Consider the following 57,671-nt stretch of genomic DNA (forward strand, 5'->3'; position numbering starts at 1 on the left):
GCAGCGTGAAAACGGTCGAAACCGTATGCTTTGAGATATTACGCGAGATTACTCGTGTGAACCGTGCTTACGACGCCGATAATTTTGTCGTGTACGCATCGCCGTTTGTTGCTGAAGCGCTATTGGGCGATGAGTCTCATGCGTTGGCAGAGCTCGAAGTATTTATTGGCAAGCAAGTGCGAGTTCAGGCTGAACCCCTGTACATTCAGGAACAGTTTGACGTCGTAATGATGTAATTTGGAACATTTGTGAATTCTGGTGTTAACCGTTTTGGGCGTTTTTGTGCGTGGAGTTTAGTTACTGTATTGGTGTTATTAGCCATATTAGTAACCACGCTTCGCGTCACACTGCCGCAACTTAACCATTTCCAAGATGAGATCAAAACCTGGGTCAAACAAGGCACAGGTTTTGACGTTTCTATTGCTAATGTCGCAGGGACGTGGCGCAATAATCATCCCTCAATTGCGTTACTGGGTTTAGAGGCAAATCTACCAAACGTGCAAGATGCACGCTTCGCTGTTGAAGAAGTCCAAATTGAGTTCGACCTTATTCAATCTCTTTTTCAACTTAAACCTGTAGTTGCAGACCTTACCATTCATAACCTCGCTTTAGACATTCACACGGTAGACATTCTGCCGACTTCTCATCGTCAAGATCCGAAGCCTGAAGTGGATAAGAGCGAAGTGAAACTCATTGACCAACTCGACTCACTTCTTTTACGTCAGTTCGAAGACTTCACTATTAGCGATTCACGGATTTGGTATAAGTCGGTGTCTGGTGAAACTCGCCGTTTAGATATTGAGCAGCTTCGTTGGAGCAATCAAGGGAAACGTCACGTAGCCGAAGGCACGGTTAGCATTGCCGATGTTCGCCTGAACTCATTGTTAGTAAGCGCTAACTTTAAAGATCATGGCTCGTTGCGCGATGTATCTGGTGAGTTTTACGTGAGTGCTCAAGATGTCTCGGTCACACCTTGGCTGACCACTTACATGCAAGAAGAGTCAGGAGCAGAGTCGGGTAAAGTCAGCTTAAATACTTGGCTAACGCTCAAACATAGCCAACCGCATGATGCTTATGTTGAATTGCTGCCTTCCGAGTTGGTGTGGAATGAAGATGGACATCATGAGCTGTTTATTGAGTCTGGAATTTTCAATCTTCGACCAGATAAACAAGGCTGGAAAGTAAATGGTCACTCACTTCAGATCAGAACCGATAATACCCCTTGGCCAGAGCTAGACGTCGCGTTTGATTGGCAACCAAACGGCTGGATGCTTAATCTCTCTCAACTCGACATAGAAGCACTCATTCCGCTCATCAAGCTGGCTCCAGAGTCAGAGTCGACCAGTGACCTTATTAACAAACTAGCACCGAAAGGTCGGGTCGAAGATGTCCGATTGTCAATGAACGGTGGTTTAGACACCTTACGCTACTCGGCTGAACTGGATGAACTCGCGATGACACAATGGGAGCTCCTACCCGGGTTTCATCACGTACAGGGCAGCGTATCGGGGGATGTGAATCAAGCTAAAGCAAAAGTCACCGTCATTGATGATGTCTTTCCGTACGGCGATGTATTCCAAGCTCCGCTGAATATCAAACAAGGTGAAGTCGATATTATCTGGCAGCAAGATGATGCGGGTTGGCGTTTGTGGGCGGATAAAGTGACGGCAGCAACGCCTGATCTTCAAGTCTTGGGGGCATTCCGTCTTGATTTTCCAAAAGAACAAAGCCCATTTTTATCGTTCTATGCCGAAGCGGATCTCTACAACGCGGGTGAAACATGGCGCTATCTACCGACTCTGGCACTTGGGCAAGACTTGACCGACTATCTTTCGACCGCGATTCAGGGTGGAAAAGTGAACACAGCAAAATTGTTGTGGTATGGCGAGTTAGGTGATTTTCCTTACAAAGAACATAATGGCATGTTCCAAGCTTGGGTTGGATTAAAAGACGCGAAATTTAGCTTTGATACGGCATGGCCAACCATCACGGATTTGCAGCTAGACTTGCTGTTTGAAAATGATGCCATGTATTTGGATTCAAAATCAGCCACACTAAATGGCGTTCATGCCAAGCGTATCACTGGGCGAATCCCTGAGTTGGCAGAAGGTGGACACATCGAGATTGAAGCGAAAGCAAGCGCGCCGGGTAATGAAGTCCGTGACTACATGATGGCGACGCCATTAGTGGATTCAGTCGGTGCCGCATTGACAGCGCTGCAAGTGAGTGGGCCCGTTTACTCTGAGTTCCAACTCAATATACCGTTTGATTTTGAGAAAGAGTCTCGCGCTTGGGGTTATGCCGATTTAACAGAAAATCGTGTTGATGTTGAAGCGCCGCCAATGACGCTTGAAAACGCCACAGGGCGTATCACCTTCGACAATGATGTGGTTACCACATCGGGTTTGTCGGCCGAATTATTACAACAGCCTATCTCTCTTGATTTCCATGGAGAGAGTGCGGAGCAAGGCTACAACGTGACAATTAATACACTAGGAGATTGGGATGTCGAGCCTCTCAAACCCTATGTCGGTGAGCGTTGGTTAAACCTTGTTTCTGGCCATGCGCCGTGGCAAATGGACATTGACTTGCAACTCAATGATGTTGGTTTCACTTATCAGCTTGAAGTGCTGGCGCAGCTAAATCGTCTGGCTAGTCAATATCCTTATCCTTTAGCGAAACAAATTGGCGAGTCTGGGCAAGCGAAACTGCAAGCATCCGGCAACCAAGAGAGTATTTCAGCAAGACTACAGATCCCAAATGTGAAGTATCAAACTGAGATAGATATCGCTGGCGATGTCCCGGTTCTGACTGCGACTCATTTAATGGTTGGCAAAGGTGGCTTCCGGATTAGTCCTATTGTCGGGCACGATGCTTCGGTGCGTGTCGAAGAACTGAATTTAGACCAATGGGCTGAGCTTGCGCAGGTCTCTGAGAGCAAGCCTTCATCGTCTGTTTTGGCAAGCATGAAAACGCCGACCATTCCATTGCCGACACGCATTGAAGTTGAAACGCCAAACTTACAGCTCGGTGGGATTGAGTTTCATGATGTGGATTTTTCAGCAAGCAAGAAAAATTTGAGTTGGCAACTCGATGTGGACAGTCAAGAGGTTAAAGGGAAAGCTAACTATCTGAAACCCTATGATCTATCGGTCTCTTTTGAGCACTTGCATCTGTACATCCCAGGGTTTGAAGAGATGACCAAAGAGCGCAGCTCAATCTTTGCGAGTGAAGATCAAAACGCACCTTTGATTACCAATTTTGACCGCAAGTTTCACGCTGAGATGCCAAACTTAACTTTGAACATTGATGATTTTTGGCTGCAAGGCTACAAAGTGGGCAAAGTGAATGTTGATTTGCAGCGTCGCCAGAACCGCTTGGAGTGGAAAAATATCACCTTTAGTAGCGGCAAAAACCGCATTGATATGAGTGGTTGGTGGGACCTGACGAAAGAGAGTAGTCATTCCAACTTAACCATGAAAATGAAAGGTGATAACAACACCGATCTTATGGAGCGCTTTGGTATTACATCAGGCATTCAACAAGCACCATTTGAGATCAATGCCAATATGGAATGGGACGGCGCACCTTGGTCAATGAAGACACAAACCTTGCAAGGAAACGTCTCAACGGAATTTGGTAAAGGCGTGATCAGTGAAGTTAGTGGTGCGGCACGCTTGTTAGGCTTGTTTAGCTTGGATTCTATCATCCGTAAGATGCAGCTCGACTTTACCGACGTATTCGATAAAGGCATGGCATTCAACTCGATCACGGGAACGGGCAAAATCCAAGACGGTGTGTTTATCACCAATGATATTGTAATGGATGCGTTAGCAGGGGAAATGCAAATCCGCGGCATCGCTAATATGAACAGCAGAATGGTTGATGCGGAAGTGAAATTCACACCAGACATCACATCAGGCCTACCAATGCTGACCGCGTTTGCCGTTGCGCCTCAAACTGCTTTGTATGTCTTGGCCATCTCTACGGTGATATCTCCGGTGGTTGAGGTCTTCACTCAAGTCAATTATGAAGTGAAAGGCCCACTAGATTCACCAACGGTGAAAGAAATTTCGCGAAGTAAAGGTGAATACAAGCTGCCAGAAAAACTGCGTGAACAGGCCAAATAACTCACCGAATATAATGGAATAGGGAGGAAACACATGGAGCGTGTTGGCATTATTCAAATGACTTCGGGTCCGGATATTAACGCGAATTTGGACTTCATTGAAAAACAGTGTGCTTTAGCGAGCAAGCAAGGTGCCAAACTTGTTCTTACTCCTGAAAATACAGTGCTATTTTCCAGTCGCGAAGCTTATCATCAACATGCAGAGCCACTTGGCAGTGGCATGATTCAACAGCGGCTCTGTGAAATCGCCAGAAAGAACCAGTTAACGCTGATTGTCGGAAGCATGCCCATTCAAACCGCAAAAGGTGTCACCACCACAACACTTGTATTGCCGCCGCACGGTAAATGCATTGCTCACTATGACAAACTGCATATGTTTGATGTCGACGTAGCCGATGGTTATGGTAGTTATCGTGAGTCGGATACGTTTATGGCGGGTAATCAAATAGTCGTTGCGGAAACTGATATCGGCAGTGTTGGATTGAGCATTTGTTATGATTTACGTTTCCCAGAACTTTATAAAGTATTGCGTCAAGAAGGGGCGGATATCATTGTGGTGCCCGCTGCGTTTACCGCTGTGACGGGGCAAGCTCACTGGGAAGTATTATTGCGAGCTAGAGCGATTGAGGCACAATGTTGGATTTTGGCAAGCGGACAAACTGGAACGCATCCATGTGGACGAAAAACATGGGGACACTCGATGGTCGTTGACCCTTGGGGACGTATCCATAAGCAGCTTCAGGATGAAGTAGGCTTATTGGTGACAGAGATAGATTTGTCACAAAGCCAACAAGTAAGGCAGAATATGCCGCTGACTCAACACAGTCGCTTTCAAAATGAATTGAGACGGAAATAAAAGAGCTAACTATGAGCACAAACCAAATAGAACAGGCACTCCTTGCCCCAAATGGTCTGACAGAACAAGACATTGCTGACACGCTTGCCAGCATTGCTACGCGCCAGATCGATTATGCGGACATTTACTTTCAGTCCAGCTGGCATGAGTCTCTGGTTCTAGAAGATAGCATCATCAAAGATGGCTCTTTTAACATTGATTGTGGTGTTGGTGTCCGTGCAGTAACTGGCGAGAAAACCGGCTTTGCCTACTCTGATCAAATCCAGCCTGAAGGCCTGAAGCAGAGTGCAATGGCGGCGCGCGGTATTGCTCAGCAAGGGCAGAATGGTAAAGTCCAAGCGTTTAAACGCACCGAAAACCAAGCGTACTACGCCGCTGTGAATCCACTAGCTGAATGGGAAAAGCAGCAAAAAACAGAATTGCTCAAATCTCTAGATGCTTACATCCGCACTAAAGAACCATTGATTAAAGAAGTCTCGATCAGCATCAGCGGTGTGCATGAGCAGATGCTTGTTGCGGCAACAGACGGTACTTATGCAGGCGATATTCGTCCTTTGGTGCGTTTGTCTATTAGCGTGCTCGCACAAAAAGGCGAACGACGTGAACGCGGTAGCGCTGGTGGCGGCGGCCGTTTCGGTTACGATTTCTTTTTAACGGAAAGCAATGGTGTGAAACAAGCTTTTCATTACGCAGACGAAGCGATTCGCATGGCGTTAATCAACCTTGAAGCAGAAGCAGCACCAGCTGGCATGATGCCAGTGGTATTGGGTTCTGGCTGGCCTGGCGTGTTGCTACACGAAGCGGTAGGTCATGGCCTAGAAGGTGATTTTAACCGGAAGGAATCTTCGGTTTTCTCTGGCAAAATGGGTCAACAAGTGACGTCTTCGCTGTGTACCATCGTCGATGACGGCACGTTAAAAGACCTTCGTGGTTCACTGAATGTGGATGATGAAGGGGTAAACGGTCAGTACAACACGCTTATCGAGAATGGTGTGCTGAAAGGCTATATGCAAGACAAGCTAAACGCGCGGCTCATGGGTGTAAATCCAACGGGTAACGGTCGTCGTGAGTCGTATGCACACTTGCCAATGCCTCGCATGACCAACACCTACATGCTTCCAGGTGAACATACGCCAGAAGAAATTATCTCGACGGTCGAGAAAGGTTTGTATGCGCCAAACTTTGGTGGCGGCCAGGTGGACATTACTTCGGGTAAGTTTGTGTTCTCTGCATCCGAAGCATACTTGATTGAAAACGGTAAAATTACGCGCCCTGTTAAAGGTGCGACGTTGATTGGCTCAGGTATCGAAGCAATGCAGCAAGTGTCTATGGTCGGTAACGACTTAAGTATCGACAAGGGCGTTGGCGTATGTGGTAAAGCAGGTCAAAGTGTGCCGGTTGGTGTTGGTCAGCCGACCTTGAAGCTGGACTCACTGACAGTGGGTGGCACTGAGTAACTCAGTCGAATCGTTATAAAAAGAGCGCTCATTAGAGCGCTCTTTTGCTTTGTGAGTCGGTGTCAATTACAGGTTTTCTTCAGCAAATTCCGCCAAGCGGCTACGAACCACACCGTTGAGGTGAATATTTGCGCTGCCTTCAAAGTTCTTGAAGCGCTCAACCATGTACGTCAATCCTGATGTCACTGGGGTGAGGTAATGAGAGTCAATCTGCGCCAAGTTACCGGAGCAGACGATTTTGGTTCCTTCGCCACAGCGGGTAATGATGGTTTTGATTTGTGATGCAGTGAGGTTTTGACACTCATCAAGCAGTACAAACGCATTTTGAATCGAACGGCCACGCATAAAGTTGATCGATTTAAATTGAATGTTGGCTTTATCGCAGATGTACTTCAATGAGCCTTCAGTGCAGTGATCGTGTTTATGTAGTGCTTCCAAGGTATCGGTCACCGCCGCTAACCACGGCATCATTTTCTCCTCTTCGGAGCCGGGTAAGAAGCCGATGGATTCACCGATATCTGGCGTGTTACGTGTTACGATAATTTTATCGAACATGCTTTTTTCAATGGTTTGCTCCAATGCTGCTGCCATTGCCAGTAATGTCTTACCACTACCCGCTGCACCCGTTAGAATCACCAAGTCAATTTCTGGATCGAGTAAGGCATCTAACGCCATTCCCTGGTAGATATTTTTAGGTGTGATGTCCCAAGCCTTACGATGCATTAGACGTTCGCGGCTCAGGTCGAGAAGCGTTAGCTTGTCTTCATTGATGGTTTCTACGCGACCAGCAAAGTCACTGTCTTCATCAATAACGTATTGGTTGATAAAGGTTGGGTCGAAGGGTTCGCGACTGAGTTTGTGGTAAGTTTTTCCGCCCAGTGCATAGCTTTCTACTTCCTCAATACCGCTCCAGAAATCACCTTCACGCAATTGAAAGCCTTTGGTTAGGTATTGAATGTCGTCAATCAGTTGGTCGGTTCTATAGTCCTCAACAAAGCGTACACCAGCCCCTTTGGCTCGCAGACGCATGTTGATGTCTTTCGTGATCAGTACCACTTCACGTGGTGCACGTTTATTTTGCAGATAAAGCACCGCGTTGAGAATACGGTTGTCACCGGCCTTGTCGGCGAAGGCTTTGACGGTTTCCTGCAGTTCAAAATCCGCCAAAATGGAAATGGTACCTTGGTCGGGGTTGTCTTTAGAAACAGGAATACCTTCAGAGATTTCATCTGGCGTTGCTTCTTTAAACAAATCTTCCAAGGTGCGAATAGCTACGCGCGCATCTCTTGCAACGTCGCGCTTGCTGTCTTTGATTCGGTCGAGTTCTTCCAACACGGTCATGGGGATAACGACATCGTGTTCTTGGAAAGAGAAGATGGCAAAGGGTTCATGAAGAAGAATGTTGGTATCGAGTACAAACAGTTTCCGATCGGTATCGCCCATAGCGTCTCCTTGCCGTAGTACGGCTCTGCATGCGAGTTGTTAGGTCGTTTCCAAATAGGTGTGAAGTGACCTAACTCTGATTGCTTGCAATAGAGGTTGTCGGGCTGATGTCGGCTAGTGTGCAACCGAGTAGCAAGACAACTTACTGCAAACCCGTGTTGATCCTAATCGTGTACTAACGCGCTTAAATCATATGCAATGGTTTTAAACGCCCCTCATTAGAAGTATACGTAATATTTACGTTCTACAACTTAATAATTGGCTTGAGTATTTTACAATTTGATTGCATTTAGAGTTTGGGAAAAAAAGTTTCTGCTTGGTGCGGTTTCGGCGTGACCTAAATCACAGCTTCAAGTAAGATTAGCGACCTTTTTCTGCGTATAGGCTACGTCCGATTTATCATGTTGAGCTGGCTTAAAAAATACTCAGTTCATACTGAAATGACGAATGCTATCGGCATAGCAGAAGCCAGAATCAGATCTAAACTATTATCCATGCCCACGGGCATGAGTAGACCAACAAGAAATACGAATCAAGAACTAATAACGAGGTAGTCAATTCATGACATTTGCTTTGGGGCAGCGCTGGATTAGCGATACGGAAAGCGATTTAGGTTTAGGTACCGTTGTAGCAATGGATGCTCGTACTGTGACATTGATGTTTGCAGCGTCAGAGGAAAACCGAGTTTACGCACGTAACGATGCACCTGTTACCCGAGTCACCTTTAATGTTGGGGATGTCATCGATTGCCAAGAAGGTTGGTCTCTAAAAGTAGAAGAAGTACTGGAAGATGAAGGTCTTTACACCTATTTCGGTACTCGTGAAGACACGCAAGAAACCGCTGTTGTTCTGCGTGAGATTTTCCTTAGCAACCAAATTCGTTTTAACAAACCTCAAGATAAGTTGTACGCCGGTCAAATCGACCGTATGGACAACTTTGTTCTGCGTTACCGTGCGCTAACCAACCAGTTTGAGCAGCATAAGAGCCCAATGCGTGGCCTATGTGGTATGCGTGCAGGTTTGATCCCTCATCAGCTTTACATCGCGCACGAAGTTGGCCGTCGTCACGCGCCACGCGTCTTGTTGGCGGATGAGGTAGGTTTGGGTAAAACCATCGAAGCGGGCATGATCATCCACCAACAAGTTCTGTCTGGTCGTGCCGAACGCATTTTGATTGTGGTGCCTGAAACACTGCAGCATCAATGGCTGGTTGAGATGATGCGTCGTTTCAATCTGCATTTCTCTATCTTTGACGAAGAGCGCTGTATCGAAGCGTTTGCGGATGCAGAAAACCCATTTGATACTCAGCAATATGTGCTGTGTTCTTTGGATTTCCTACGCAAGAGCCGCAAGCGTTTTGAACAAGCACTGGAAGGTGAATGGGACCTACTGGTTGTCGATGAAGCGCATCACCTTGAATGGAGCCAAGATAAACCGAGCCGTGAATACCAAGTGGTAGAAGGCTTGGCTGAACGTACTCCAGGTGTGTTGCTACTGACTGCAACGCCAGAGCAGCTTGGTCGTGAGAGTCACTTTGCTCGTCTGCGTTTGTTGGATCCAGACCGCTTCTATGATTACGAAGCATTCGTTGAGGAAGAAGAGCAATACGCACCCGTAGCAGATGCGATTACTTCACTCTTTTCCGGTGAAAAGCTACCTAATGAAGCAAAAAACCAGATCACTGAGTTGTTGTCTGAACAAGACGTAGAACCACTTTTCCGCATTATCGAAAGTGAAGCGGACGAAGAAGCTAAAGCGTCGGCACGCCAAGAGCTGATCGATAACTTGATGGATCGTCATGGTACAGGGCGTGTTCTGTTCCGTAACACGCGCGCGGCCATCAAAGGCTTCCCTACGCGTAACGTGCATCTGATGCCAATGGATATTCCACCGCAATACACTACATCAATGCGTGTTGCTGGGATGATTGGCGGTAAGATGAGTTCTGAAGCACGTGCGATGAAGAACCTTTACCCGGAAGAAATTTTCCAAGAATTTGAAGGCGATGACGCGAGCTGGTGGCAGTTTGACTCGCGTGTGAATTGGTTGCTTGAAAAAGTAAAAGAGAAGCGCAGCGAGAAAATCCTCGTGATTGCTTCTCGTGCGAGTACCGCACTGCAATTGGAGCAAGCACTGCGTGAGCGTGAAGGTATCCGCGCCACCGTTTTCCACGAAGGTATGTCGATTCTTGAACGTGACAAAGCGGCGGCTTACTTTGCGCAAGAAGAAGGTGGAGCACAAGTTCTTATCTGTAGCGAAATCGGCTCTGAAGGTCGTAACTTCCAGTTTGCCAACCAACTTGTCATGTTCGACTTGCCATTTAACCCAGACTTGCTTGAGCAACGTATTGGTCGTTTGGACCGTATCGGTCAAAATCGCGATATCGACATTCATGTTCCTTACCTGAAAGGCACATCGCAAGCGATCTTAGCACGTTGGTTCGATGAAGGCCTGAACGCTTTTGCGGAAACCTGCCCAACAGGCCGTGCTGTTTACGATAAGTACTCCGATGATCTGATTGAAATTCTTGCCTCTGGTGATACCAGCACGCTAGATGAGATCATTGAAGCGTCAGCAAAAATGAATAAAGAGCTGAAATCCCAATTGGAGCAAGGCCGTGATCGCCTATTAGAAATGCATTCAAATGGCGGGGAAAAAGCACAACAAATCGTTGAGAAAATTGAATCAACTGACGGCGATACCAATCTGGTCACCTTCGCACTTTCTCTTTTTGACACGATTGGCTTGAATCAAGACGATAAAGGTGAAAACGCCCTGATTGTGACCCCATCTGAGCACATGATGGTGCCAAGCTATCCAGGTCTGCCATACGAAGGAGCGACGATCACGTTTGATCGTGATACGGCTTTATCTCGTGAAGATATGCACTTTATCAGTTGGGAACACCCAATGATCCAGGGTGGTATCGATCTTCTTATGAGTGAAGGGGTGGGGACGTCTGCGGTATCTCTATTGAAAAACAAAGCGTTACCAGTCGGGACTATTCTTCTTGAGTTGATTTACGCGGTAGATGCGCAAGCGCCAAAACGCAGTGGTATCGCGCGCTTCTTACCGAAAACGCCAATCCGTTTAATGATGGACTCGCGTGGTAATGATTTGTCTGCTCAAGTGGAGTTTGAAAGCTTTAACCGCCAGCTCAGCCCTGTAAACCGTCACTTAGGTAGCAAGTTGGTTACGTCGGTACAGAAAGACGTACACCGCTTAATTGAAGCCGGTGATGTTCTTATTGAAGAGAAGGTCGAAGAAGTACGCAAACAAGCTCATCAAGATATGCAGCACAGTTTGAATGCAGAGCTTGAGCGTTTGCAAGCACTGAAAGCGGTGAACCCAAATATTCGTGACGAAGAAATTGAAGCTATCGACGCACAAATTAAAGAGCTTACTGGTTATATCAACCAAGCTCAGGTTCAGCTCGACTCGCTGCGTTTGATTGTGGTGAGCCACAACTAAGTAAGTATTTATTGCTCATTAAAAAAAGGTCTTCAGTTGAAGACCTTTTTCTTTATTTACGGTTTAGTTTCTTTATGCGGAATGCATTAATCACTGATAGCTATCTCATTTACATCAACCACTTCCACCAGATAAATACAGCCAAGAAGCCAAACAAGTAAATCAGGCCTGCAATCGACAACCACTTTAGTTTAGGTCCAACAGCCAAAGGCTCAGGTAACTCAGTTTTGCTCACTAAGGTGTAATTTAGCAGAGCAAAGAATGGCGTGGTCATAAAGGCGAGGATCATCGCAAAGTTCAGCATAGGCAATAACGCAGAAGCCCAGAAAACCACAATACCCAATGCAAGTAAGGAGACTACCAGCATGATCGCTGAAGTGGTTTTAGGGTTAGTGTCTGGTTGCGAGCGCAGTAGGCGTTGAGAATCCGAAATAACGCGCGAGTAGCCATCAATAACGGTAATCGTGCTGCCAAAGATACAGAAAAACGCAATTACCGCGATCAAGTAACGAGACCATTCGCCAATCGTTGCCGCATATAAGCCAACCAATTGGTGGGAGAAGCCAACGCCAGAGCTTTCAAGCGCAACGCCAGATCCATAAAGCATCAAAGAGCCTAGCGATACAAAGATAATGGCAAGAAACGCCGTGCCAATATAACCGACATTAAAGTCAAATAGAGCAGAGCGGTATGTTACTTCTTGCTGGCTTGATTGGCGTTTTAGCCATGCTGAGGTTAAACAGGAGATCTCTATCGGTGCAGGCATCCACCCCATTGTCACGACGATAAAACCAATAGCCGCAATAGACCAAGGTGACGGCGGCTCGAAGTTGGCCACTTGTTCAACAGGGTTACCAAAGGCTATAGAAACAGCGAGTAAAGTCGCGATAGTTAACACCGACATGATCACTTTAGATAGCGTATCGAGCGCTTTGTAATGGCCAGCAAATAATATGATCAGGCAGGTGACAATCACAATGATGCTGAGTGATGCCATTGATAGTGAAAACGGAATGAAGTAGCCCAGCAAGCTAGCGCTAAACATCAACAAAGCGGCGGTATTGATGACGGCCGATACCACGCTCAGAAATAGAAATAGCCATAGATAAGGCCGACCTAATTTCGCGTAGCCCTCAACCAAGGTCAGCCCTGTCCCCATGGTGTACTGTACGCCCGCTCGGAAAAAAGGGTATTTAAACAGGTTTACGAGCAGAATCAGTGCAGCCAATTGCCAACCATAAATCGCACCAGCCTTGGTTGATGCCACGAGGTGAGAGCCACCGACCGCAGCAGATGCCATTAATATGCCGGGGCCTAGCGAACGAAAAAATAAGGAAAGTTTGGATTGGGGTTTATCTATAACGGCGGAGTCCATTGCTTATTGTCCTTTTTATCTTATGTATCTTTCTAAAGAGATACATACCGCAGTACATGACAAGCTGAGCGCTCGCCCTATACTGCGCAACGGTAATGTCTTTTAAATGCTGTGTTTTGGTGTATTTATTTTAAGTATTCTTTGCGAATACCATGCTGTGTGCATCTAGCACTCTATTCAGTTATGCGTCTTGTTGTCAAACTAAATTTACAACGTGCTATTTTTAGTTTTTATGCTAAAGGATTGACTTTGTTTTATTGGGTTGAACTTTTCTTCAGAATCCTGCATCTGGGTGCTATTTGGGTATATAATCGCGGCGTTTTTATTTTGTAGAGATCTCCCATGGCAATGCTTGAATATACCCCTCCCACCGACCCTTGGGTTGATATCGTTTTTGAGGATGACGACATTCTGGCAGTGAATAAGCCATCAGGGCTGCTGTCTGTCCCTGGTCGCCTTGCAGAGCATTACGACAGCATGTGGAGCCGCCTCAAAGAGTTGCATCCAGAAATTCAAGTTGTGCATCGCTTGGATATGTCGACATCAGGGTTGATGTTGCTGGCGAAAAACAAACCCGCGGAGCGAGCATTAAAAAAGCAGTTCCAATATCGCCTCACTCACAAGGTGTATTACGCACGTGTTTGGGGGCATGTTGAGTCGCAAGAAGGGAATATTGATCTTCCATTAAATTGTGATTGGCCAAATCGTCCACGACAAAAAGTATGTTTTGACGACGGCAAACCATCTCAAACTTTATTCCAAGTAGTGAAGCGTGAAGTGCACCCTGATGGCACCCATACGACCGTTGTGCGGTTACTCCCCATTACTGGTCGATCGCATCAGTTACGCGTGCATTTGATGGCGATTGGTCATGCGATTGTGGGTGATGAGTTTTATGCAAGCGAAGAGGCGTATCAGTTTTCAGAACGTTTAGAGTTGCACGCTGCGGAGCTAAGTTTTTATCATCCAGCTACGGATCAGCTGAGCAGTATTTTTGTACCCTGTGACTTTTATTCTGAAGCCGAGGCGATGATCTTTAACTATTTTTCGCCAGAGCGTACATTGCCTGATTATAAAACGTTGCCACACCCTTAATGCCAATTGCACTAACAGCGGTTCTTTCTAGTTCGCTATTTTTGGCTATTTCGTTACTGTGGTTGATGTATCCTGTCTTTCAGCCGTGAACAAGGAGTTGTTATGTCTTTGCCAAGCATCGTATTTTTAGATCGAGCGACCATCCCAGAACATATTGAGATCCCACGACCTAGCTTTCCGCACCACTGGCGTGAGTACGACCTAACTGCGCCTGGGCAGGTAATAGAAAGGTTAGCCGATGCCGATATCGTGATTAGCAATAAAGTCCTGCTTGACCAACATGTATTAGAGCAACTACCAAAATTACGGATGATCGCGGTTGCCGCAACTGGTTTTAACAACGTCGATGTGAACTACTGTGCTAATCATGATATTGCGGTTGCTAATGTACGTGGTTACGCGACGCGTTCGGTGCCCGAGCACGTGATGGCAATGTTATTCGCTTTAAGACGGAATTTATTTGGGTACCACCAAGATATTGCCGCAGGTGAGTGGCAGCGTAACCAGCAGTTTTGTTTTTTTACTCACCCAATCGGGGATATTGGTGGTAGCACGTTAGGTGTTGTTGGTAGTGGGTCACTAGGGCAAGCGACGGCGAATCTGGCTCAAGCGTTAGGAATGACCGTCTTGTTTTCTGAGCGTAAAGGGGCGGCAGAATGTAGACCAGGTTATGTGTCGTTTGAGGAAGTATTAAAACGCTCCGATGCGCTGACCTTGCATTGCTCGCTCAACGATCATACTCAGAATTTAATTGGTCAAGCAGAGTTGCAACAAATGAAGTCCAACGCCATTTTGATTAATACAGGGCGTGGAGGTTTGGTGGATGAGAGCGCGCTGGTGGATGCCTTAAAACAGCAAGAAATTGCAGCGGCTGGTTTTGATGTTTTTACACAAGAACCGGCAGATGAGAGCAATCCGCTGATTGCCAATATGAGTTTACCTAATTTGTTACTGACACCGCATGTTGCATGGGGCAGCGACTCATCTATCCAACGTTTAGCGGAAATCCTGATTGAGAACATTAACGCTTTCGAGCGCGGAGACCGCGTTAATCGCTTAGTGTAACGCTGACTGTAAAATCAAAGATAAAAAAAGCAGACATTGACGTCTGCTTTTTGCGTTTAAATCGAATGCTCATTGCTTGAGCCGTCGAATTAAAACTCTTCTTCGTTTAGACCTTTAAGGATCTGAAAGATTTCGCGGTACGCTTTTGCTGGTTTCCCAGCTTTTTTCTCTTTCGCTGCTTGGCGAGCAAGTTGGCGTAGACGCTGACGATCCGCTTCTGGGTACATTTCCATTACGTCATCAATGGCTTTGTCACCTTCTTCCACTACGCGATCACGCAACGCTTCAAGTTTGTGGAATACAGCCGTTAATTGAGAGTGCTTATTACGAATTTTATCCAGTGCGGCTTGGATTGGCTCTGGATCTTCGTAACGCATCAATTTACCGATACGTTGCAATTGGCGACGACGCGCTTCATTTTTAAAGCGTTGCGCGTCAGCAATTGCTTCTCGCAAATCTTCGCTCAATGGAAACTTTTCTAGAACTGAAGGTTTGAGGCCGACAAGCTCCTCACCTAGCTTTTGCAGTTCTTCCATGTCTCGCTTCATCTCGGATTTACTTACCCAGATGATCTCTTCTTCTGGTTCCCATGGCGCTTTTTGATTCTTACGTGCCATTTCAGTTGCCTGTGTTTTGATTAATATTATGACTATTTTAACAAGAATCATGGGGAGAAAGCGAAATTCTTGTTATCCTATTGTTCATCAAAGACAAGATGTGAAAGACAATGGATATTAAACAGCAGGTTGCTGAGCAACGTACCGAGCTAGAGCAAGCCGTCGCAAGAGCCTTAAAGCTTGCATCGGCAAAATCTGACGCCGCCGAAGTCGCAATTACTAAAAGCACTGGTTTAAGTGTTTCAACTCGTATGGGTGAAGTAGAAAATGTCGAGTTCAACAGCGATGGTGCGCTGGGCATTACCGTTTACCGAGGTCAACGCAAAGGCAGTGCTTCCACGTCTGATTTAAGTGAAGCTGCAATCGAGCAAACCGTTATAGCGGCGCTAGATATTGCACATTACACATCTGAAGACCCATTTGCAGGCCCTGCACCGAAAGAATACATGGTGCAAGAGATCCCTGAGCTTGATCTTTTCCACCCTGACGCACCCGATCCAGACTATGCTGCCAATGTGGCGATTGCAGCAGAAAAAGAGGCGCTAAATTATAATAGTGCAATCAAACAAAGTGATGGCGCGAGTTATGATAGTCATTACGGCGTGAAAGTGTATGGCAATAGCCATGGCTTATTAGCTAGTTATGCGTCTAGCCGACATAGTACTAGCTGTTGTGTAATTGGCGTTGGTCAAAACGGCGAGATGGAACGTGATTACAGCTACACCGTGGCACGTCATCGTGATGACTTATGGACCCCAGAAACGGTGGGTCGTAAGGCGGCAGAGAATACGGTTAACCGCCTAGATGCGCAGCGTCTAAAAACAGGTCAATACCCAATCATGTTTGCGGCTGATGTTGCGACAGGCTTGATTGGCCATCTCGTTATGGCGATCAGCGGTGGTAACCTGTACCGAAAATCTTCTTTCTTACTTGACCATCTAGGCAAACAAGTGCTTCCTGAATGGTTCAATATCTCAGAACGTCCGCATGTATTGCGTGGTTTGGCATCAAGTCCATTCGATAGTGAAGGTGTGTACACTCAAGACCGTGAAATCATTACCGACGGTGTACTAGCAACTTATCTGTTAACCAGTTATGCCGCACGTAAAATGAAGATGACGCCGACAGGTCACGCTGGTGGGATTCATAACTGGTACGTGAAGTCGACAGGCCAAAACTTCGAACAAATGCTTAAAGAGCTCGGTACTGGTCTTCTAGTGACAGAAGTCATGGGACAAGGTGTGAACGTGGTAACGGGGGATTACTCTCGCGGTGCCGCAGGCTTCTGGGTTGAGAATGGCGAAATCCAATACCCAGTATCAGAAATTACCATCGCAGGTAATCTAAAAGACATGTTCACCAAGATTGTGGCGGTTGGTAGTGATATTGAAACGCGCTCACAAATCCAAACGGGCTCTATCCTACTGGATACCATGAAAGTGGCGGGTGAATAAGCTTTTCTAGCAATTCAGAATCAAAAAAGCCTGATGTGTTCATCAGGCTTTTTCTGTTAGGTAATCAGTATTGTGGCAAGCCCTAAGAAGACAGATAAACCAATCACATCCGTCACCGTTGTTAATGCCATACCACCAGCTAAAGCAGGATCGATGTTCATTTTTTTCAATAGGATTGGAATCGTTACTCCTGCAATACCTGCGACCAATAAGTTGGTCAGCATGGCGGCGGAAATGATTCCTCCGAGCATCCAGTTACCTTTCCAAGCAACAACAATACCACCAATAATCAGCGCCCACATGATACCGTTGAGTAAGCCGATCGAAGCTTCTTTCATTAACAGTTCGCGTTTGTTTGAGTCACCGATATGACCAAGAGCAAGACCACGAATCACTAGTGCGACGGTTTGGTTACCAGCGACACCACCCATGGACGGAACAATCGTCATCAATACTGCAATGGCCGCCATTTGATCTAATGTGGCCTCAAACATATTAGAAACGGAAGCAGCAGCAAGGGCGGCTAATACGTTAGCGCCAAGCCAGATACTGCGTTTGCGAGCTGATTTTACAACAGGCGCGAAAGTATCTTCGTCATCGTCCATACCCGCCATACTCATCATCGAGTGTTCCGCGTCTTCACGAATAACGTCAACCACGTCATCGATGGTGATACGACCGACCAAATGCAAGTTTTCATCAACAACAGGTGCAGATACCCAATTACGGCGTTCGAACAGACTCGCAACATCTGAGTCGCTAGTATCGACGGTGATGGCCTCGTCCGCGTCTTCCATTACATCAATGATTTTTACGTCTGGCTGAGTGGTAATAAGCGTCGTGATCGGCAGTTCACCGATGAGCTTACTCTCTTCATCGATCACATACAGGGCATCCGTAGCTTCTGGAAGCTCGCCTTTCATACGTAGATAACGCAAAACTACGTCCACATCGACGTCACCACGAATTGTGATGACGTCGGTGTTCATCAGTCCACCCGCAGTGTCTTCTGGGTAGGATAGGGCGGTTTCGACCCGTAGACGGTCAGAGGAGTCCATTTGCGACAGGACTTCGCGTGACAGGTTGTCAGGCAAGCTACGCAGTACGTAAGCCACGTCATCGGTATCCATGCCTTCTGTCGCTTCTGCAAGCGCTTCTGGTGCCATTTTGGATACGAGGCTGTCTTTGACATCTTCGTTCAGCTCGTCAAGGATTTCACCATAATCTTCAGGGTCGGTGAGTTGCCAAAGAACTTCACGGCTCTTCCGTGGGGAGGCTTCTAAAAGGTGAGCGATATCCTCAGGTTCCATGTCCTGTAATTGACGACGAACATGGACGAAGCGACCATTTTCTAGCGCTTCTGTGACTTCTTGGAGGGCTTGGTGAGCTTGGTCGAATTCAATTTGCTCTGCCATTCATTCCTCCCAATTCCTGATATTTACAATGCGTTGAATAATAACTTAATTCTAGGCGCCTTTTAATAACAACTTATGATACTAAGCAAATTTATTTATTAGGTCAGGGAAGAGAAAGATAATGGGAGGTAAGAAAAAAGCGAGTAAACTACTCGCCTTCATCAAATTTATCTTCGATCAAGTGGCAAACGGCATCCAGTGCTTCTTCCGCTTGCCCACCCGTTGCGTGGATCGTGACGTATTGTCCTTGAGCGGACTCTAGCATTAACAGGCCCATTACGCTGTCTGCTGTGGCGGTTTTGTCTTCTTCATTGTCGATGGTGATGACCGCTTCAAAGCTCTGTGCCAGTTCGACCAGTTTGACTGCTGCACGAGCATGTAAGCCAAGGCGGTTTTGAATCAATACTTTACGACTTAACTCCACGGCTACTCCTTAGCGTTTTTCTCTAGTGAGGTATGGCGAATTTGTACTTGGTGTCCTTTGTTGGAGAAGTATTCACCGATTTGCTGAGTTAAGTACACCGAGCGGTGCTTACCACCAGTACAACCGATTGCAACGGTCAGGTAGCTGCGGTTGTTTTTCTCAAGCAGAGGTAACCAATTCTCTATAAAGCTTTCAATTTGATATTTCAAACTTAACACCGATTGGTGTTGCTCTAAAAATGCGGCGATAGGAGCATCCAGACCTGTAAGCGGGCGTAGTGCTGGTTCCCAATGTGGGTTAGGTAAGAAGCGAACGTCGAATACGTAATCGGCATCGGAAGGCAGGCCGTATTTAAAACCAAAAGACTCAAATACCATAACGAGCCCTTTGCGATCTCTGCCTTCAACGCGCATACGCACGGTTTCACTCAATTCATGCAAAGACTGCCCACTACTATTTAGGACCAGATCTGCATGCGCTTTGAGTGGCGTCAAAATTTGCTTCTCACGCTCGATGGCTTGATCGAGCGAGAGGGAGGTGCCACCTAAAGATAACGGGTGAATTCGGCGTGTTTCGCTGTAGCGTTTGAGTAGCGTTTCTTTATTAGCGTCCAAGAAAAGCACGGTCACATCAAGCTCAGTTTTTAACTGTTCTAGTGTACTCGTCAGTTCTTTTAGCTTTTTAGGAATATTACGAATATCAATACTGACTGCAACATTCTGTTTGCTGTCAGCAACAGAATGAACAAATGCGTCCAGCAAGTTAACTGGCAGGTTATCAACACAGTAGTAACCTAAGTCTTCCAGTACACGAAGCGCAATACTTTTACCGGCACCTGAGTGCCCGCTAACAACGATTAGTCGCATGGAGTTAGTCCTGCTTATTGGTGAATCATGATGTCGTAAAGTTCTTCATCACTCTGAGCATTACGCAGTAGTTTTAATACTTGCTTATCGCTCAGACGTTCTGCCATAGAGGATAGAGTCTTGAGGTGCTCTTTGCACTGTTCTTCTGGTACAAGGAGCGCAAAAAGAAGATCGACAGGTCGATTGTCAATCGCATCAAATTCGATTGCTTCATCACATTGCAGTAAGACAGCAATGGCCTTGTCGCTTGATTGCATTCTCGCGTGAGGGATCGCAATACCGTTTCCGATACCGGTACTGCCCATTTTTTCTCTATTGAGCATGCATTCGAACAGCTCGGTAGAATCTTGGCCCGTTTGATCAGCCACGATACGGCTGATCATTTCAAGGGCGCGTTTTTTACTCGTGCAGTGGACCGCACTTTTGGTGCAGTCCAATGACAGTATTTCGCTCAGTTGCATGATTAATGACTGTTTAGTTTTTCTTTGTGCTTATTAAGTTGGCGAACCAATTTATCTACCAGCGAATCGATCGCGGCATACATATTTTCGTCATCGGCTGATGCGTGGATTTCGCCTTGATTTATGTGAAGCGTAGCTTCCGCGATTTGAGTAATTTTTTCAACTTTTAGTACAACATGCACTTGATTGATATGGTCGAAGAACCTTTCGAGCTTCTGAAACTTAGAATTTACATAGTCTTGCATTGAATCGGTAAGATCAACGTGATGGCCTTGAATATTGATTTGCATAGACTTTCCTTTTCAGTTAGTGCCTTATAATAGGCGTTTACGCTGACTTGAAGGGGCAATTCCCAAGGATTCGCGATATTTGGCTATCGTACGTCTTGCGACCTGAATCCCTTGGTCAGCCAGAAGAGCAGCAATCTTGCTATCACTCAGTGGTTTGGCAGTATTCTCTGCTGCGACCAGTTTTTTAATGAGTGCACGAATTGCTGTTGACGAACATTCTCCGCCATTGTCAGTACTAACATGGCTAGAGAAGAAGTACTTCAATTCAAAAATACCACGTGGTGTATGCATAAATTTTTGCGTTGTTACACGAGAAATCGTGGATTCATGCATGTCCACAGCCAAAGCGACATCATTGAGTACCATTGGCTTCATGGCTTCCTCACCATACTCGAAGAAATCTTGTTGATGTTCAACAATACATCTTGCAACTTTGAGTAGCGTCTCGTTTCTACTCTCTAAGCTCTTAATTAACCATTTTGCCTCTTGCAAATTGCTGCGGATGTACTGGCTATCCGCGCTATTACCTTTGCCTAATTGAGCATATTGTTGATTTACTTTTAATTTTGGCACGCTATCCGGGTTTATAGAAACGGTCCATTTGCCATTGTCTTTAAAAACGGATACGTCTGGAATTACGTACTCGGTATCATCAGGAGTGATGCGACTACCTGGACGAGGATCTAACTGTTGGATAAGCTTTAAGACTTCACGAAGATCGGCTTCTTTCAGCTTAGTCTCTTTGATGACGAGCTTGTAGTCTCGGTTGCCTAGGTGATCAATGTGATCCGCAAGTATCATTTTGGCTTCAGCAAGCCACGGTGTGTCTTCCGGGAAGGTCGTCAATTGCAGTAACAAACATTCTTGTAAGTTACGTGATGCAACGCCAAGAGGATCGAATTGTTGAATGCGTTTACGAACGGCTTCTACTTCGTCTAACTCTATCTCTTCATTATCGAAGCTCTCATGAATCTCTTCAGGCGACAAAGTTAAATAGCCGTAGTCGTCAACAGCGTCAATAATCGCTAATGCAATCGTGCGGTCGGTTTCACTGAATGGTGTTAGGTCAAGCTGCCACATGAGGTAATCATGTAATGATTCAGTGGTTTCGCCTTGGTAGACGGGCATATCATCATCAAGAGCTAAGCCAGTGCTACCAGTATTCGCGCTGTAGACGTCATCCCAAGTCGTGTCGATTTCAAGTTCAGAGCTAATTTCTGATTTCTCTATCACATCGGAGCTATCTGGAACGTCAATTTCTGTTGGTTCGCTAGCACTGTTGCTATCAGCAGCCTCGACCGCTGACTTATCTTCACCGTTTGCTAGAGGCTCGTCTTGGCCTTCTTCAACTTCCAATAATGGGTTTGAGTCCAACGCTTCTTGGATTTCTTGTTGAAGATCGAGTGTCGACAATTGCAATAAGCGAATCGCTTGCTGCAACTGTGGCGTCATGGCTAACTGCTGACCTAGCTTGAGTTGTAATGAAGGTTTCATTCAGTGTTACTTACCTTGTAATGCTCAGAATCTTACCGTTCCTAATATAATCATAGACGGAATTGTTCGCCGAGATAAACTTGTTTCACCTGTTCATTATTGAGAACTTCTGCCGGAGTTCCCGATGCAATTAGGTGCCCTTGGCTCACGATATAGGCTTTTTCACATACGTCCAGTGTTTCACGTACATTATGGTCAGTGATTAACACTCCGAGACCACGATCGCGCAGATGCTCAATGATTTTCTTGATGTCATTAACCGAAATTGGGTCAACACCAGCGAAAGGTTCATCCAATAAAATGAACTGAGGGTTGGCCGCTAAAGCTCGAGCGATTTCCACCCTGCGTCGCTCACCCCCTGATAGTGCCATACCAGCACTGGTTCTGATGTGCTGGATGTGGAATTCTTCCAACAAATCTTCCAGTTTATCTTGGCGCTCTTCCCTCGTCATTTCTTGACGAGTTTCAAGTACGGCCATGATGTTATCTTCTACTGAAAGCTTACGGAAAATCGACGCTTCTTGCGGAAGATAGCCAATGCCAAGTCGTGAACGGCTATGCATCGGCAAAATACTGATGTCATTGTCGTCAATGGTAATGGTGCCTTCATCGCGAGGTACTAAGCCGACAATCATGTAAAACGAGGTGGTTTTACCCGCACCGTTTGGACCGAGTAGCCCAACAATCTGACCAGATTCAACTTCTAAGCTAACATCAGTGACGACTTTGCGTTTTTTGTAGCTTTTCGCCAAGTTTTTCGCACTCAGTACTGCCATATTAGTTCTCTATCTGATTGGGTTGCAAAATGGTCGTAACGCGCTCTTCCTTAGAGCTATCTGCGACTAGCTTTTGTTTACCAATTTGGTAACGAATCGAAGAACCTTTGATGGTGTTGTTGTCTTGTGCCAGCTGCGCTTGACCTTTCATGGTCAGTTCGTCTGTAGAAATACGGTAATCCAACTCCGTAGCTTGACCACTAAGTGTTTTACCATCGTCCATCAGCTGAGAAAACTTCGCAGGTTTACCAAATGCTTGAATCTGTTTAATTGCTTCGGTTTTAGGATCGCGAGTTACCACGATTCTATCAGCATCGATATTGATGCTCCCTTGCTTAAGAGATACATCGCCTTCAAAAACAACCTGGTTACTCTTCATATCCACCTGTTGGGTGTCAGAGTTTATGTAAACCGGCTGTTGAGTATCCGACTTGAGTGCCAGCGCTTGAGGCGCCGCCAATACCAGTGCCAGTAGGCTAAGGTGTAACGGTTTCATATCGACCTTGAACTTCATCTGTCAGAGTCGCAGTATGCTGTTTTAAGTTGCCTTGCATTGCGCCTCCAGTAGTTTCAAATTGTGGTCCAACCAACATCACTTGTTGGTCAGCTTTAAAATCACGATTGGTTAGATTAATGACCAATTTGTCTGTTGCCATGGTATCAAAACTCGCACCAGGCAGAAGATTTTGCATTAAGACTTTGTCATATAAAGTCAAAACTTGGTCTTCATCTAACACTGCTCTTGTGGCAGTCACCTTCCATTCAATGACGCTACCTTCACGGTAAACCATCAAAGTCGGGTTATTAAAAATAGTATCTCCACTCTTAGCATAATGGTCTAAGTTAGTGGAGCGAATGATGTAACTGCGGACACCATCTTCACCGTAGGTGATGTTTTCTAATCCAGAACCACTGAACATGGGCAGTTCAGAATCTGGTGCTACTTGAATTGCGTCGTTGCCTTTAGGGGTTAGTAGGTAATAACCGCACCACGCTACAACGAAGATCAAGAGCAAATAAATAAGGCGAGTAAAACTCATATAATGAAGGCCTATCGTTTAGCTCAGTACTTCCCTGACCATTGCCTTTATTCGTCTAATAAATGATTTAAATGTTTGTGCTGATATTACATCACGCCAGCTTTTAGTAAATCGTGCATGTTCAGTGCACCCACAATTTTTTCGTCTTTACATAAAATCAGAGCGTTAATGTTTTTATTCTGCATCAAGTTCAAACCTTCAACCGCCAGCATATCAGGGTGTGCTGTGGTTGGGTTTGTCGTCATGACCTCGCCAATTGCCGTCGTATGAATATCGATACGCTTGTCTAAGGTACGACGTAAATCACCATCGGTGAATATACCAAGCATAGCATCGTGCTCATCGACGATGGCTGTCATGCCTAACCCCTTTTCTGAAATTTCAAGCAAGGCATCGCGAATTAATGCGTCAGGAGAAACTTTAGGTAACGCTTCTCCAAAGTGCATAATATCAGACAACTTAAGTAGCAGTTTTCTCCCCAGTGCACCACCTGGGTGAGACAGGGCAAAATCTTCGGCAGAAAAACCACGAGCTTGAAGCAGAGCTACGGCTAATGCATCTCCCATCACTAATGTGGCAGTCGTACTGCTAGTTGGCGCCAGGCCTAACGGACAAGCTTCTTGAGGTACCGTAATTTGCAGGTGTAAGTCAGACAGCTTGGCCATATTTGATTCTGGCTTACCTGTCATGCTGATGATCTTAATATTCAGGCGCTTTAATACTGGAAATAGAGACAGAATTTCGTTTGATTCACCAGAGTTAGAAATTGCCAGCACAATGTCACCAGGGCTGATCATACCCAAGTCGCCATGTGCGGCTTCGCCTGGATGAACGAAAAACGCCGAAGTCCCTGTGCTTGCCAGAGTGGCGGCAATCTTGTTACCAATATGGCCTGACTTGCCAATACCCATAACGACAACTTTGCCGTTGTTGGAAAGGATAAGTTCACACGCTTTTTCAAATTGATCATCAAAGTAGGTATCTAGCTCTTGCAGAGCAGCAACTTCGATATCAAGAACTTGTTTAGCAGCAGCGCGAAAATCAAATTGATTGGACATATCAGATCTCTACTTATTGATCGTGGTAATTAAGCGGTCATGTTTGCGAATAAGTACACTTGGTAACCTAAGAAGCACACAAACAAGATGGCACCTTCAATACGGTTAATACTACGTGATTTACCCAAACACATCGCGACAAGTAACAATGAAACGCCTAACATGACCCAGAAGTCACGTCCCATCGCGTACTCACTGAGCACCGATGGATTAATGATGCCAGGAATCCCCATGACCGCCAGAATGTTAAACACATTCGAACCGATAATGTTACCGACAGCCATGTCGTCTTCACCCTTTAAAACTCCCGCAAGTGATGCGGCCAGTTCAGGCAGGCTAGTGCCAATGGCGATAATAGTTAGGCCGATAACAAGGTCGCTCATACCAAAGTGTTTAGCAATGATTACCGCGTTATCAACCAGCATGCTGGCTGCCAAAGGAAGCAGTATCAAGCCAATAACCACCCACATGATTGCTTTAGGGTTACTGACGCCTTCTGGGATCTCTGACTCTTGGTCATCAAGAAAAACATCACCTGATTTTTGCTCTTTGCGGCTGATTTGCAACATAGCAAATAAAAATGCCCCAAAGAGTACAAACAATAAGACACCCTCATAAAAACCGAGATGGCTATTCCAAAGCAGAATACCAGCGAGTACGGTTACGGCTATCATGAGTGGAAGTTCTCGGCGGATGACGGCGGAGCTAATCGACAAAGGCTTGATCAGCGCTGTAATACCTAGGATTAACGCAATGTTCGCTATGTTTGAGCCTAATACGTTACCCACCGCTGTATCTGTTTTACCATCCCAAGCAGCGGTTGCAGATACCATCATCTCAGGGGCAGATGAGCCCATCGCAAGGATTGTCATGCCGATGACAAGCGGGGAAATACCGACGTTGCGGGCTATCGCTGCAGAGCCAAAAACAAGTTTATCTGCACTCCAAACAAGCAAAACAAGACCGACTATAAGCAACGCAACGGCTTCGAGCATGAGAATTCCTAAGTATTAAATAAGTAAAATGAATAACCGCTAATTTTGACCTTTTGCGGCCTAAAATGGAAGATAAACGAAGAATAAATTAAAGGTTAGTAACGAAAATGTATGTAAATCTCACTCATTTAAATGAGCAATTCTGGTCTAGGATTTAAACACTTCGTGCTAATTAGGTCATAAACCATGAGAAATTGCAGGGATATAGTCGACTTTATTTAATTGAACAGTGCTTTAAATTCAACGCCAATGTGCTTATGATTGCAGCCTAATAAATGTACCGACGTTACTTTATTAAACGTAGAATTCAACTCCGATGAGTATCTGCTTGATGATTCCGTGAGTTGCAACGCTCCTACAGTAGAAGAGATGATATGTCGAACAACGATTTAGTCACCGTGAACAACCTCACTTTTTCACGGGGAGAACGCATGATCTTTGATGATATTGATCTGCATGTTCCTGAAGGCAAAGTGACGGCCATTATGGGACCATCGGGAATTGGTAAAACAACACTGCTGCGTTTGATTGGTGGTCAGTTGTATCCCGAGCAAGGAGAGATCTGGTTTGATGGCGACAATATTCCCTCTCTCTCGCGTAAAAAACTCTACCATGCTCGAAAGAAAATGAGCATGTTGTTCCAGTCAGGGGCTTTATTCACTGATTTGAATGTTTTTGATAATGTCGCCTTTCCATTGAGAGAGCATACCGATTTATCGGAAGATTTGATTCGCACCATGGTGTTACTCAAGCTCGAAGCTGTCGGTCTGCGCGGCGCGGCGCAATTAATGCCGAGTGAGCTTTCAGGTGGTATGGCAAGACGCGCTGCTTTGGCTCGTGCAATCGCACTTGACCCTGACTTGATCATGTACGATGAGCCGTTTGTGGGGCAAGACCCAATTACTATGGGCGTTTTGGTTGAGCTAATTAGCAATCTAAACCAAGCGTTAGGTTTGACCTCTATTGTGGTTTCTCACGACGTACCTGAAGTCATGAGTATTGCTGACTGGGTATACCTGATGGCCGATGGAAAAATCATCGCCTATGGTACGCCAGAAGAGCTGACTCAAAACTCTGATCCTCGTGTCCAGCAGTTCTTACAAGGTGATGCCGACGGTCCTGTGCCGTTTCGTTTCCCTTCTCAAAGTATCGAAAAGGACTTATTTGATGGTCGATAACTTCATTCACTTTGTCGCCTCGCTGGGTCGACGCACGCTTTCTATTTGCGGAGCATTTGGTCGTGCGACTTTCATGTTGATTGGGGCGCTATTTTCTAAGCCACAACCGATCAGAAGCTTTCCTCTGCTTGTTAAGCAACTTTATTCTGTTGGTGTTCAGTCGCTGGCGATCATCGTCGTATCTGGTCTGTTCATTGGAATGGTTTTGAGTCTACAAGGCTATGTTGTGTTGGTGGATTACGGCGCAGAAGGCAGTTTGGGGCAAATGGTAGCGCTTTCGTTACTCCGTGAATTAGGACCCGTTGTTACTGCACTTTTGTTTGCTGGTCGTGCCGGTTCTGCGTTAACCGCAGAGATAGGTCTAATGAAAGCAACGGAACAACTGTCTAGCCTTGAAATGATGGCGGTAGACCCATTGAAACGAGTGATTGCACCACGGTTTTGGGCTGGGGTTATCTCAATGCCTTTACTGGCTATGATTTTCATGGCTGTGGGAATTTGGGGAGCTCAGCTTGTTGGTGTTGACTGGAAAGGCGTTGATCACGGCAGTTTTTGGTCAGCGATGCAGTCCTCTGTTGAGCTAGGACAAGACATTGGTAACAGTATGATCAAATGTTTTGCGTTTGCAATTACGGTTACTTGGGTCGCTCTATTTAACGGTTATGATGCTATTCCAACATCGGAAGGGATCAGCCGAGCAACTACGCGCACTGTTGTGCATTCTTCTTTAGCAGTACTAGGATTAGACTTTGTACTGACCGCATTGATGTTTGGGAATTAATCATGCAACAAACACGTAAAACTGAATTATGGGTTGGCAGCTTTGTATTAGCGGGAATTTGCGCGATTCTTGTGATGATTTTTCAAGTTGCTGACGTAAAAAGCATTGGCTCTGGTGATACTTATACCCTCAAAGCCGAGTTCGATAATATTGGCAGTTTAAAAGTTCGTTCTCCCGTAAAAGTGGGGGGCGTTGTGATTGGTCGAGTAAGTAGTATTTCGCTTAACCCAGACAACTTATTGCCAGTTGTAACACTATCTATCAATAGCAAATACAATCAGTTCCCAGAAACGTCGAGCGTACAAATTTTGACATCTGGCCTGATTGGTGAGCAATACATTGGTTTAGTACCTGGCTTCGTTTTTGATGAAGAAGTCATGCTGGTGGATGGTGATACCATCGAAGACACCAAATCGGCGCTTGTGCTTGAAGACTTAATTGGTCAAGTACTATACAGCGTAGGTGGTTCAGACGACTCAAGTAAGGAATAATTATGTTAGCGAGATTACTACTTTCAGTTTGTGCTGTGTTTAGCGTCTTTGGAGCAACAGCAGCAGAGGTGGATAAAACTGAACCTTATAAGATGATGAAGCAGGTAGCTGAAGTCACGTTTGAAAGATTGAAAGCCGAACAGCCGAAAATCAAACAAGATCCAAATTTACTTAAAGTGATCGTTGAAGAAGAGCTAATGCCTTACGTCAACTACCGCTATGCAGGGTTAAAACTTCTTGGTCCAAACTTAAAAGGTGCTAAGCGTGAAGATGTACTTGAGTTTATCGATGCATTTCGTGCGTACCTGATTGCGTCTTATGCACAAGTGTTGACGCAATACTCTGACCAAAAAATTGAGTTTGGTCCTGAGCCTAGCATTGATGACTCTAAGCGTATTACAAGCATTAAAGTTGATATCATCGATACTCCGCGTCCAAACATCAAACTTGAGTTTAAACTGCGTAAAGACAACCAGTCTGGAGAGTGGGAAGCATTCGATATGATTGCAGAGGGCATTAGTTTACTTTCTAGTAAACAATCCGAATGGAACAGTAAAATTCGTCAAGAAGGCATTCTATCTGTTGCTAAAGACTTAGAAAAATTGGCCGCAGAACCGATCCGTTTCGAGGCGAAGAAATAATGGCCCAGACTCCCGTTCAGTGGCAATTGGATCAAAACATTCTTAAGCTAACAGGGGCACTTGATAGAGATACAGTGCCTTCATTGTGGGCGTATGCACAGCAATGGCAACCTGCTCAATCGGAGCTGGAATGCTCGCTAAAAGAGATAGAGCGCGTCGACTCTGCAGGAATGGTGATGTTAATCCACTTATTAGAGCATGCAAAAAAGCAAAACTGTCATATAATGCTCAGTTTCGTGCCGGCGCAACTGCGCACTTTGTTTCAACTGAGCAATGTTGAATCTTTAGTGGCCAAACACATACAGAATTATCAGGGGTAAATTGTGGATAGCGCAAAAGTACAACAGTTATTAGAAGAAGCACTAAACCTTCAAGAAGTGCATGTGAAAGGTGAAGGTAGCCACTATGAAGTGGTTGCTGTTGATGCTTGTTTCGATGGAATGAGCCGCGTTAAGAAGCAGCAGCTAATTTATGCTCCTCTGATGGAATACATCCAGCGTAACGACATTCACGCATTATCAATCAAAGCGTTCACACCAGAAGAGTGGGCTCGTGATAAGAAATTGATGTCGCTTTAAGGTTTATTGATGGAAAAGTTTCGAGTTATTGGGTCAGATAAACCACTAGTTGGTGAAGTGACCATTTCAGGTGCAAAAAACGCAGCACTGCCGATTTTATTTGCGTCTATCTTGGCGGAAGAGCCAGTAGAAGTGGCAAACGTACCACACCTTCGTGATATCGATACAACCATGGAATTGCTTAAGCGTTTAGGCGCGAAAGTAAGCCGCAATGGCTCTGTTCATGTTGATCCAAGCAGTATTACAGAATACTGCGCGCCTTATGATTTAGTGAAAACCATGCGTGCCTCTATTTGGGCTTTAGGTCCTTTGGTGGCGCGCTTTGGTCAAGGTCAGGTTTCTTTACCAGGCGGTTGTGCCATCGGTGCCCGTCCTGTGGATCTGCATATTTCTGGTTTAGAGCAGCTTGGCGCAACCATTACATTAGAAGATGGTTATGTGAAAGCAGAAGTGGATGGTCGTCTAAAAGGCGCGCACATCGTGATGGATAAAGTCAGCGTAGGCGCGACGATCACCATCATGTGTGCTGCAGCGCTAGCGGAAGGCACAACAACACTAGATAACGCTGCGCGTGAGCCTGAAATCGTCGATACCGCTGATTTCCTAAATAAGCTTGGCGCAAAAATCTCTGGCGCTGGCACAGATACCATTACGATTGAAGGTGTTGAGCGCCTAGGCGGTTGTAAACACAACGTGGTTGCTGACCGTATTGAGACGGGAACATTCCTTGTCGCAGCAGCAGTATCTGGCGGTAAAGTGGTATGTCGCAACACTAATGCTCATTTGCTTGAAGCGGTTCTCGCCAAGTTGGAAGAAGCTGGCGCGCTTGTCGAAACGGGTGAAGATTGGATCTCCGTTGATATGACCGACCGCGAGCTAAAAGCGGTAAGTGTACGTACTGCGCCACATCCTGGTTTCCCGACGGATATGCAAGCTCAATTTACGCTACTGAACATGATGGCGAAAGGTGGAGGCGTGATCACAGAGACTATCTTTGAAAACCGCTTTATGCACGTACCAGAACTCATGCGTATGGGCGCTAAAGCTGAGATCGAAGGCAATACGGTTATCTGTGGTGATGTTGAGTCACTCAGCGGTGCGCAAGTGATGGCAACCGATCTACGAGCTTCGGCTAGTTTGGTTATTGCAGGTTGCATTGCTAAAGGCGAAACCGTCGTTGATCGTATTTACCATATCGACCGTGGTTACGACAAAATCGAAAATAAACTGGCTGCACTTGGCGCAAATATTGAGCGAGTGAGCTAGGCAAGTTAAACTGCTCCGCAGGTAACTTGGATATCAAGAGAGCCGAAACCTGAGTTTCGGCTTTTTTATATCACTCTCATGACCATATTTTCCCTTTATGGAAAGAGAGATATTAATAGCTGTATCTGGCAAAAGCCGGTTCCTGGAGAACAAGAATGATTGCACTGTTACGTGTATTTGCTGTCGCTATCTTTGCGATTGTTATGTTTATTGGTGGTTGTGGTTACTGCCTATTAAGCCCTAGAAACCCTAAGCACGTTTTCACTTTTGGCCGTTTGTTTGCCAAGATGTCTCGTGTGTTTGGGATTAAGTTAGAGTTGCGTATCCCTGAAGATGCGTATTCACGCGGCCAACATGTTTACATTGCTAACCACCAGAACAACTGGGACATGTTTACTGTTTCTGCGGCTGTGACTCCGAAAGTTGTGACAGTAGGTAAAAAGAGCTTGGCTTGGATGCCACTGTTTGGTCAGCTTTACTGGCTTACGGGTAACATTCTGATTGACCGAGCGAATCGCTCTAAAGCAAAAGGTACTATCGATCAGGTCGTGAGCAGCATGAAAGAAAGTGATGTTTCGGTGTGGATGTTCCCTGAAGGCACGCGTTCTCGTGGGCGTGGTTTGCTGCCATTCAAAACAGGTGCTTTTCATGCGGCAATTGGTGCAGGTGTGCCAATCATTCCTATCGTATGTAGCTCGACGAATAAAATTAAGCTGAACCGTTGGAACAATGGTCATGTGATTGTTGAAATGCTACCTCCAATCAGCACTGAAGGCTATGGTAAAGAGGGCATTCGCGAGTTAGCGAATATCTGTCGTGAACAGATGAAAGAGAAGCTTGAATCGTTAGATGAAGAAGTCAAACAGCGTAATGCTGCTTAAGTTTTACTGCGATATCATCACGAAAAGACAATAAAAAACGGGTAGCCTGAGCTACCCGTTTTTTATGTTTGTCAGCAAGTACAATTATTTGCGAACTGCAATTGCTTCAATCTCGATGCCAACATCTTTTGGTAGGCGAGCCACTTCTACACAAGAGCGTGCAGGGTAGTTTGCTACGCCGTGCTCATCAAAGAACTTGCCGTAAACTTCGTTCACTGTGCCAAAGTCATTTAGGTCTTTAACAAAAACCGTTAGCTTTACAATATCAGATACTTTAAGACCTGAAGATTCAACTACAGCCTTTACGTTTTCTAGAGACTGACGAGCTTGTTCTGCGATATCAGCAGACACTTCACCTGTCGCTGGGTTTACTGGGATTTGGCCTGAAGTAAGAACCATGTTACCTAGATCTACGCCTTGAACGTAAGGACCGATTGCTGCTGGTGCAGACTCAGTGTGAAGTACTTTCGTCATTTGATTTTTTCCATCAGTTGTAGGGAATAAAGATTCTCAGTTTGCCTCTAAACCCTCGGTAGGTAAAGAGCAAAATACCCTGACATTGCAGGGTATTTTAAACGTATCACAGCCTAGTCGTGCGGCGTGTTTATCGCTCGGTTACGATCTCGCGTGAGAACACTTTCTCGCAGTATTTACACTTTAGGCGGATTTCTTGTTTCTTCTCGAACACGCTAAAGCTGCTTTCTACTGGTTCATTATGAGAAATACAGTTTGAATTCGGGCATTCAAATACATCATTGATGCGCTCAGGAAGCTCTAACGCGAGCTTTTTCACCACTTCATAATTCTCGATTTGATTCACGGTCGCGTGAGGAGCATACAACGCTAGCTTGCTCGCTTGCTCTTCATTGATAAACACATTTTCGATTTTGAGTAGATCTTTATGACCGAGTGCTGATGATGGCAAGTTCAGTCCAATCGTTACGCGTTGTGATGAATTGTGCATATCGAACAGTCTTAATACTTTGATGCCGATTTGCGCAGGGATGTGGTCGATGACCGTACCATTTTTGATTGCTTCTACCTGCAATTGAGTTTCTTTAGCCATGATTTTTCCCCTCGATTACAGTGTTTCGTTTAGAACAAGCGCCAGCAGTGCTTGGCGAGCATACACGCCATTTTGAGCTTGCTGGAAGAAGTAAGCATGAGGCGTTTTATCAACATCAGTTGTAATTTCATCCACACGTGGTAGTGGGTGCAGCACTTTCAAGTTCTCACGCGCGCCTTCTAGTAGTGCCGCCGTTAGGATGTAAGCCGACTTAATATGTGCGTATTCCGATTCGTCAAAACGTTCTTTCTGTACGCGTGTCATGTACAGAATATCCAGTTCAGGAATCACACTTTCCATGTCTGTGTGTAGGCTATATTGAATGCCAGCTTCATCTAGTTCTTCGCAGATGTAATCTGGCATTGCCAGCGCATCTGGTGCAACAAAGAAGAAGCGGATGTTGTTAAACTTTGCTAAGGCTTGAGTCAGTGAGTGCACTGTGCGGCCATATTTTAGATCACCTACGAATGCGACGTTCAGGTTGTCTAGACGCCCTTGTGTTTCCGCGATGGTGTATAGGTCGAGTAGCGTTTGAGTTGGGTGTTGGTTTGCACCGTCGCCCGCGTTGATCACTGGCACGCCATTTGAAAATTCAGAGGCCAAGCGAGCGGCGCCTTCTTGTGGATGACGCATCACAAAGGCATCGACGTAAGAAGAGATGACTTGTACTGAATCTGCGAGTGTTTCGCCTTTTTTCGCCAGAGAGGTATTACCATCATTATCAAAGCCAATCACGTCACCACCAATGCGCTGAATCGCTGTTTCAAACGATAAACGTGTACGTGTTGATGGTTCAAAGAAACAACTTGCAACGACTTTGTTTTTAATCAGTTCTGGTCGAGGTGCTTTTTTAAGGCTACCTGCTGTTTCTACGATAAGTTCCAGTTCTTCGCGTGAAAGCTCTGGAATAGAGATGATGTGCTTCTGGTAAAGCGAGTTCGCCATGATCTTCTTCCCTATAACATTGATGACTACATCCAAATAACCGAAAGGAATTTTGGACATAAAAAAACCTCCCCAATGGGGAGGTTTTAAAATTCAATAGAATTAACGAAAATAACACCACGTAAGCGTAGTCGCTTAGCGAGAGCAAATCGCGTTTTTACGTCAGCAATCAGCGTGGTCATTTCTTAATCCTCAGACAAATTGCCGAGCATTATACGCTTAACTTTCGTGAGCGCAAGCGATTACATCATGGTTTTTATCGGCTGTTTTTGCGCGCTGGTTTAGCTTCCTAGCGTCGCAACCATCACGGCTTTGATGGTATGCATACGGTTTTCAGCTTCGTCGAATACGATGGAGTATTCCGATTCAAATACCTCTTCTGTTACTTCAAGGCCTTTCATACCGTATTTTTCAGCGACTTCTTTGCCGACGGTGGTTTCATCATTGTGGAAAGCTGGAAGGCAGTGCATGAATTTCACATGTGGATTACCCGTTTGTTTAATCACGTCCATATTGATTTGATAAGGTGTCATTAACGCTACACGCTCATCCCATGCCTCGGCAGACTCACCCATAGATACCCAAACGTCGGTGTATAGGAAGTCACAACCTTTCACACCTTCCTCAACGCTTTCTGTTAACGTGATTTTTGCACCTGTTTGTTGCGCGATAGTTTGACAAGTTGCCACGAGATCTTCTTCAGGCCAGAACGCTTTTGGCGCGACAAGGCGAATATCCATGCCCATTTTCGCTGCGCCCACCATAAGTGAGTTACCCATGTTGTTGCGCGCATCACCTAGGTAAGCGAAGGTTACTTCATGTAGCTGTTTACCACGGCCGTGCTCTTGCATAGTCAGGAAGTCAGCAAGGATCTGGGTCGGGTGGAACTCATCCGTTAAACCATTCCAAACTGGAACACCAGCATAAGTACCAAGCTCTTCAACAATGGATTGGCCAAAGCCTCGGTATTCAATCCCGTCGTACATACGACCAAGGACGCGAGCGGTGTCTTTCATCGATTCCTTATGACCGATCTGCGAGCCAGAAGGGCCGATGTAAGAGACTTGAGCACCTTGGTCAAAGGCAGCGACTTCAAACGCACATCGGGTACGAGTCGAAGATTTCTCAAAGATTAGTGCGATGTTTTTACCTTGAAGTTTCTTCTGCTCTGTTCCTGCATATTTAGCTTTTTTCAGCTCTGCAGACAGTTCGAGCAAAAACTGGATTTCTTTGGTTGAGAAGTCCAATAGCTTCAAAAAGTTGCGGTTACGTAAATTGAAAGCCATAGCTCGTCCCTTAGTACATGTGATTAGATTAATAGAATTCATTAAAACATATAAATGCTTTTATTGTGAATAATTATTTTTAAATAAAGCTAAAAAAGGTTGATGTATTCACATCAACCTTAGTTTTGATTCACCTAATGTAAAGAGACGAGTAAGTTATATATCGTCTCGTTCTATTGGACAGCTCATACAGCGAGCGCCACCGCGACCACGACCAAGCTCGTTACCAGGTACTGTCAGTACTTTGATGCCAGCTTTATCGTATTTTTCGTTGGTGTATACGTTGCGTTCGTAACCAATTACTACGCCCGGTTTTACAGTTAGAACGTTATTGGCATCATTCCATTGTTCGCGTTCCGCTTCATAGCTGTCGCCACCCGTGGTGATGATTTTCAGCTGATCTAAGTCAAGAGCGGACTCAATCGCGTGCAGATAGTTATGTGAGGCTTCAACATGCATTTCACCGTTGCCTTTTGGTGTTAAGCGCCATGTGTCGAGATCTTTGCGCATGATCTCTGGGTAGACAGAGAAAGTATCTACATCCATATGGGTCATCACAGTGTCTAAATGCATACATGAGCGGTGTTTAGGCAGATCAATTGCAATCACCTCGGTAGCTTGGCCTGCTTTAAATAGGCTCGCTGCAAGGTTCTCTACACCTTGCGCAGTCGTACGCTCAGACATACCGATAAGAACTGCACCTTTACCAATAACCAACACATCACCGCCTTCGACATTCGCGTTATCATAATGCAGATCATCGTCACCGAAGTATTTGATAAAATCTTGGCCAGCAAAAATTGGGTGCCAACGATAAATCGCACGTAGGTGGTTTGTTTCACGTTGACGTGCAGGCATCATCATCGGGTTAAGAGAAACGCCGCCATAAACCCAACACGAGGTATCACGAGTGAATAGGTGATTAGGCAGTGGCTCAATAACAAAGTCGAGAGGACGCTTCATTTTTGGCAGCATAGAAGATGAGGAGATCGGTAGCTCTGAGTAAGCTAAGCCACCTAAAAAGATGCAGGCAAGATGTTCATCATCCATTTCTGAAAAGTATTGGCGTAGGTCTCGCGCAAATGTTGGCCCGTAGCGAAAGTCAGAAATCTGAGTGTTCAGCAGCCATTGTTTTGCTTCTGGAACGGCGAGGGTTTCGACCAGTAAATCGTGGAGGAGAAGCACTTCAACGTCTTGCTCGCGCAGCGTACGTGCGAATGCATCGTGCTCTTCACCTGCCGCTTCTACAGCAAGAACGTCATCAAATAGCAACTCATGGCAGTTTGACGGAGTTAAGTGGGTTAGGGCGCGTTCAGGGCGATTTAATAGAACTCGTCGAAGTTGACCAACTTCTGATCCAACGTACAGCTTGCTCATTTTGTATCCTTACAAATTTTCCAGCCATTAGTTATGACAAGCTTCCTAGAAAGATGCAAGTTATCAAGCTTTGTTTATATTCTGATGTTTTTGACTTTGTGAGTTTTTTGTTTTTATTTTGATTCTTATTAAATTTATTATTAGATATAAATGCTATTTTACTAAAATTAGAATGCATGCGTTTTTATTCTAATTTTCCCGTTGAGAAAGAATACATACACAGTGCATAAAAAGTGCATTTTTATTCTAAATTATGCATTATTAAAGTGGATTTATTCGTTATGCTTCTTCGTTTTACACGTGAGTGTATTCAAGAAAGCATCATAAACACGCATAGAAAGAGAAAATAACCACATTAAGTGTCAATTAGGATGTTCTGAATATTAAAAAATGCCATTCTTTGTTAATTTTTTGTTTCTTTGTGTGGTCGGTTTAATATTTAGATTCAAATAACCGATAAGAATCGCAGTGGTATGATGTTTGTTTGTGGCTTTTCATCGCAATCCATGCCATATTTCACCGGATCAGCATACTCAGTATCGGGTATTGTGTTTCCATCAAGTAACTAATCTGGAGCCAAAACATGTCTCACGAAGATGAATATCTATCAGTAGAAGAATTAATTGAGATTCAAAAGGAAGAGACTCGCGATATCATTGCAGCATTGCTAGAAGATGGCAGCGATCCAGATTCGCTATACGAAATTGAGCACCACCTGTTTGCAGAAGATTTTGACACGCTAGAAAAAGCGGTAGTTGAAGCATTCAAGATGGGCTTTGAAGTTCTTGAAGCAGAAGAAACTGAAGATGAAGATGGTAACAAGTTGCTTTGCTGTGATGCGACTATGGAGTCCGCACTAGATGCAGAAGCGATTGATGCGCAAGTTGAAAAATTGATTCACTTGGCAGAAAAATACGACATCATCTATGACGGTTGGGGTACGTACTACGAAGGCGAAGATGCGCTTTACCCTGAAGAAGATGAAGACGACGAGTAATCAAAGCTCACTACTTTTGGAAAAACCAGCGTTTAACGCTGGTTTTTTTATACCTTGAAAAACTGACGAATGTGGAGGCGATAAATAATTCACATTGAGTTTATAGGGGATTTCTCCCTATAATGCGTGAAAATTGATCTAGCTCAAGGTGTATATGCAACTCTCACTCGCCGGTTTATGGCAAGTCTCTCCACTGACGGACCTTTCTATCCCACAGGATGACATTACTTTCCCTGCTCCTTTGAGTCAGGTATTGCCAGTTGAAATGACAGAAGAAGCAATTCGTCAGCAAGAGTGGCACCTGATGCATGACATTGAAGTGGATGAATCCATGATGGCATTCCCAGCGGTAGAAATGGTGTTGGGTGGTGTGGATTACCATGCAGAAGTGCGTTTGAACGGAGTAGCATTGTTTGACTGTGACGGTTCTCAAAATGTCTACAAGAAAGACATTCGCCCGTTCATGCAGATGGGGCGCAACCGTTTTGAGATCCTATTCCTTGAGGAAGAAGAAGATCTTCTGTTGGATGAGGATAAACCGGAGTTGTGTTCACTTGCAGATCATGAATACCAAAAGAGTGACGAGCGCTTAGGGGTATGGCAAGAGCCGTATCTGCAGTTTATTCGCAATGTGCGTTTAGACCGCGTGGCAACCGAGCAGATTTGGCACCACGGTGGTGGTTGTGAGTTTAAGGTGGATTTGTACTACCAAACTTTTGCGCCGGGTTTAGTATCGGCATCGGTTAAGTTCAATGGCATGACTTACCATATTCCTATTGATGTCCGAGCGGAGCATGCGAGCGCTTTATTCCAGATCGAAGCGCCAAAGTATGCCGATCTTACTGATCCTGCTCCAAGTGATCTCTACCAGTTGTCTGTTGAGTTGGATGGGCAGCACCAAAACTTCACTGTTGCCTTGAGCCAGGAGCTTTGTGTTACCCATGTTGTGCTTTAACGTCTAATAATATTATCTATTACAGCATCTTAAGCATTACGACTTCACATGCATCATGCCCTGTTTGTCCAAGCGGGGCATCGAGATGCTCAAAGCCTAGCTTTTCATACAAGCTTACCGCTTCTCTCAGACATTCAGTTGTCTCTAAATAGCACTGCTGATACCCAAATTGTTTCGCCAATTGTAAGCTCAATGCGACGATGCGTTTGGCTAAACCGTGTCCTCGTGTTTGAGGTAAGAAGTACATCTTTTGTAGTTCACACACATTTGGCTCGCCAGCTAAAGGGGCAAAGCCACCGCCACCAACGATCTCTCCGCGATGTTCAATGACCCAATAGGCGGCCCTGTTTTGATTGTACACCGAATACATATCATCAAGCGTTGGATCGGCCACACCATAACCTTTGTCTGCGGTTAAGCCGTATTCTGCAGAGACTTTACGAATCACATCTGCGACTTGCGGGTTGTCTGCTTTAGTAAGAGGTCGAAGAACGTATTCCTCAGCCTGACACACTTTTGTTAGCCCTTTTAGGTAAGTCTCTAGACCAAGTTTGAGTTGCTCTTGCTCGCTGTCATCGAGTTGGGTAAGCAGTTGTTCAAAGAAGTGGTTTTGCTGTTGGTCCAGTTGTGATAACGCCTGTTGGCCTTGCTCTGTAATCGCTACGAGTTGACTACGTTTGTCTTTTGGGTTTTCGATGCTCTCGACCAAACCTAATTTAATCAAACCAGTAACGGTTCGGCTCGCGTTGGACTTGTCGACATTAAGCTGCTGTGCCAGCTGATTGATGGTCAATGGCTGCAATTGGATTTCACCCAATGCGTGCGCTTGCACTGGAGTGAGAGCGACATCGCCGCATTGTTTATCAAGCATACCAAGCAATCGGACGGCTTGACGGGAGTAGTGTCGAAGTTGACGAGCGTTCATTATCACTTACCTCTAAAAATAAAGTTGCGCACCGCAATTAAATTAATTGCGGTGCGCAACCTTGTCAATGGTAAATGTCATTTTTCTCGTTAGGAGACGTAGTGAGCCTCCATGTTTAAGCGTGGTGATGTAAACAAAACTGCGGTGCTGGAGCTTTTTCTGATGATTTACGCATCCATACTTTCTCGTGGAAGTAGTAAGCCACCGTGTTCAAACTCGGCTCTAGCATCGCCATTACGCCGCCGACAAATGCATCACCTGTTAGTAAGTAAACCACGGTAAAAGCGACGCTGAAGTGCACGGTCGCAAAGCTTGCGGTTTTTAATTTGGTCATCCACTGACGAGCTTTAAGTGCTGGGACTTTTGCCCATGCCTTTTCATGAAAGTAGAAGGCTACGGTGTTCACTGAAGGCTCAATCATGGCAATTAAACTACCAATTAGAATGTCGCCTGTGAGTACGTAAGCGACACTAAATGCGATAGTAAAATGCAGTGCTGCGAAAGTTAGTGTCTTTTTCATGATAATTACTCAATCGTGTTTGTTTCGATGAGTTCATTATCGATAATAATTCTCATTAATGCTAATGGATGATGAGTATTGTTGCGATAGGGGAAAGCTATTGATGATGGTTTTTGGTGAAAGATATACAAAAAAGGTTGACCATGATGGCCAACCTTTGGATTCAAAGTGAGAAGTGTTAGTTCTTCTCTTTCACTGAGGCTTAAAGTGCAGCGATCGTTGTCTTCTGCTCTTCTAGCTTAGCTAGTGTCTCTTTGTAGCCTTCAAGCTTCTCACGCTCTTTAGCAACAACAGCTTCAGGTGCTTTCGCTACAAAGCCTTCGTTGCCAAGTTTGCCTTCGATACGCTTGATTTCGCCGTGCGTCTTCTTGATTTCGCCATCTAGACGAGCAAGCTCTGCATCTTTGTCGATCAAACCCGCCATTGGGATCATCAGCTCAGACTTGCCAACCAGTGCCGTTGCACACGCTGGAGTTTGTTCGCCAGCTTCAAGCACGCGTACTGCTTCTAGCTTTGCTAGTGACATCAGTACTTGCTTGCTTGCTTCTAGACGAGAGGCATCTTCTGCATTTGCTGCTTTCAGCATAACGTCAAGCGGCTTACCAGGGTTGATGTCGTATTCAGCACGTAGGTTACGGATGCTGGTAATGAACGCCTTCACCCATTCGATATCATCTAGCGCTTCTTGGTTGAAGTTTGCTTCGTCGAATTGAGGCAGTGCTTGAAGCATGATTGTCTCACCTTCTACACCTTCAACTAGTGGCTTGATGCTTTGCCAGATAGTTTCAGTGATGTAAGGAATCACAGGATGAGCCAGACGTAGAGTCTTCTCAAGTACCGTGATTAGTGTACGGCGAGTACCACGCTGTTGCGCTTCAGTACCTTTCCATAGAACGGGTTTAGTTAGCTCTAGGTACCAGTCACAGAATTGGTTCCAGATGAATTCGTAAAGCGTGTTCGCAGCCATATCTAGACGGAAGTTGTCGATATGGTTGTTGAACGCTTTCGCTGCAAGTTCAAACTGAGACTCGATCCATTTGTCTGCTAGTGAGTATTCAATCTCACCACCGTTGAAGCCACAATCTTGCTCTTCTGTGTTCATCATTACGTAACGGCTTGCGTTCCATAGTTTGTTACAGAAGTTACGGTAACCCTCAAGACGCTTCATATCCCAGTTGATATCACGACCTGTTGATGCCATTGCTGCAAGAGTGAAACGCAGTGCGTCTGTACCGTATGCTTCGATACCGTTTTCAAACGTCTTACGAGTGTTCTTCTCGATCTTCTTCGCTAGTTGAGGCTGCATCATGTTGCCACAACGCTTCTCTACGAGAGACTCTAGGTCGATACCATCGATCATGTCGATTGGGTCAAGTACGTTACCTTTCGACTTAGACATCTTGTCGCCGTTTTCGTCACGGATTAGACCAGTAACGTAAACCGTTTTAAATGGTACTTGTGGCTTGCCGTTTTCGTCTTTCACGAAGTGCATGGTCATCATGATCATGCGCGCAACCCAGAAGAAGATGATGTCGAAACCAGTTACTAGAACGTCTGAAGGGTGGAATACTTTCAGATCGTCAGTTTGCTCTGGCCAACCTTGAGTACCGAACGTCCATAGTGCAGAAGAGAACCACGTATCCAGTACGTCTTCGTCTTGGTGAAGTTCAATGACAGACTCTAGGTTGTTGTTCTTACGAACTTCTTCTTCAGTGCGACCTACGTAAACATTACCTTGGTTGTCGTACCAAGCTGGGATGCGGTGACCCCACCATAGCTGACGAGAGATACACCAGTCTTGAACGTCACGCATCCAAGAGAAGTACATGTTTTCGTATTGCTTAGGAACGAATTGGATGTCGCCGTTTTCTACTGCTTCAACTGCGGTTTTCGCTAGAGGCGCAGTACGTACGTACCATTGGTCAGTTAGCATTGGTTCGATAACCACGCCACCACGGTCGCCGTAAGGAACTTGTAGATCGTGATCTTTCACTTCTTCAAGTAGGCCTAGCTCGTCGAATTCAGCAACGATAGCTTTACGAGCGGCAAAACGCTCCATACCGTGGTATTTAGCTGGTAGCTCAGTGCTGTAAGCGTCGCTTGCTTCGCCGTTAGTGTTGAATACTTCTGCTGAGTCGCGGATGTTCGCGTCGAAAGTCAGAATGTTGATCATTGGTAGCTGGTGGCGCTTACCTACTTCGTAGTCGTTGAAGTCGTGCGCAGGTGTGATTTTCACACAGCCAGTACCTTTTTCCATATCTGCGTGCTCATCGCCCACGATTGGGATGCGACGATCAACGATAGGAAGGATGATTTCTTTACCGATAAGATCTTTGTAACGTGGATCTTCTGGGTTAACTGCAACACCCGTATCGCCTAGCACGGTCTCTGGACGAGTCGTTGCAACAACGATGTAGTCTTTGCCATCCGCTGTTTTAGCGCCATCTGCTAGTGGGTAGCGGAAGTGCCACATGTGGCCTTTAGTGTCTTTGTTCTCTACTTCTAGATCTGAAATCGCTGTGTGTAGCTTTGGATCCCAGTTAACTAGACGCTTACCGCGGTAGATTAGATCGTCTTCGTACAGACGTACGAACACTTCTTGGACGGCGTTAGATAGACCATCGTCCATCGTGAAGCGTTCACGATCCCAGTCTACAGATGCGCCAAGACGACGAAGCTGCTTAGTGATAGTGCCGCCAGATTCGCCTTTCCATTCCCAGATTTTGTCGATGAAAGCTTCACGACCGTAATCGTGTTTTGTTTTGCCTTCTTCTGCAGCGATCTTACGCTCAACAACCATCTGAGTTGCGATACCAGCGTGGTCAGTACCTACTTGCCAAAGGGTGTTTTTACCCTTCATACGTTCACAACGGATAAGCGTATCCATGATCGTATCTTGGAACGCGTGGCCCATGTGTAGGCTACCAGTGACGTTCGGTGGCGGGATCATGATGCTGTATGATTCTTTAGTAGTGTCACCGTGTGGCTTAAAGTAGCCTTTCTCTTCCCAAGTCTGATACAGAGCTTGTTCGATTGAAGTTGGGTTGTATGTCTTTTCCATAGCGCTCTTTTAATGGATACGTTGATGGTTGAATCTTAGTCAATCTTTATAAGTGAGGGATCTTAACAAGATCGCCTTAACTATAAGGATTGACCGTTAAGGATATTGAATTTCGATCGTTTGCAGCTGGTAACCTGCTTGACGGTAAATTTTATATCTTTCTCTTGCGAGTTGTTTAGCTTTTTCTTCGCAGGGCACGAAGTCTACCACTTGAGCAAACTTGTTCGCAAAGGTTGTCTCATTTTCCGCCAAATTAATTACCAGCTGGCGGTTCCAATTAGGTTTTACACCTTCATGGCCGATTTCAATATTGGTGGCGTATTTCGGTCCTTCGCCTACAAGATTATGTGCCATGAACTTGTCTGCATCAATTTGCCAAAAGGCTTCAGCGAGCTGCTCGGCATGCGGTTTGTCTTGGCAGTTCAGATACACTTTTGCGCCTTGACGAGCAAAGTGCTGAGCCAAAAACACGATGTATTCTTCAAAGCCAGTCACCGTTGCTTGCGGGCTCTCTTCATTAATGATGTAGAAGGTTGCTGTTTGCATCATTCTCTCACTTGCCGATGGTCTCTTCCTGAAACCATATTAAATCCGATTTTCAATCAAGAAAATCGAGGTAATAAAAAAGGGCCTTGCGGCCCTTTTAGATTCTGTTCAGAAATTACTCTTCTGTCTCTTGGCCGCTGCGGTTCAAAAGGAATTGGACAAGCATTGAGACAGGACGGCCCGTTGAGCCTTTCGCTGCGCCTGATTTCCACGCGGTACCTGCGATATCGACGTGTGCCCAGTTGTACTTCTTCGCGAACTTAGATAAGAAGCAACCCGCAGTAATTGTGCCACCAGGGCGACCACCAATGTTTGCCATATCCGCAAACGGGCTCTTCAACTGTTCGTGGTACTCGTCTGCCATTGGTAGACGCCATGCACGGTCACTCGCTTGCTCAGAAGCATTTACTAGCTCATGAGAAAGAGGGTTGTGGTTAGAGATAACGCCACTGATGTGGTGACCTAGTGCGATAACACAAGCGCCGGTTAGCGTTGCAACATCAACAACACAGTCTGGTTCGAAACGCTCTACATAAGTCAGTGCGTCACAAAGAACAAGACGACCTTCCGCATCCGTGTTCAGAACTTCTACAGTTTGACCAGACATGGTCGTTAGGATGTCACCTGGACGGTACGCGTTGCTGCCAGGCATGTTTTCACAGCCAGCTAGAACACCAATAACGTTGATTGGTAGGTTCAGCTTCGCTAGCGCTTTCATTGTACCGAATACCGATGCCGCACCACACATGTCGTACTTCATCTCATCCATACCTTCGCCCGGCTTTAGAGAGATACCGCCTGAGTCGAAGGTTAGACCTTTACCTACGAGCACAATCGGTTTTGCATCTGAGTCAGGGTTACCTTTGTACTCGATGATAGACATCATAGATTCGTTTTTAGAACCACGGCCTACTGCTAGGTAAGAGGTCATACCCAGTTTTTCCATCTCTTGCTCACCAATAATTTTGGTGGTTACGGTTTCGTAATCGTCCGCTAGACGACGAGCTTGAGAAGCAAGGTAAGCTGGATTAGCTACGTTTGGCGGCATGTTGCCAAGGTCTTTTGAGGCTTTGACACCTGATGCGATAGCAAGACCATGAGTGATTGCTTTTTCACCCAAGTTCAATTCACGACGCGTTGGTACGTTGAAAACAAGCTTGCGCAGTGGGCGGCGAGTCTCAGGTTTCACGCTCTTGAATTGATTAAATGTGTATAGACCATCTTTAGTCGCTTCTACAGCCTGGCGCACTTTCCAGTATGTATCACGACCCTTAACATGCAGTTCAGTTAGGAAACATACCGCTTCCATTGAGCCTGTCTCGTTAAGTGTGCTGATCGTCTTTTGAATGATTTCCTTGTACTGGCGCTCGCCAAGTTCACGCTCTTTGCCGCAACCGACAAGTAAAACGCGCTCTGACAAAACACCTGGTACTTGATGCAGTAGCAGCATCTGACCAGGTTTACCCTCTAGATCACCACGGCGAAGTAGTGAACTGATGTAACCGTCACTGATTTTATCAAGTTGTTCGGCTACTGGAGAAAGGCGACGTGGTTCAAACACACCAACAACGATACATGCGCTACGTTGTTTCTCTGGACTGCCACTTTTTACACTGAACTCCATGCGTACTCCTACATCCTGAAGACAAATTGCTCTAAATGTTAGATAATGATCGCTTACTTGTTGAATTTTAGCTCCAGGCTTACATGCAGAGCTGATTAAGCGACTAACATCTAGTTTATAATTTTTAAAAAAATAAATGGTTCAACGGGAAACTATAGTGATTCGACCAAAAAAACAAGTTTTGTATAGGTAATTTCAGCGTGATTATTGTTAGATATTTGATCCGCGAAACACTCAAGAGCCAATTTGCGATTTTTTTCGTACTTTTTTTGGTGTTTGTAAGCCAGAAATTCATAAGTGTTCTTGCTGATGCTTCTGATGGGGATATTCCTGCTGGATTGATTTTCTCGATTGTTGGTTTGAACATGCCAGCAATGGGTCTGTTAATGCTGCCTTTAAGTCTGTATATCGGCATATTGATCACATTTGGTCGTCTGTATGCAGAGAGCGAAATTGTCGTAATGAACGCGACAGGTATTGGTAATAAATTCTTGGTTCAAGCGGCCTTATACCTAGCGTTGATTACTTCAGCGGTGGCGGCTTTCAATGCGTTGTGGCTATCGCCGTGGTCTCAAGACCGCGTTGAGCAGCTTTATGAGCAGGTAGCGTCAGAAAACAGCGTTGACCTACTTAAAAAAGGTCAGTTCCAAGGTACACCAGACGGTTCATCGGTTGTGTTCATCGATGACATTAAAGACAATACCTTGAGCAACGTTTTTGTTGCGCAGATGCGCCCTCGAGATTCAGTGTTACCGAGTGTGATGTTCTCATCTTCTGGTGAAGTAAAAGAGCTTTCGGACGGTCGTCAGATCATCACTATGAAAGAAGGTACGCGTTATGAAGGTGTGCCTACTCGCGTTGAATATATGATCACGAAATTCGATGAATACGAAGGTGTTATCGGCCAACGTGAGGTCAAAAAGAAAGGGCGAGACTGGGAAGCATACCCAACGGTTGACTTGATAGGTCACCCAGATCCAGAGGCGCAAGCGGAGCTACAATGGCGAATTTCGTTATTTGTGTGTATTCCACTCTTAACAATGCTCGTTATTCCTTTGTCTGCGGTGAATCCGCGTCAGGGACGGTTTGCCAAAATGGGGCCTGCGATTCTGATCTACCTAGCGTATTTCTTGGCGATCAGTGCAACCAAATCTGCATTAGAAGATGGTGACATCCCGGCTGCTATTGGTATGTGGCCAATCAATGCGATGTTGCTGATTGTTGCTATCATGGCGAATATGATGGACAGCGTTGCTGCTAGACGAATAAAAGACAAATTCCGCAAGAAGAGGCTCGCGTAAGCTGTGTTCAAAATCTTAGACCTTTACATCGGTAGAACCATCATCTCTACCACTGCCTTGGTTTTAGCGACGTTTGTTGGCTTATCGGGCATCATCAAATATGTAGAACAGCTACGTAAAGTAGGGCGAGGTGTGTACGACCTCACTCATGCGTTGTACTTTGTGTTACTCAGTGTGCCGCGTGATATCGAAATGTTCTTTCCAATGGCGGCATTACTCGGTGCCCTGATCGGCTTAGGTATGTTGGCTTCAAGCTCTGAGCTGGTGGTGATGCAAGCTGCTGGTTTCTCTAAGCTGGATATCGGGTTATCGGTACTAAAAACGGCCGTCCCGCTCATGATTGTCGTTATGGCGTTAGGTCAATGGGGCGCTCCTGAGGCCCAGAAGATGGCCCGTGACTTACGTGCGTTTGCGATATCAGGTGGTAGCATTGTGTCTGTGCGCTCAGGTGTGTGGGCTCGTGACGCAAACGACTTTATCTTTATAGGTAAAGTCGAAGACGACAAGCTTTATGCTTTAAATATGTGGCGTTTTGATGATGATAAGAATCTACAAAAAGTTATTTTCGCCGAAGAAGTCGACTACCAACAAGATAACAACTGGCTGATGCGCTACGTACAAATTACCGATATGGAAAATGAAAACGTAATTTCGAAGCAAGACATCGAACAGATGGAGTGGCACACTTCTTTGGCACCAGATAAGCTAGCAGTGGTGACTGTGAAGCCAGAAGAACTGTCACTGAGCGGTTTGTATGATTATGTGACTTACCTAAAAGCGTCGGAACAAGATGCATCTCGCTATGAGTTGGCATTTTGGCGTAAGTTGACTCAGCCGCTTTCAATTGCTGTGATGATGTTAATGGCGCTATCTTTTGTTTTCGGTCCACTCAGAAGCGTGACCATGGGGGCAAGGGTATTGTCGGGCGTGGTTGCCGGGTTTACTTTTTACATATCCAGTGAGTTCTTTGGCCCATTAAGCTTGGTGTATGGCATATCCCCAGTGTTTGGTGCTTTGGCCCCGAGTTTGGTGTTCTTAGCTATTGCGATTGCACTACTACGAAGAAAGCTATAACTGAAGCATCATCGAATAAACCAAGTTTTACCGAACCAAATGTAAAGGAAGGCATTACGCCTTCCTTTTTTGTGTTCCTAGACAAGTTAGTTTGCCTTAGGTAATACAACAACCTCTGTTTTGGCCCAAATGTCGTGGAAACCACGTTTCTTCGGATCAATCGGTACAGTCAAATTTGCCAAGCCAAAGCCAGATGTCGAAATACGAATCAGAGCTTGAGTTACCGTAATTGGTGCTCCGTCTTTGGCATTGCGAACTCGAAGCTTCCAAGCGCGCATCCCAAGAGTTTGTCCTGCTCGCGTCCAGAAGAACACAAAGAAATATATCCACACACCCGCAAGATAAAGTGTAAATAGAGGGCTCAATACAGGGTGCTTTCCGAGCATATCTGCGGCATCAGCGTACTCGCCATAGCTCAACAATCCTGCTGCATTTAGTGCAAACACAACGGCCATAACAATACCAGCGGCCATCATTTCAATTGCGATAATAATCAATGTGTCGTAAATCAACGCTGCAAGTCGACGAAAGAGACCAGCAGGTGGAAGAGTTGTAGACGTTGTCATTATTCCATCACTTACCTTAAAAATTGTGCGTCAGAATATAGATTCCCTCACCAAGAGAAAAGAGACCTAACGCACAGAGTCTTTAATTGTGTATAAACGAAGTGACTTTTCTGCCCTACGTTATCAGCACATGTCATGATACACGAGGCCGTGCAGCAATATGTTTCAACTGAATTCGATTCTCTTAACCATTGGCTCTTTGGTCTGTGACCAGATTAGATAGCTGAGAGAGTTGGTGTTTCTCATCTTCGGTATAATGTTGGCTTAACGAAAGCTCTAAAGCTTTTTCTGACAGCTTGATTGCTGGTGACAAAAATAACTTAGGGTGCATACTAGAGAGAGCTAGCAAGGCCTTTTGTAGGCGAATCTGTATTTGGAGTTGCGCTGCACCATCATGTGCTATCGGCAAAAAGACATCATCAAACAAATCCTGGCAGCTCAATGCGGGCACAAATAGTCTAGGATATCGAGTTTTGGTAGGCGGCTCACTGAGTAGGTCTCCCCATAATGAAAGTGCTCGTACAGAACGCCCAAGAACGTCAATTGCGGTGCCATTATCATTTACAGCCGGAGATAGTGCTCGTGAGGCAATTTCCGCCATAACGACTAAACCAAAGCGAGGGTCCTGATCATATGAACGCTCCGTTCGAATCGTGAAGGCTGACGTTACTTCGCTTTCGTCTGGCAACTCACCACAAACCAAAGCCAATGGTTGACCTACGTACACAAAACTTCCCGGTTGTCGCTCAAGGTAGATGGTGCATTGGTTTGCTTCAGCAATACTATCGAGGTGATGCATATCAACATGCTGTAAGTAGCCAATTTCTTGGCTCAAAATAGGTTTACTTCCTCTGGGCTTATGCTCTGGGTGGCTCCATGGGTGAGCACCTAGCCAGCGCTCTTTGCCCCGTTTTCTTATCGCATCTAACAAGGCTTGCTCTACGTATGAAGTGGTTTCACTGACCCTTCCTAGTACGGAAAGGTGCTGAATCCAACGTAGCAGAGTGAGTATGATCATCACGATTACGGCGATAGTCACGATGAATAGATAAATTTGTGCTTGTTGATGATAGGCCCCAATACCTAGCGCGATAATTCCTACCAAACTAAATAGAAAAGAGCCAAGAAAGGTTGCTAAGGCATTTTGTGTTGTGCTGTCTTCCATCAACAGTTTTGTCGCTCGCGGCGTTACCCCTGCACTAGCGGCACTGTACGCTGAGACCATAATATTGAGAGAGAATGTGGTCACTGCAAGCATGGAGGTTGCGAGGATATTTAATATGTTGTTCAACAAATCCTTGCTGACGTTGATGGCAGGGGGCAGAGTAATGAACTGGTTTAAAACAATCGACATTAAGGCGGTAGCAACAGCTAGTAATGCGTAGAGTGACGTCCGGACCCACAGTTTTCGTGTCACCTGTTTCAGTAACCACTGCCATTTTGACCCAGTCATTCTTTGCTCCTATTCAGTTCTCACTAGAAAGTCGATAGAAAATTCAGAAAGTTATTCTTGCTTAAGCATAGGTTAAATGCCCGTCGTTCTGCTTGATATTTCATGCATCACGAAAGTAAGAAAGCTGCTTGCTTCAAAGAATGGTGCTCTTGAGGTGTGAATTACAACGATTCTGTTACCTTAATTGATAGATGAATTAAAAGTATGTGATTGAAAAGAGGTAGCGCATGATTGTAATTACAGGTGCAAGTAGCGGCTTAGGGGCGGAACTAGCAAAGCGTTATGATGCGGAAGGCAAAGAGACGTATGTAATAGGAAGAAATACAGAAAAACTATTCGCACTAGCAAAACAACTCTCTCATAACGTTGGTTATCAAGCTTGCAACCTCTCATCGCACCAAAATGTGAAACAGCTCTTTGATGGGGTGAAACAGTCCCCTGAAATGGTCATTCATAGTGCGGGAAGTGGTTATTTTGGCTTACTGGAAGAGCAGGAGCCGGAAGAGATTCAAAAGTTGATTGATAACAACCTGAATTCTGCGATTCATGTGTTAAGAGAGTTAGTAAAGCGTTACAAAGATCATCCAATAAAAGTGGTCATGATCATGTCCACAGCCGCGCAACAACCTAAAGCGCAAGAGTCTACGTATTGTGCAGTGAAATGGGCCGTCAAAGGATTAATTGAGTCGGTTCGTTTGGAGCTAAAAGGAAAACCTATGAAAATCATCGCGGTTTATCCTGGTGGAATGGATACGGAATTCTGGAAAACAAGCGGCAATACGATGGACACGAGTCACTTCATGCAAGCAGAAGATGCCGCAGAGATGCTCCATAATGCGTTGTCGAGCATTGGGAATGGTTATGTTTCTGATATTACAATGAATAGAACTTAAAAAGAGTTTCGTATACTCATTTTCATCTGGAAGAGTAGTAGAAAATGGAGCGTACGTTTCTTATGAGTACAGCTTTGTCACACTTTGTGGCGAAATTATCAGCAAACGATAGTTATTTAAGGTATTTCTGCTTGCGCAGGTCAAAAGCTTACGTATAATGCCAACCATCAAAGGGCAATAGCCCAAAGATGCCGGTGTGGTGAAATTGGTATACACGACGGATTCAAAATCCGTTGCCTTCGGGCGTGGCGGTTCAAGTCCGCCCACCGGTACCATATTAGAAAGGTCGCTTTTATAGCGGCCTTTCGTCGTTTTAGGTGTTCGTAAATATCAAAAGAAAGTTAGCGTTGCCTTCGCGGTGGCGTCAGGAGTGCCTGCCAGTCAAGTCACTCGCAGGTACCATATTTTAAGACAGAGCCTCGATGGAAGTCGGGGCTTTGTTGTATCTGGATCTTCAAAACAAAAAAAGCGCGAGGGGTATGCCTCGCGCAAACTACTACATGGTGATAGTAGGAACAGCCTATAGAGCTGTGAACAAGGTATTTTGAGTGTTCGGAGTCCAGTCTGCTTGGGACACGTGCGGTACATCAACTAGATAACGCAAACCTTGATAAGTCACCACATCACCTTGTTTATAGGAAACATTCTGAGTCCAGTTAGTGGCTGGGTCCGCATTTGTCCAGAGGCTAGAGGTTGGAGACGGTACCCAATCTTGTTGTGCAGTATGGTTTGTTACAGCCTGGTATACAGTACCTAGGTGTAAGACGTAATCGCCAGCGTCGTAGTTATGACCAACTTGCCAGTTCGGTGTGTAGTTATCCATTGTGTCGAAGTCATAACCCGCTTGTTTTGCTAACTGTATAAACTTAGCGAGCTTAGGTAGGTTTTGCGTTGCACCCATGCCACGCTTACCATCTTCAAATAGGAACTCGTGAGTTAATACGATAACTTTATCGGCGTGTAAAGGTGTACCACATGGGAACTCTTGAGCTTTGGAGTTGATCGGGTTAATCGTTGTTGGTGCACAAGTGTTTAACGCGGAATCCACATATCCAAGAAATGCTTCTGCTTCTGTAAGGCTGTTTGCTGGCATTTCAATGCCCCAATTTTCAGGTGCCCAGTCCACATCCCAACCGTGAGTTTGATAGCCGTTATTCGCTAGGATATTTTGAACCTCGATAGCTGCTTTTACACTGTTGGATGGGTTGGATGTATCGCATACATATCCTGGTTCCCAAGGTTTCAGGTCATCAGACGTGGCGCATAACCCATCTGCTTTGAAGTCTTTCGTCACGCGCCAACCGTTGGTGTAGGGCAGTCTAGCAAACTCTGTTGCCTTGTAGTTCGGGTAGCTTGTAATGTTCGGCAAATACTTTGCTAACACAGATAAGTTTTCCGTAAACATTGAGGCGTCGTAAACAGGGTCTTGATACGAGTTTAGCTGGTGGTCCCCGGTCGCATTACACTCCGCAGCACTGTTCGGTCCAAATTCATCCACGCAGTTGTGCACCATGTGATCGTAACTGTGGTTCGCAACAATATGACCAGTGTCTAATGCGAGCTTTAAGGCTTCTAGCGAACGGTCTTCATTCTCATCACCAATTCCGTCTAAGTGCCAAGCATTAAAGTAAAACGTCGCTTTGATATCTTCCTGGTTAAGTACTTGAATAACGTCAATAGATGCATTGATTGGTCCATCATCAAACGTTAGATAAATGGTGCCTTTAGAGTCGGTTTGAGCAAATGAGTGTTGTGATAGTGCGGCACTTACAAGCGTTGCAATAGCCAATTTATTAAATTTCATTCTCTATTCCTTTTAAGAAATTAATAACGACGTTGTCAGTAGTAAAATATTGATAATTTGAAACTTAATGTGATGTCTTAAATTATTTTGTGACTTTTATCCTAGACCTAAATAATTACAAAAAAATAGGTGGTATTTTCTAAATTGGGATTGTGTTCACGAATAATGCAACCGGTTGCGCTTTTTTGTCTTGGTTATTTTTGCTACAGTTTTTGCAGGTTGAAATTTACACAACGGGAGTAAGGCTATGAAAAAGATCCTTTTATGCTGTAGCGCAGGGATGTCCACCAGTATGCTTGTTAAGAAAATGGAGCAAGCTGCTGAAAATAAAGGAATTGAGTGCAAGATTGATGCAATGTCAGTGAATGCGTTTGAAGATGCAATTAAAGAGTACGATGTTTGTCTTCTCGGGCCTCAAGTACGCTTTCAGCTAGAAGAGCTAAGAAAAACGGCGCAAGAGCATGGTAAAAACATTGATGCTATTTCTCCTCAGCATTATGGAATGATGAAGGGAGAAGAAGTACTAGAGCAAGCATTAGAATTAATTAACTAAACTATAGTTTTAAATTAAAAAGATAACTGTACATCAAATATAAATATTTGATGCGGGATTCTTTTGCCTAAAATAAGGATGGATTCTATGAAGCTTTATGACGCAATTATAGGCGCAGTCGAAAAGCATATAGCCCCTATAGCAGCTAAAGTGGGGAATCAGCCCCATGTTCGCGCAATGAGAGACGGTTTTATTGTCGCAATGCCGTTTATTATTGTCGGTAGTTTCATTTTGATTTTTGCATTCCCCCCATTTGCCGAAGATACAACCTTTACTTTTGGTCGAATTTGGCTCGATTTCGCCACTACACATTTTGATACCATAATGATGCCCTACAACATGTCGATGGGGATCATGACTATTTTTGTTTCGCTGGGCGTTGCTTATAGTTTAGCGAAGGCTTACAAGATGGATGGGATCACGAGTGCTGTATTGTCACTAATGTCTTTTTTACTCATTGCGGCCCCAGCTAAAGATGGCGCGTTGTCTATGTCTCACATGGGCGGAACCGGGATCTTCACCGCAGTGATGTGTGCATTTTTCTCGGTGGAGCTCTACCGTTTTATGAAAAAGCACAATATTACGATTCGCATGCCAGAGCAGGTGCCACCGGCGATTGCGCGATCATTTGAAGTATTGCTACCAGTCTTAGCGATATTCATTACCTTATATCCACTTAGCCTTTTCGTACAAACCCAGTACGACATGCTGATTCCAGATGCTGTTATGGCTATCTTTAAACCGCTAATTAGTGCGTCTAACTCATTGCCTGCCATTATTGGCGCTTTATTGCTTTGCCAGCTGCTTTGGTTTGCGGGTATTCATGGTGCTGCAATTGTTGTTGGACTGCTTTCTCCAATCTTTTTGACCAACATTGGTGCCAACATTGAAGCCTTTGTTGCAGGTGAACCGATTCCAAACGTATTTACTCAACCGTTCTGGGATTTTTACATCTTTATTGGCGGCTCTGGTGCAACACTTGCTCTTGTTATGCTGATGTCGTTTAGCCGTTCTGTTCACCTTAAGAGCATTGGTCGAATGAGTGCGGTGCCTGGCTTTTTCCAAATCAACGAACCAGTGATCTTCGGTAGCCCAGTTGTGATGAACCCGACCTTGTTTATCCCGTTCGTCTTCGCTCCAGTCATCAACGCTACGATTGCGTATTTTGCTGTGCATGTCGGCTTTGTGGGTATGGGTGTCGCTACAACACCTTGGACAACACCGGCACTGATAGGTGCTTCGTGGGGTAGCGGTTGGACCTTTGCGCCAGTATTGCTCGTCATTGGTTTATTAATTCTTGATCTAATCATCTACTTCCCATTCTTCAAAATGTTTGAGAAGCAAATGTTGGAGCAAGAACTACCAACGACGAAGGAAACTAAAGGTGACACGCAGCCGTCAGGCGAAGGCGTTACTGCTTAACTGTGCTTAATGGGCCGCAATTACCGCGGCCCGATTTTCGGAGAGAAAATGATGGAACAAGAATTGGTTGTAATGGAGATCATTTGCAATGCTGGTGAAGCCAGAAGTTTAAGCTACGAGGCATTGCGTTTATCTCGAGAACAAGATTTTGAAGCGGCTGATGAGAAGCTCTCTCAAGCAAGAGAGTGCATTAATAAAGCCCACTTAATACAGACTCAGCTTATTGAAGAAGATCAGGGAGAAGGGAAAGTCCCGATGACGTTAGTGATGGTGCATGCTCAAGATCACCTAATGACTACGATTTTGGCTCAAGAGATGGCTGTAGAAATCGTCGCACTGAACAAAAAAATCTCGAACAAATAAAGGGGGATGAAAATGTCTAGAGAGGCGATCAAACTTGCCATTATTGGCGGTGGTAGTAGCTATACCCCGGAATTGGTTGAAGGGGTTATTAAGCGCTTAGAATATTTACCCGTTAGGAAGATTCATTTTGTGGACATTGAGTCAGGAGCTGAGAAGCTTGAGATCATCAAAGGATTGGCTCAGCGAATGGTCGATAAAGCCGGAGCAAAAATTGAGATAAAAGCCAGTTTCGATCGCCGTGCTGCGATAAAAGATGCGGATTTTGTGATGACGCAGTTTCGTGTTGGTGGCCTTGCTGCACGCGCTAACGATGAGCGAATCCCAATCAAGTACGACGTCATCGGCCAAGAAACAACGGGCCCTGGTGGTTTTGCTAAAGCACTGCGAACCATTCCGGTCATTCTTGATATCTGTAAAGACATTGAAGAGTTGGCTCCAAACGCATGGATGCTCAATTTCACCAACCCAGCGGGTTTAGTTTCCGAAGCGGTCAGTAAGTACACCAAAGTAAAGAGTATTGGTTTATGCAATGTGCCCGTTTCAATGGAAATGATGATTGCAGAAATGATGGAGTGCGAGCCAAAAGAGCTACAACTTGAGTTTGCTGGGTTAAACCATCTCGTGTGGGTACACAAAGCATGGCTCAATGGGGAAGATATTACTCAAACGGTATTAGAGAAAGTCGGTGATGGTGCCAACTTCAGTATGAAGAATATCTGGGAAGAGCCGTGGGATCCTGCATTTCTAAAAGCACTGGGGGCGATACCATGTCCTTATCATCGCTACTTCTACCAAACTGATGCCATGCTTGCTGAAGAGAAACAAAGTGCCGATGAAAAAGGCACTCGTGCTGAGCAGGTAATGGAAACAGAAAATGCGCTATTTAAGCTCTATCAAGATCCTACCCTCGATCATAAGCCGAAAGAGTTAGAGGAGCGGGGTGGTGCTTATTATTCTGATGCATCACTGAACCTAGTTGATTCAATTTATAACAATCGTAATAGTATTCATGTTGTTAACGTTTTAAATAATGGAGCGATCAACGGCCTACCTGACGATGCTGTGATTGAATGTAGTGCGGTGATTGGTAGCTGGGGGGCGAAACCTCTTGCGGTTGGCGAGTTGTCAAACAATATCAAAGGATTACTCTATCAAGTTAAAGCGTATGAGCAGCTAACAATAGAAGCTGCTGTCGAAGGTAATTATGACAAGGCGCTTATGGCATTAACCAATAACCCATTGGTGCCTGACATTGGCCGCGCCAAGTCAATCCTGGATGATATTCTGGCGGTGAACGCTCCGTATTTACCTCAATTTAAACTAACGACGTTGTAAGACTAAGGAAGGGCGCCGATGAAAGTCATTTTTAATGCTGATGATTTTGGTTTAACGAGAGGTGTAAATAACGGCATCGTTAAAGCTCATCGGCAAGGTGTGGTTCATTCAACCACCATGATGGTGGGTATGGATGCTGAGCAACATGCCTTAGAACTAGCTCGCCATAATCCAGACTTGAAAGTTGGCGTTCATCTTAGGTTTACAGCAGGTGTGCCTATAACGAAGCATCGTAACTTGACTAACGGCCGAGCGCACTTTATCAACTATGACGAACTTTGGAGTAAGCAGGACTTCGAAACTCAGGTCGTTTATGATGAAGCAAAAGCTCAGGTGGAACATTTTTTATCGCTTGGGTTAGAGCTAAGCCACTTAGATAGCCATCATCACGCGCATACTCACCCTCAAATTTTGCCCGTTATTAAAGAAGTAGCGAATGAATACCGAGTGCCACTGCGGGGCACTGGCTTGTGTCAAGAATCGATGACAATCAGGTATATCTTTACTGATGAGTTTTATGATCAAAAAGTGAGCTTGGATGGCTTAATGGCACATCTATTGAGCTTAAAAGCTGACTATGACTTGGTTGAGGTGATGTGCCACCCGGCAGAGGCCGATCAGGCGCTTATCTTAAAGAGTGGCTATGCGCTTCAGCGAGAGCTAGAGTTACAAGTTCTTACCTCTCCCATTTTAAAAGAACAGTTAGCTCATCATGGTATAACTGTCACGGATTACTCTGAGCTTGTTTCTACCAATCAAATGGTCGGTGTATGATTAAAGGCTGCCAGCTTCGCCCCCTATAGCACCTTACGAATTGCTGGCAGCCGTTCTACACAAACGAATATTTAATAATAATTGCAGTTGGACCCAATAGCATTATGGCAAGGATTAAAGATGTAGCCGAACTCGCCGGTGTAAATCGCTCTACCGTTTCTCGAATTATTAATGGAGAGGGGAAATTTCGCGAGGAAACTCGAAAAAAAGTAGAGCAAGCTATGGCGCAATTGAATTATCGTCCTAGTGCAATTGCTCGTTCACTCGCAACCTCATCCAGTAATATGGTTGGGTTATTGGTGACTTACTATACGGGGGGCTTCTTTGGCGAGATGATGGAGCAGGTTCAGACCGAGCTGGATATTCATAAGAAGTTTTTGATTACAGCTCAAGGCCATCATTCTGCACAAGGTGAAAAAGAGGCAATTCAGCGTTTTAATGATTTACGTTGTGACGGCTATGTACTTCATAGTCGTTATTTGTCAGATGATGACTTACGTGAACTAGCTAAACAGCCAACACCTTTCGTTCTCCTGGATCGCTACGTGGAAGGAATAGAAGAGCGTTGTGTTACCTTTAACCATCATCATGCAAGCCGTATTGCCGTTGAGCACCTTTTAGCTGGTGGTCATCGAAAGATTGCTTGTATTGCCGGTCCATCCCAACGTCATAACAGTGTATTGAGAAAGCTTGGGTATATTGATGCAATGAAGGATGCTGGTATAGATATTGATGAAAGCTGGTGTGAAGAAGGGAATTATGGTCGGCAAAGTGGTTATGATGCAATGGCTGCAATTTTACAACGACACCCTGATGTGACGGCTGTCTTTTCGTGCAGTGAAGAAATGACGGTTGGCGCAATGCAGTACTTACACGAGCACAGTATTTCTGTACCAGAGCAAATCTCATTAACTAGCTTTGACAGTGTTGATCTTTGTGAAAGTCTTTACCCTACAGTATCAGCAGTGCACTTTCCTATCAGTGACATGGCCCGTGTAGCGGTACAAACGTTAATGGGGCTAGTCAAAGATCAAGAAGTAATAGACAAGCCAGTGTTCGAGGCCAAGCTTAAAATACGCAAAGCAGATCGCTCCTTAAAGTAGCTTACTTCTATCTAATTAAGTGAGTCGCTTAGAAATAACAGTTTGATGTTTTGATAGTTACTGATGAATTTATTCACAAAATTTACTAGTATTCTAACTCTCTTAAGAAATATAAATCAGTAGTGAATAAG

At 45.2% G+C, this 57,671-nt stretch carries 56 protein-coding genes and 1 tRNA gene (2 of these 57 cut by a window edge); 29 read left to right on the forward strand and 28 right to left on the reverse strand.

The window, feature by feature from the left end:
* The 4 genes in view from rng to tldD are tightly spaced (at most 33 nt apart) and all read left to right on the forward strand, a layout consistent with a single transcriptional unit that may run on beyond the window.
* On the forward strand, nt 1-236 hold the 3' portion of the coding sequence (rng, locus tag R7R78_RS18920; protein ID WP_005381138.1) for a ribonuclease G. Its footprint begins 1,234 nt before the window's first position; the window shows 236 of its 1,470 coding nt (coding positions 1,235-1,470); its start codon lies beyond the left edge, outside the window; it ends in the stop codon at nt 234-236.
* Between the two features lie 12 nt (nt 237-248).
* Nucleotides 249-4,130, forward strand: a complete 3,882-nt coding sequence (locus R7R78_RS18925) for a YhdP family protein (RefSeq protein ID WP_225474132.1) — start codon at nt 249-251, stop codon at nt 4,128-4,130.
* Between the two features lie 33 nt (nt 4,131-4,163).
* The gene (locus tag R7R78_RS18930; RefSeq protein WP_137282388.1) at nt 4,164-4,985 is read left to right on the forward strand and encodes a carbon-nitrogen hydrolase family protein; all 822 of its coding nucleotides are present in this window, start codon (nt 4,164-4,166) and stop codon (nt 4,983-4,985) included.
* Nucleotides 4,986-4,996: 11 nt separating this feature from the next.
* Complete coding sequence (gene tldD / locus R7R78_RS18935) at nt 4,997-6,442, forward strand: metalloprotease TldD (RefSeq protein ID WP_005381134.1); 1,446 nt, start codon at nt 4,997-4,999, stop codon at nt 6,440-6,442.
* A 66-nt stretch (nt 6,443-6,508) separates the two neighbouring features.
* Here tldD and R7R78_RS18940 read toward each other — a convergent pair whose 3' ends face one another.
* A complete protein-coding gene (locus R7R78_RS18940) occupies nt 6,509-7,885 on the reverse strand; it encodes a PhoH family protein (RefSeq protein ID WP_005381133.1) in 1,377 nt (458 codons plus the stop codon).
* A gap of 561 nt (nt 7,886-8,446) precedes the next feature.
* Here R7R78_RS18940 and rapA point away from each other — a divergent pair.
* Nucleotides 8,447-11,356 carry an RNA polymerase-associated protein RapA gene (rapA, locus tag R7R78_RS18945; RefSeq protein WP_005388434.1) on the forward strand — a complete coding sequence of 970 codons (2,910 nt, stop codon included), beginning with the start codon at nt 8,447-8,449 and terminating at the stop codon, nt 11,354-11,356.
* 109 nt (nt 11,357-11,465) lie between these two features.
* On the opposite strand, the gene R7R78_RS18950 is transcribed toward rapA, so the two are convergent.
* On the reverse strand, nt 11,466-12,731 hold the full coding sequence (locus R7R78_RS18950) for an NRAMP family divalent metal transporter (protein WP_005381130.1): 1,266 nt from the start codon (nt 12,729-12,731) through the stop codon (nt 11,466-11,468).
* A 342-nt stretch (nt 12,732-13,073) separates the two neighbouring features.
* On the opposite strand from R7R78_RS18950, the gene R7R78_RS18955 reads away from it, so the two are divergent.
* Both R7R78_RS18955 and R7R78_RS18960 read left to right on the forward strand, forming a co-directional pair.
* The gene (locus R7R78_RS18955) at nt 13,074-13,826 is read left to right on the forward strand and encodes a pseudouridine synthase (protein WP_053303451.1); all 753 of its coding nucleotides are present in this window, start codon (nt 13,074-13,076) and stop codon (nt 13,824-13,826) included.
* A gap of 102 nt (nt 13,827-13,928) precedes the next feature.
* Nucleotides 13,929-14,891: a D-2-hydroxyacid dehydrogenase gene (locus tag R7R78_RS18960; RefSeq protein ID WP_104975636.1), complete on the forward strand. Its 963-nt coding sequence runs from the start codon at nt 13,929-13,931 to the stop codon at nt 14,889-14,891.
* Nucleotides 14,892-14,980: 89 nt separating this feature from the next.
* Here R7R78_RS18960 and yjgA read toward each other — a convergent pair whose 3' ends face one another.
* On the reverse strand, nt 14,981-15,508 hold the full coding sequence (gene yjgA, locus R7R78_RS18965) for a ribosome biogenesis factor YjgA (protein ID WP_005381124.1): 528 nt from the start codon (nt 15,506-15,508) through the stop codon (nt 14,981-14,983).
* Between the two features lie 110 nt (nt 15,509-15,618).
* Between yjgA and pmbA the strand changes: the two genes are divergently transcribed.
* Entirely contained in the window at nt 15,619-16,962 is a 1,344-nt protein-coding gene (pmbA, locus tag R7R78_RS18970; protein ID WP_025767615.1) for a metalloprotease PmbA, read from the forward strand.
* Nucleotides 16,963-17,018: 56 nt separating this feature from the next.
* On the opposite strand, the gene mgtE is transcribed toward pmbA, so the two are convergent.
* From mgtE to R7R78_RS19025, 11 genes are all read right to left on the reverse strand, one after another.
* Nucleotides 17,019-18,377, reverse strand: coding sequence for a magnesium transporter (gene mgtE, locus R7R78_RS18975; protein ID WP_005381121.1), 1,359 nt, complete (start codon nt 18,375-18,377; stop codon nt 17,019-17,021).
* A 148-nt stretch (nt 18,378-18,525) separates the two neighbouring features.
* Nucleotides 18,526-18,801 carry an HPr family phosphocarrier protein gene (locus R7R78_RS18980; RefSeq protein WP_005381120.1) on the reverse strand — a complete coding sequence of 92 codons (276 nt, stop codon included), beginning with the start codon at nt 18,799-18,801 and terminating at the stop codon, nt 18,526-18,528.
* A 2-nt stretch (nt 18,802-18,803) separates the two neighbouring features.
* The gene (rapZ, locus tag R7R78_RS18985) at nt 18,804-19,667 is read right to left on the reverse strand and encodes an RNase adapter RapZ (protein ID WP_054577138.1); all 864 of its coding nucleotides are present in this window, start codon (nt 19,665-19,667) and stop codon (nt 18,804-18,806) included.
* Nucleotides 19,668-19,681: 14 nt separating this feature from the next.
* Nucleotides 19,682-20,128 carry a PTS IIA-like nitrogen regulatory protein PtsN gene (ptsN, locus tag R7R78_RS18990; RefSeq protein WP_005381116.1) on the reverse strand — a complete coding sequence of 149 codons (447 nt, stop codon included), beginning with the start codon at nt 20,126-20,128 and terminating at the stop codon, nt 19,682-19,684.
* A 2-nt stretch (nt 20,129-20,130) separates the two neighbouring features.
* Nucleotides 20,131-20,418: a ribosome hibernation promoting factor gene (hpf, locus tag R7R78_RS18995; protein WP_005381114.1), complete on the reverse strand. Its 288-nt coding sequence runs from the start codon at nt 20,416-20,418 to the stop codon at nt 20,131-20,133.
* A 24-nt stretch (nt 20,419-20,442) separates the two neighbouring features.
* The gene (locus tag R7R78_RS19000; RefSeq protein ID WP_005381112.1) at nt 20,443-21,912 is read right to left on the reverse strand and encodes an RNA polymerase factor sigma-54; all 1,470 of its coding nucleotides are present in this window, start codon (nt 21,910-21,912) and stop codon (nt 20,443-20,445) included.
* Nucleotides 21,913-21,962: 50 nt separating this feature from the next.
* Nucleotides 21,963-22,688 (reverse strand): LPS export ABC transporter ATP-binding protein, encoded by a 726-nt coding sequence (gene lptB / locus R7R78_RS19005; RefSeq protein WP_005381111.1) that lies wholly within the window; start codon nt 22,686-22,688, stop codon nt 21,963-21,965.
* 1 nt (nt 22,689) lies between these two features.
* Nucleotides 22,690-23,184, reverse strand: a complete 495-nt coding sequence (gene lptA, locus R7R78_RS19010) for a lipopolysaccharide transport periplasmic protein LptA (RefSeq protein WP_005381109.1) — start codon at nt 23,182-23,184, stop codon at nt 22,690-22,692.
* A complete protein-coding gene (gene lptC, locus R7R78_RS19015; RefSeq protein ID WP_005381106.1) occupies nt 23,165-23,728 on the reverse strand; it encodes an LPS export ABC transporter periplasmic protein LptC in 564 nt (187 codons plus the stop codon). Before lptC ends, lptA begins: the two co-directional genes overlap by 20 nt.
* 86 nt (nt 23,729-23,814) lie before the next feature.
* Nucleotides 23,815-24,786, reverse strand: a complete 972-nt coding sequence (kdsD, locus tag R7R78_RS19020; protein ID WP_005381104.1) for an arabinose-5-phosphate isomerase KdsD — start codon at nt 24,784-24,786, stop codon at nt 23,815-23,817.
* A gap of 29 nt (nt 24,787-24,815) precedes the next feature.
* Nucleotides 24,816-25,781: a calcium/sodium antiporter gene (locus R7R78_RS19025; RefSeq protein ID WP_005381102.1), complete on the reverse strand. Its 966-nt coding sequence runs from the start codon at nt 25,779-25,781 to the stop codon at nt 24,816-24,818.
* A 374-nt stretch (nt 25,782-26,155) separates the two neighbouring features.
* On the opposite strand from R7R78_RS19025, the gene mlaF reads away from it, so the two are divergent.
* The 8 genes from mlaF (at nt 26,156) to R7R78_RS19065 (ending at nt 31,597) form a co-directional block, all read left to right on the forward strand.
* Entirely contained in the window at nt 26,156-26,959 is an 804-nt protein-coding gene (gene mlaF / locus R7R78_RS19030; RefSeq protein WP_005388422.1) for a phospholipid ABC transporter ATP-binding protein MlaF, read from the forward strand.
* Nucleotides 26,949-27,740, forward strand: coding sequence for a lipid asymmetry maintenance ABC transporter permease subunit MlaE (gene mlaE / locus R7R78_RS19035; RefSeq protein WP_005381100.1), 792 nt, complete (start codon nt 26,949-26,951; stop codon nt 27,738-27,740). The genes mlaF and mlaE overlap by 11 nt, the downstream gene beginning before the upstream one ends.
* 2 nt (nt 27,741-27,742) lie before the next feature.
* Nucleotides 27,743-28,231: an outer membrane lipid asymmetry maintenance protein MlaD gene (gene mlaD, locus R7R78_RS19040; protein WP_115386306.1), complete on the forward strand. Its 489-nt coding sequence runs from the start codon at nt 27,743-27,745 to the stop codon at nt 28,229-28,231.
* Between the two features lie 2 nt (nt 28,232-28,233).
* Nucleotides 28,234-28,872 carry a phospholipid-binding protein MlaC gene (gene mlaC, locus R7R78_RS19045; RefSeq protein ID WP_005381098.1) on the forward strand — a complete coding sequence of 213 codons (639 nt, stop codon included), beginning with the start codon at nt 28,234-28,236 and terminating at the stop codon, nt 28,870-28,872.
* Nucleotides 28,872-29,192 carry a lipid asymmetry maintenance protein MlaB gene (locus R7R78_RS19050; protein WP_054728869.1) on the forward strand — a complete coding sequence of 107 codons (321 nt, stop codon included), beginning with the start codon at nt 28,872-28,874 and terminating at the stop codon, nt 29,190-29,192. Before mlaC ends, R7R78_RS19050 begins: the two co-directional genes overlap by 1 nt.
* 3 nt (nt 29,193-29,195) lie before the next feature.
* Nucleotides 29,196-29,450 carry a BolA family iron metabolism protein IbaG gene (gene ibaG, locus R7R78_RS19055; protein ID WP_005381092.1) on the forward strand — a complete coding sequence of 85 codons (255 nt, stop codon included), beginning with the start codon at nt 29,196-29,198 and terminating at the stop codon, nt 29,448-29,450.
* Nucleotides 29,451-29,459: 9 nt separating this feature from the next.
* Nucleotides 29,460-30,716 (forward strand): UDP-N-acetylglucosamine 1-carboxyvinyltransferase, encoded by a 1,257-nt coding sequence (gene murA / locus R7R78_RS19060; protein ID WP_005388419.1) that lies wholly within the window; start codon nt 29,460-29,462, stop codon nt 30,714-30,716.
* A gap of 155 nt (nt 30,717-30,871) precedes the next feature.
* Entirely contained in the window at nt 30,872-31,597 is a 726-nt protein-coding gene (locus R7R78_RS19065; RefSeq protein ID WP_005381088.1) for a 1-acylglycerol-3-phosphate O-acyltransferase, read from the forward strand.
* 84 nt (nt 31,598-31,681) lie between these two features.
* Here R7R78_RS19065 and R7R78_RS19070 read toward each other — a convergent pair whose 3' ends face one another.
* The 6 genes from R7R78_RS19070 to arcA form a co-directional block, all read right to left on the reverse strand.
* Entirely contained in the window at nt 31,682-32,071 is a 390-nt protein-coding gene (locus R7R78_RS19070) for a RidA family protein (RefSeq protein ID WP_005381087.1), read from the reverse strand.
* A 130-nt stretch (nt 32,072-32,201) separates the two neighbouring features.
* The gene (gene pyrI / locus R7R78_RS19075) at nt 32,202-32,663 is read right to left on the reverse strand and encodes an aspartate carbamoyltransferase regulatory subunit (RefSeq protein ID WP_005381086.1); all 462 of its coding nucleotides are present in this window, start codon (nt 32,661-32,663) and stop codon (nt 32,202-32,204) included.
* Nucleotides 32,664-32,678: 15 nt separating this feature from the next.
* The gene (gene pyrB / locus R7R78_RS19080; RefSeq protein ID WP_005381085.1) at nt 32,679-33,608 is read right to left on the reverse strand and encodes an aspartate carbamoyltransferase; all 930 of its coding nucleotides are present in this window, start codon (nt 33,606-33,608) and stop codon (nt 32,679-32,681) included.
* Nucleotides 33,609-33,694: 86 nt separating this feature from the next.
* Nucleotides 33,695-33,790 carry a hypothetical protein gene (locus R7R78_RS19085; RefSeq protein WP_005381084.1) on the reverse strand — a complete coding sequence of 32 codons (96 nt, stop codon included), beginning with the start codon at nt 33,788-33,790 and terminating at the stop codon, nt 33,695-33,697.
* A gap of 99 nt (nt 33,791-33,889) precedes the next feature.
* The gene (locus tag R7R78_RS19090; RefSeq protein WP_042523477.1) at nt 33,890-34,894 is read right to left on the reverse strand and encodes an ornithine carbamoyltransferase; all 1,005 of its coding nucleotides are present in this window, start codon (nt 34,892-34,894) and stop codon (nt 33,890-33,892) included.
* A gap of 156 nt (nt 34,895-35,050) precedes the next feature.
* Entirely contained in the window at nt 35,051-36,271 is a 1,221-nt protein-coding gene (gene arcA / locus R7R78_RS19095; RefSeq protein WP_213891963.1) for an arginine deiminase, read from the reverse strand.
* 583 nt (nt 36,272-36,854) lie between these two features.
* On the opposite strand from arcA, the gene rraB reads away from it, so the two are divergent.
* Nucleotides 36,855-37,268 carry a ribonuclease E inhibitor RraB gene (gene rraB, locus R7R78_RS19100; RefSeq protein ID WP_005381081.1) on the forward strand — a complete coding sequence of 138 codons (414 nt, stop codon included), beginning with the start codon at nt 36,855-36,857 and terminating at the stop codon, nt 37,266-37,268.
* 154 nt (nt 37,269-37,422) lie between these two features.
* Nucleotides 37,423-38,223 carry a glycosyl hydrolase 2 galactose-binding domain-containing protein gene (locus R7R78_RS19105; protein WP_225474133.1) on the forward strand — a complete coding sequence of 267 codons (801 nt, stop codon included), beginning with the start codon at nt 37,423-37,425 and terminating at the stop codon, nt 38,221-38,223.
* A gap of 19 nt (nt 38,224-38,242) precedes the next feature.
* Here R7R78_RS19105 and R7R78_RS19110 read toward each other — a convergent pair whose 3' ends face one another.
* From R7R78_RS19110 to pepA, 5 genes are all read right to left on the reverse strand, one after another.
* Complete coding sequence (locus tag R7R78_RS19110) at nt 38,243-39,148, reverse strand: bifunctional helix-turn-helix transcriptional regulator/GNAT family N-acetyltransferase (RefSeq protein WP_017636182.1); 906 nt, start codon at nt 39,146-39,148, stop codon at nt 38,243-38,245.
* Nucleotides 39,149-39,263: 115 nt separating this feature from the next.
* A complete protein-coding gene (locus tag R7R78_RS19115; protein ID WP_005381078.1) occupies nt 39,264-39,668 on the reverse strand; it encodes a DUF2061 domain-containing protein in 405 nt (134 codons plus the stop codon).
* A gap of 202 nt (nt 39,669-39,870) precedes the next feature.
* On the reverse strand, nt 39,871-42,729 hold the full coding sequence (locus R7R78_RS19120) for a valine--tRNA ligase (protein ID WP_025767623.1): 2,859 nt from the start codon (nt 42,727-42,729) through the stop codon (nt 39,871-39,873).
* Between the two features lie 96 nt (nt 42,730-42,825).
* Entirely contained in the window at nt 42,826-43,275 is a 450-nt protein-coding gene (locus R7R78_RS19125) for a DNA polymerase III subunit chi (RefSeq protein WP_009703970.1), read from the reverse strand.
* Between the two features lie 115 nt (nt 43,276-43,390).
* A complete protein-coding gene (gene pepA / locus R7R78_RS19130) occupies nt 43,391-44,899 on the reverse strand; it encodes a leucyl aminopeptidase (RefSeq protein ID WP_005381073.1) in 1,509 nt (502 codons plus the stop codon).
* A gap of 200 nt (nt 44,900-45,099) precedes the next feature.
* Here pepA and lptF point away from each other — a divergent pair, with 200 nt between their 5' ends.
* Both lptF and lptG read left to right on the forward strand, forming a co-directional pair.
* Nucleotides 45,100-46,200, forward strand: a complete 1,101-nt coding sequence (gene lptF, locus R7R78_RS19135) for an LPS export ABC transporter permease LptF (protein ID WP_005381072.1) — start codon at nt 45,100-45,102, stop codon at nt 46,198-46,200.
* Nucleotides 46,201-46,203: 3 nt separating this feature from the next.
* On the forward strand, nt 46,204-47,274 hold the full coding sequence (gene lptG, locus R7R78_RS19140; RefSeq protein WP_005381071.1) for an LPS export ABC transporter permease LptG: 1,071 nt from the start codon (nt 46,204-46,206) through the stop codon (nt 47,272-47,274).
* A gap of 86 nt (nt 47,275-47,360) precedes the next feature.
* Here lptG and R7R78_RS19145 read toward each other — a convergent pair whose 3' ends face one another.
* Nucleotides 47,361-47,840, reverse strand: coding sequence for an RDD family protein (locus R7R78_RS19145; protein WP_005381070.1), 480 nt, complete (start codon nt 47,838-47,840; stop codon nt 47,361-47,363).
* A 184-nt stretch (nt 47,841-48,024) separates the two neighbouring features.
* Complete coding sequence (locus R7R78_RS19150) at nt 48,025-49,293, reverse strand: DUF2254 domain-containing protein (protein WP_167415466.1); 1,269 nt, start codon at nt 49,291-49,293, stop codon at nt 48,025-48,027.
* Between the two features lie 227 nt (nt 49,294-49,520).
* Here R7R78_RS19150 and R7R78_RS19155 point away from each other — a divergent pair, with 227 nt between their 5' ends.
* Together R7R78_RS19155 and R7R78_RS19160 are read left to right on the forward strand one after the other, a co-directional pair.
* A complete protein-coding gene (locus R7R78_RS19155) occupies nt 49,521-50,186 on the forward strand; it encodes an SDR family NAD(P)-dependent oxidoreductase (protein ID WP_167415465.1) in 666 nt (221 codons plus the stop codon).
* Nucleotides 50,187-50,376: 190 nt separating this feature from the next.
* A tRNA-Leu gene (locus R7R78_RS19160) sits at nt 50,377-50,461 on the forward strand.
* Between the two features lie 245 nt (nt 50,462-50,706).
* On the opposite strand, the gene R7R78_RS19165 is transcribed toward R7R78_RS19160, so the two are convergent.
* Nucleotides 50,707-51,990, reverse strand: coding sequence for a carbohydrate-binding protein (locus R7R78_RS19165; protein WP_167415455.1), 1,284 nt, complete (start codon nt 51,988-51,990; stop codon nt 50,707-50,709).
* 247 nt (nt 51,991-52,237) lie between these two features.
* On the opposite strand from R7R78_RS19165, the gene R7R78_RS19170 reads away from it, so the two are divergent.
* The 7 genes from R7R78_RS19170 to R7R78_RS19200 all read left to right on the forward strand — a co-directional run.
* Nucleotides 52,238-52,543: a PTS sugar transporter subunit IIB gene (locus R7R78_RS19170; RefSeq protein WP_025767645.1), complete on the forward strand. Its 306-nt coding sequence runs from the start codon at nt 52,238-52,240 to the stop codon at nt 52,541-52,543.
* 87 nt (nt 52,544-52,630) lie between these two features.
* Complete coding sequence (locus R7R78_RS19175) at nt 52,631-53,965, forward strand: PTS sugar transporter subunit IIC (protein WP_005381064.1); 1,335 nt, start codon at nt 52,631-52,633, stop codon at nt 53,963-53,965.
* A gap of 51 nt (nt 53,966-54,016) precedes the next feature.
* A complete protein-coding gene (locus R7R78_RS19180) occupies nt 54,017-54,328 on the forward strand; it encodes a PTS lactose/cellobiose transporter subunit IIA (protein WP_031777269.1) in 312 nt (103 codons plus the stop codon).
* A 12-nt stretch (nt 54,329-54,340) separates the two neighbouring features.
* Complete coding sequence (locus R7R78_RS19185) at nt 54,341-55,663, forward strand: 6-phospho-beta-glucosidase (RefSeq protein ID WP_053303322.1); 1,323 nt, start codon at nt 54,341-54,343, stop codon at nt 55,661-55,663.
* An 18-nt stretch (nt 55,664-55,681) separates the two neighbouring features.
* Nucleotides 55,682-56,437 (forward strand): chitin disaccharide deacetylase, encoded by a 756-nt coding sequence (gene chbG / locus R7R78_RS19190; RefSeq protein ID WP_213970011.1) that lies wholly within the window; start codon nt 55,682-55,684, stop codon nt 56,435-56,437.
* A gap of 104 nt (nt 56,438-56,541) precedes the next feature.
* Nucleotides 56,542-57,540: a LacI family DNA-binding transcriptional regulator gene (locus R7R78_RS19195; protein WP_005381031.1), complete on the forward strand. Its 999-nt coding sequence runs from the start codon at nt 56,542-56,544 to the stop codon at nt 57,538-57,540.
* Between the two features lie 130 nt (nt 57,541-57,670).
* Nucleotide 57,671: a 1-nt sliver of an HD-GYP domain-containing protein gene (locus R7R78_RS19200; protein WP_005385549.1), read on the forward strand. It continues 1,253 nt past the right edge of the window; a 1-nt sliver of its 1,254-nt coding sequence is all that appears in the window; the start codon is cut by the window's right edge — 1 of its three bases falls inside, at nt 57,671; the stop codon falls past the right edge of the window.

It is taken from the genome of Vibrio sp. 2134-1 (assembly GCF_033339495.1).

Coding starts and splice junctions, on each gene's coding strand:
- ptsN (WP_005381116.1), bottom strand. CDS start 20,128: ATGCAACTGAGCGAAATACTGTCATTGGACTGCACCAAAAGTGCGGTC.
- R7R78_RS19175 (WP_005381064.1), top strand. CDS start 52,631: ATGAAGCTTTATGACGCAATTATAGGCGCAGTCGAAAAGCATATAGCC.
- R7R78_RS19090 (WP_042523477.1), bottom strand. CDS start 34,894: ATGGCTTTCAATTTACGTAACCGCAACTTTTTGAAGCTATTGGACTTC.
- lptB (WP_005381111.1), bottom strand. CDS start 22,688: ATGGCAGTACTGAGTGCGAAAAACTTGGCGAAAAGCTACAAAAAACGC.
- pepA (WP_005381073.1), bottom strand. CDS start 44,899: ATGGAGTTCAGTGTAAAAAGTGGCAGTCCAGAGAAACAACGTAGCGCA.
- arcA (WP_213891963.1), bottom strand. CDS start 36,271: ATGAGCAAGCTGTACGTTGGATCAGAAGTTGGTCAACTTCGACGAGTT.
- R7R78_RS19155 (WP_167415465.1), top strand. CDS start 49,521: ATGATTGTAATTACAGGTGCAAGTAGCGGCTTAGGGGCGGAACTAGCA.
- R7R78_RS18940 (WP_005381133.1), bottom strand. CDS start 7,885: ATGGGCGATACCGATCGGAAACTGTTTGTACTCGATACCAACATTCTT.
- chbG (WP_213970011.1), top strand. CDS start 55,682: ATGAAAGTCATTTTTAATGCTGATGATTTTGGTTTAACGAGAGGTGTA.
- R7R78_RS19115 (WP_005381078.1), bottom strand. CDS start 39,668: ATGAAAAAGACACTAACTTTCGCAGCACTGCATTTTACTATCGCATTT.
- R7R78_RS19125 (WP_009703970.1), bottom strand. CDS start 43,275: ATGCAAACAGCAACCTTCTACATCATTAATGAAGAGAGCCCGCAAGCA.
- mlaD (WP_115386306.1), top strand. CDS start 27,743: ATGCAACAAACACGTAAAACTGAATTATGGGTTGGCAGCTTTGTATTA.
- murA (WP_005388419.1), top strand. CDS start 29,460: ATGGAAAAGTTTCGAGTTATTGGGTCAGATAAACCACTAGTTGGTGAA.
- R7R78_RS19085 (WP_005381084.1), bottom strand. CDS start 33,790: ATGACCACGCTGATTGCTGACGTAAAAACGCGATTTGCTCTCGCTAAG.
- rraB (WP_005381081.1), top strand. CDS start 36,855: ATGTCTCACGAAGATGAATATCTATCAGTAGAAGAATTAATTGAGATT.
- pmbA (WP_025767615.1), top strand. CDS start 15,619: ATGGATATTAAACAGCAGGTTGCTGAGCAACGTACCGAGCTAGAGCAA.
- R7R78_RS19120 (WP_025767623.1), bottom strand. CDS start 42,729: ATGGAAAAGACATACAACCCAACTTCAATCGAACAAGCTCTGTATCAG.
- pyrB (WP_005381085.1), bottom strand. CDS start 33,608: ATGGCGAACTCGCTTTACCAGAAGCACATCATCTCTATTCCAGAGCTT.
- R7R78_RS19065 (WP_005381088.1), top strand. CDS start 30,872: ATGATTGCACTGTTACGTGTATTTGCTGTCGCTATCTTTGCGATTGTT.
- mgtE (WP_005381121.1), bottom strand. CDS start 18,377: ATGGCAGAGCAAATTGAATTCGACCAAGCTCACCAAGCCCTCCAAGAA.
- lptC (WP_005381106.1), bottom strand. CDS start 23,728: ATGAGTTTTACTCGCCTTATTTATTTGCTCTTGATCTTCGTTGTAGCG.
- mlaF (WP_005388422.1), top strand. CDS start 26,156: ATGTCGAACAACGATTTAGTCACCGTGAACAACCTCACTTTTTCACGG.
- R7R78_RS19180 (WP_031777269.1), top strand. CDS start 54,017: ATGGAACAAGAATTGGTTGTAATGGAGATCATTTGCAATGCTGGTGAA.
- R7R78_RS18950 (WP_005381130.1), bottom strand. CDS start 12,731: ATGGACTCCGCCGTTATAGATAAACCCCAATCCAAACTTTCCTTATTT.
- R7R78_RS18955 (WP_053303451.1), top strand. CDS start 13,074: ATGGCAATGCTTGAATATACCCCTCCCACCGACCCTTGGGTTGATATC.
- R7R78_RS19000 (WP_005381112.1), bottom strand. CDS start 21,912: ATGAAACCTTCATTACAACTCAAGCTAGGTCAGCAGTTAGCCATGACG.
- R7R78_RS19150 (WP_167415466.1), bottom strand. CDS start 49,293: ATGACTGGGTCAAAATGGCAGTGGTTACTGAAACAGGTGACACGAAAA.
- R7R78_RS19145 (WP_005381070.1), bottom strand. CDS start 47,840: ATGACAACGTCTACAACTCTTCCACCTGCTGGTCTCTTTCGTCGACTT.
- R7R78_RS19185 (WP_053303322.1), top strand. CDS start 54,341: ATGTCTAGAGAGGCGATCAAACTTGCCATTATTGGCGGTGGTAGTAGC.
- R7R78_RS19050 (WP_054728869.1), top strand. CDS start 28,872: ATGGCCCAGACTCCCGTTCAGTGGCAATTGGATCAAAACATTCTTAAG.
- tldD (WP_005381134.1), top strand. CDS start 4,997: ATGAGCACAAACCAAATAGAACAGGCACTCCTTGCCCCAAATGGTCTG.
- R7R78_RS19110 (WP_017636182.1), bottom strand. CDS start 39,148: ATGAACGCTCGTCAACTTCGACACTACTCCCGTCAAGCCGTCCGATTG.
- R7R78_RS19165 (WP_167415455.1), bottom strand. CDS start 51,990: ATGAAATTTAATAAATTGGCTATTGCAACGCTTGTAAGTGCCGCACTA.
- mlaE (WP_005381100.1), top strand. CDS start 26,949: ATGGTCGATAACTTCATTCACTTTGTCGCCTCGCTGGGTCGACGCACG.
- lptA (WP_005381109.1), bottom strand. CDS start 23,184: ATGAAACCGTTACACCTTAGCCTACTGGCACTGGTATTGGCGGCGCCT.
- R7R78_RS18930 (WP_137282388.1), top strand. CDS start 4,164: ATGGAGCGTGTTGGCATTATTCAAATGACTTCGGGTCCGGATATTAAC.
- R7R78_RS19070 (WP_005381087.1), bottom strand. CDS start 32,071: ATGACGAAAGTACTTCACACTGAGTCTGCACCAGCAGCAATCGGTCCT.
- R7R78_RS18960 (WP_104975636.1), top strand. CDS start 13,929: ATGTCTTTGCCAAGCATCGTATTTTTAGATCGAGCGACCATCCCAGAA.
- hpf (WP_005381114.1), bottom strand. CDS start 20,418: ATGCAAATCAATATTCAAGGCCATCACGTTGATCTTACCGATTCAATG.
- R7R78_RS19170 (WP_025767645.1), top strand. CDS start 52,238: ATGAAAAAGATCCTTTTATGCTGTAGCGCAGGGATGTCCACCAGTATG.
- R7R78_RS19105 (WP_225474133.1), top strand. CDS start 37,423: ATGCAACTCTCACTCGCCGGTTTATGGCAAGTCTCTCCACTGACGGAC.
- R7R78_RS19195 (WP_005381031.1), top strand. CDS start 56,542: ATGGCAAGGATTAAAGATGTAGCCGAACTCGCCGGTGTAAATCGCTCT.
- rapA (WP_005388434.1), top strand. CDS start 8,447: ATGACATTTGCTTTGGGGCAGCGCTGGATTAGCGATACGGAAAGCGAT.
- rapZ (WP_054577138.1), bottom strand. CDS start 19,667: ATGCGACTAATCGTTGTTAGCGGGCACTCAGGTGCCGGTAAAAGTATT.
- R7R78_RS19025 (WP_005381102.1), bottom strand. CDS start 25,781: ATGCTCGAAGCCGTTGCGTTGCTTATAGTCGGTCTTGTTTTGCTTGTT.
- yjgA (WP_005381124.1), bottom strand. CDS start 15,508: ATGGCACGTAAGAATCAAAAAGCGCCATGGGAACCAGAAGAAGAGATC.
- kdsD (WP_005381104.1), bottom strand. CDS start 24,786: ATGTCCAATCAATTTGATTTTCGCGCTGCTGCTAAACAAGTTCTTGAT.
- mlaC (WP_005381098.1), top strand. CDS start 28,234: ATGTTAGCGAGATTACTACTTTCAGTTTGTGCTGTGTTTAGCGTCTTT.
- pyrI (WP_005381086.1), bottom strand. CDS start 32,663: ATGGCTAAAGAAACTCAATTGCAGGTAGAAGCAATCAAAAATGGTACG.